Raw genomic sequence first — 56,474 nt, 5'->3', positions numbered from 1 at the left:
GAGCGCAAGCAGTACGTGTGGTGGGACGCCGAGCAGGGCCGGTGGACCGGGGACGACGTCCCGGACTTCGAAGCGGACAAGCCGCCCGACTACCGGCCGCCGCCGGGCGCGAGAGCCCAGGACGCCCTGTCCGGCACCGACCCGTTCATCATGCAGAGCGACGGCCGAGCCTGGCTGTTCGCGCCGGCCGGGCTGGCCGACGGCCCGCTGCCCGCGCACTACGAGCCGTACGAATCGCCGGTGGGCAACCCGCTGTACCAGCAGCAGACGAACCCGGCGCTCCAGGCCTACGACCGTCCCGGCAACCGGTACCACCCGGCCGGCAGCGAGGTGTATCCGTACGTGCTCACCACCTACCGGCTCACCGAGCACCACACGGCCGGAGGCATGAGCCGTGCCCTGCCCTGTCTGTCCGAGCTCCAGCCGGAGTTCTTCTGCGAGGTCTCCCCGGAACTCGCGGCAGAGCGCGGCCTGGAGCACCTGGGCTGGGCGACCGTCACCACGGCCCGCACGGCGGTCGAGGCGAGAGTACTGGTGACCGAACGGATCAAACCGATGCGGGTCCGAGGCCGCACCATCCACCAGGTGGCGGTGCCCTATCACTGGGGCCCGGAGGGGCTGACCACAGGTGACGCGGCGAACGACCTGCTGTCCGTGGTGCTCGACCCGAACGTGCACATCCAGGAGTCCAAGGCGGCGACCTGCGACATCAGGCCGGGCAGGCGTCCAGAGGGCCCGGCGTTGCCGGCTCACGCGGCGGAGTACAGACGACGTGCCGGCCTCCCCGGCGACACCCCGCCGGGCACAGGAGAGGGGCAGCGATGACTGCCGACCGCAACAGGCCGTCCGGCCTGCCGGCCGACCCCAGCGCGGACGCCGGTTACCCGGACACCCACCCGCCCCGGATGGGGTTCTTCACGGACACTTCCGTCTGCATCGGCTGCAAGGCGTGCCAGGTGGCGTGCAAGGAGTGGAACGACGTTCCGGCCGAGACCGAGCAACTGGACCTGCTGGGGCAGTCGTTCGACAACACCGGCGCGCTGAGCGCCGACAACTGGCGCCACGTGGCGTTCATCGAGCAGGCGGTGGCGCCGGACCGGCCGCCGGTCGATCTGGGCATGCCGGCCATGGGCCCGCCCGGGCCCGACGCGGGGGTCGCGAAAGGTCAGGTGCGCTGGCTGATGTCCAGCGACGTGTGCAAGCACTGCACCCACGCCGCCTGCCTGGACGTGTGCCCGACCGGCTCGTTGTTCCGCACCGAGTTCGGGACCGTGGTGGTGCAGGAGGACATCTGCAACGGCTGCGGATACTGCGTGCCCGCATGCCCGTACGGCGTGATCGACATACGTCCGGGCGACGGACGGGCCTTCAAGTGCACGCTGTGCTACGACCGGCTGGGCGCGGGCCGGGAACCGGCCTGCGCCCAGGCGTGCCCGACCGACTCCATCCAGTTCGGCCCGCTGGACGAACTGCGTGAGCGGGCCGACCGGCGGGTGGCCGAACTGCACGACCGCGGGGTGGACCAGGCACGGCTGTACGGCCGGGATCCCCAGGACGGCGTCGGGGGCGACGGGGCGTTCTTCCTCCTGCTGGACGAGCCCGAGGTGTACGGGCTGCCGCCCGATCCGGTCGTCACCACCCGTGACCTGCCGTCGATGTGGCGGCATGCGGCAACGGCTGCCGTGGGCGTGGCCGTGAGCGTGGCCGTCTCCTTCGTGGGGCGGGGGACCTTCCACAGGCGACGACGATGAAGGCCCGCGCCGGTGCACGACGACGCAGGGCGAGCGGCGAGCAGCCACGACGGGCAACGGAAGGAGGCAGCCGTGACGGGGAGAAGTGAGCAGCAGCGGCCCCCGGTTCCACGCGCGGAATTCCGGTCGTACTACGGCCGACCGATCCTCAAACGTCCCACCTGGAAGGTGCCGGACGTGCCCGCATACCTGTTCCTGGGAGGCACGGCCGGTGCGTCGGCGGCCATGGCGGCGGTGGCCGAGCTGACCGGGCGCCGGGAGCCGGCAGCGGCAGGCCGGTGGATCGCCGCCGCCGCGTCGGCGGCGGGCGTGGCCGCCCTGGTCCACGACCTCGGCCGCCCCGAACGCTTCACGCACATGCTGCGCGTCCTCAAGCCCACCTCCCCGCTGTCGGTGGGTTCCTGGATCCTCGCACCGTTCTCCGCGCTCGCCACCGCCTCGGCCGCCTCACAGGCCACCGGACGGCTTCCGCGGCTCGGCCGGCTCGCCGGACTCGGCTCGGGTGTGCTCGGGCCGGCGATGTGCACCTACACCGCGGTGCTCCTCTCCGACACCGCGGTACCGGCGTGGCACGAGGCGTATGCGGAACTGCCGTACGTGTTCGCCGGCAGTGCGCTGACCAGCGCCGCGGGTGCGCTGCTGCTCTGCACACCCGGCGCGGACCACGGGCCGCCGACCCGGATGGGCCTCTTCGGCACGGTCATGGAACTCGCGGCGATGCGCCGCATCGAGCGGCGGCTCGGGCTGGTCGGTGAGCCCTACGTGACGGACCGTTCCGGCCGGCTGCTGACCCTGAGCAAGGCACTGGCCGCGGCCGGGGCCGGGCTGTCGCTTCTCCCCGGTCGCCGGGCGGCCCAGGTCCTGGCGGGAGCGTCGTACCTGGCGGCGGGACTGTGCACCCGGTTCGGGATCTTCGCCGCGGGCATGGCGTCCGCTCAGGACCCGGCATACGTGGTGACGCCGCAGCGCGAGCGCCTCCGGGCCGGCAGAGGCGACCCTCACGGGACCGAGTGAGGCCCGGGCCCGATCCCTCGGCCCTGGAGGGCCGTTGTGGCACCGGCTACAAGACCGGCCGGGACAAGGCCGCGGCGGCGGACGGGACGACCGCCGTCGCCGACGGCATGGAGCGCTCCCTCGGCCCGGACCGTCCGACCACGCCTCCACCCGCCGTCCCTCACCCGGTGGGAGAACTCCCGGACCGACACCTGACGGAGGCCCGGGGTTCCCCTTCCGCATCACCCGCAGGTCGGTTGCCGGCTCGCCGACGTCACCCCGGCACCGCGAGGGTCTCGGTCAGCCGCCGACATAGGCCGCGAGGTGCTCGCCGGTGAGGGTGGAGCGGGCGGCCACGAGGTCGGCAGGTGTGCCCTCGAAGACGATCCTGCCGCCGTCGTGTCCGGCACCGGGACCGAGGTCGATGATCCAGTCCGCATGTGCCATGACCGCCTGGTGGTGCTCGATGACGATGACCGACTTGCCGGAGTCGACGAGCCGGTCGAGCAGTGCGAGCAGCTGCTCGACATCGGCGAGGTGGAGGCCGGTGGTCGGCTCGTCGAGCACGTACACGCCGCCCTTCTCCGCCATGTGGGTGGCCAGCTTGAGCCGCTGGCGCTCGCCGCCGGACAGCGTGGTGAGCGGCTGGCCGAGGGTGAGGTAGCCGAGTCCGACATCGCCGAGCCGCTCGAGGATCTTGTGCGCGGCCGGCGTGCGCGCCTCACCGGCGCCGAAGAACTCCTCGGCCTCGGTCACCGACATCGCGAGCACCTGGCTGATGTCGTAGCCGCCGAGGTGGTACTCCAGCACCGAGGCCTGGAACCGCTTCCCCTCGCAGTCCTCGCAGGTGGTGGCGACGCCGGCCATCATCGCCAGGTCGGTGTAGATCACGCCGGCGCCGTTGCAAGTGGGGCAGGCACCCTCGGAGTTGGCACTGAACAGCGCCGGCTTCACGCCGTTGGCCTTGGCGAACGCCTTGCGGATCGGCTCGAGCAGTCCGGTGTAGGTCGCCGGATTGCTCCGCCGGGAGCCGCGGATCGCGCTCTGGTCGACCGACACCACACCCTCGTCGGCGGGGACCGACCCGTGTACCAGCGAGCTCTTGCCGGAGCCGGCGACGCCGGTGACCACGCAGAGCACCCCGAGCGGGACGTCGACGTCGACGCCCTGGAGGTTGTTCGCCGTGGCGCCGCGGATCCGCAGCGCGCCGCTCGGCGTGCGCACCGATTCCTTGAGCACGGCCCGGTCGTCGAGATGGCGGCCGGTGACGGTGTCGCTGGCCCGCAGCCCCTCGACGGTGCCCTCGAAGCAGACGGTGCCGCCCTCCGTACCGGCACCCGGTCCGAGGTCCACGACGTGGTCGGCGATCGCGATCGCCTCCGGCTTGTGCTCCACGACGAGCACCGTGTTGCCCTTGTCCCGGAGGCGCAGCAGAAGGTCGTTCATCCGCTGGATGTCGTGCGGGTGCAGACCGATGGTCGGCTCGTCGAAGACGTAGGTGACGTCGGTGAGCGAGGAACCGAGGTGGCGGATCATCCTGACGCGCTGCGCCTCACCGCCGGACAGTGTGCCCGCCGGCCGGTCGAGCGAGAGGTAACCGAGGCCGATCTCCGTGAACGAGTCGAGGGTGCCCTGCAGCGCGGTGAGCAGCGGCGCCACCGAGGGATCGTCGAGTCCGCGGACCCACTCGGCCAGGTCGCGGATCTCCATCGCGCACGCGTCGGCGATGCTGATGCCCTTGACCTTCGACGACCGGGCCCCCTCGCTGAGCCGGGTGCCGTCGCACTCGGGGCAGGTGGTGAAGGTGACGGCCCGCTCCACGAACGCCCGGATGTGCGGCTGCATCGCCTCCTTGTCCTTGGACAGGAACGACTTCTGGATCTTCGGGATCAGCCCTTCGTAGGTGAGGTTGACGCCGTTCACCTTCACCTTGGTCGGCTCGCGGTAAAGGAAGTCGTGCATCTCCTTCTTGGTGAACTCGCGGATCGGCTTGTGCGGGTCGAGGAATCCCGACTCGGCGTAGATCCCCACGGTCCACACGTTGTCCGACTTCCAGCCGGGAATGGTGAAGGCCCCGTCGGAGATCGACTTGGAGTCGTCGTAGAGCTGGGTGAGGTCGATGTCGGAGACCTTGCCCCGGCCTTCGCAGTGCGTGCACATGCCGCCGGTGCGGGTGAACGTCGCCTTCTCGGCCTTGGTCCTGGCGCCGCGCTCGACGGTGATCGCACCGCTCGCCCGGACCGTGGCCGTGTTGAAGGAGTAGGCACTGGGCGGGCCGATGTGCGGCTCCCCGAGCCGGCTGAAGAGGATGCGCAGCATCGCGTTGGCGTCGGTGGCGGTGCCGACCGTGGAGCGGGGGTCGCCGCCCATCCGCTGCTGGTCGACGCTGATCGCCGTCGTCAGGCCGTCGAGCACGTCGACCTCGGGCCGGGCCGGGGTCGGCATGAAGCCCTGGACGAAGGCGCTGTAGGTCTCGTTGATCAGCCGCTGCGACTCCGCGGCGATCGTGTCGAACACCAATGAGCTCTTGCCCGAGCCGGACACACCGGTGAACACCGTCAGCCGGCGTTTCGGGATCTCGATGCTGATGTCCTTGAGGTTGTTCTCGCGCGCACCGTGCACACGGATCAGATCGTGGCTGTCGGCAGCGTGCAGCGCAGGCGACTGCGTATCCGTCTTCTCGGCCATGCCCATCGTGTCTCCATCTTGTCGCGCGGTGCGCTTTCGCGGTCTCCGTCTGCGCCGCCTCGCCCGATCCGGCCGGCATCGAGCGGTACGTCTTGTTCTCCTCCGCCGGGCTTGTTCTCCTCCGTCGGCGCGGCGGGCCGCCGCCGTTGCGCTGCCCGGCCGTGATCCGCGGTGCCGGCCGGTGTGCTGCGGTGGCCGTCCGGATCACGCCGACCGGGACGCAACCGGCAGCGCAGCCACCGCATCCACACCGCCTCGGCCCCTGGCATCCCCTGCCCCACCACACGGCACTCCCCTGCCGAGGCATCCGGCCACGACCGGCGGCTGTGCACAGCGGCTCGCCGCCGGGCACTCCGATCACTCGCATCCCAGCCGGGATGCGCCGGGGATGCGGGACCAGCGTACGGGGTGGCCGACCCACGGGGGCCGAGTCCGGCTGGCCCGACCGATCGCCCCGCCCCTGTGCATGCCGCCCCGGCACGCCGAGCTGCATGCACAGGAGCGTGAAGAAGCCCGGGGACGTTGGCGGCGGGGCCGGTGAGGTGTGGATCCGGGTGGCCGCCACCCGTGTTGTGCGCGGCCGCCTCCTCGGTGCCGTGCATGCAGGTCGTGGCCGTGACCGCCGGAAGCTCAGCGCAGCTCGTTGAAGCGGATCAGATTGCCCGCGGGATCGCGGAAGGCGCAGTCGCGGATCCCGTACGGCTGCTCGGCCGGCTCCTGGACGATCTCGGCGCCGCCCGTCCGGAGCCGCGCGAAGACGCCGTCGAGGTCCGTGGTGGCCAGGGTGATGCGGGCGTAGGTGCCTTTGGCCATCATCTCGGCGACGGTGCGTCGCTCGTCGTCGGTGACACCGGGATCGGCGGCCGGCGGCTCCAGGACGATGGACGTGTCCGGCCGGCCGGCGGGGCCGACCGTGATCCAGCGCCTGCCGTCGTAACCGACGTCCTTGCGGACCTCGAAGCCGAGGAGGTCGCGGTAGAAGGCCAGGGAGGCCTCCGGGTCGTGATGGGGGAGGAAGGTCCAGTGAATGGTGATGTCCATGGCCGTCACACTAGGTACGCCTCGGTGACCGACGCTTCTCCATTCCTGATCGATCCGGTCGCTCGTTGTCGGTTGGTACGGCGTCGTGCCGCCGTACGTACCCGGGGCCCGAGCCGCCACGCCCGGCGGATCGCCGCCAGGTCGATGCAGCGACTGCCGAGGCCGCCCGGCTGCGGGCCCGGCCACCTGCGCGGCCCTGCGGCATTGCGCAGCGGTCCGCCGAGCCCGCCTCCTCCCCGGCACCGGCCCACGGTGCTGTGGGAGACTGACCGGATGGGACGGCAGGACCTCGACGACCTCGTCCGGCTGCGGCGGGCCCGCGACCGGATGGACCGCGACTACGCCGAGCCGCTCGACGTTCCCGCGCTGGCGCGCGGCGCCCTGATGTCGCCGGGGCATTTCTCCCGCAGCTTCCGCGCCGCTTTCGGCGAGACGCCGTACAGCTACCTGATGACGCGCCGCATCGAGCGGGCCAAAGCGCTGCTGCGGCGAGGCGACCTCACGGTGACCGAGGTCTGCTTCGCGGTCGGGTGTACCTCTCTGGGGTCGTTCAGCTCCCGCTTCACCGAGCTGGTCGGCGAGAGCCCGAGCGCCTACCGGTCCCGGAGCCATGACCATGGCGCCGCCATTCCGGCGTGCATGGCCAAGATCCACACACGGCCGGTCAGGAATGGAGAAGCGCGCCCTGCGTCTCGGCCGTAGCGTGAGCGGCATGGACATCAGGCTTTCCCAATGCTTCATCGCCGTCGACGACCACGACAAGGCGATCGCCTTCTACCGCGATGTGCTCGGCCTCGAGGTACGCAACGACGTGGGGTTCGAGGGCATGCGCTGGGTGACCGTCGGGTCGCCCTCGCAGCCGGACGTGAACATCGTCCTGGAACCGCCCGCCGCCGACCCGAACGTCTCGCCGTCCGACAAGCAGGCCATGGCGGAACTGATGGCCAAGGGCCTGCTGCGCGGCGTCATCTTCGCGACCGACGACTGCGACGCCGCCTTCGAGCGCATCAGCGGCGCGGGCGGAGAGGTACTGCAGGAGCCCATGGACCAGCCCTACGGCGTCCGCGACTGCGCGTTCCGTGACCCCGCCGGCAACCTGCTCCGCTTCACCCAGCCACTCGCGAAGTGAGCCCGCGGCCGGGCCCCGCCGAGGGGTCCGGCGTTCCGGACCACGTCCTCCAGCCGACGCCGGGGCACCGCGGACCGCACGAAGGCCACCCGCCGGGCAGCAGAAGCGTCGACCGAACTGCGAGCAGTAGCCTTTTGCACGACGTGCAGCACTTGGCCGGCCACCTTCTCCGGATCGCATCGACCCGCAGTCTTCTACCTCGTCACAAGGGTGTTCTGGACCTTGCCCCGACCCGCTGCGCGGTACGGGAGGGGGCCGGAGCCGTGAACACGGCGGCGCCAGCCCGCAGTCGCGGACCGGCGCCCCGGCGCCCAGGCCTGTGCCCCTCCGTCAGGACCTCCACCAGGCCGCTGCCGTGTCGCGCAGCGTGTTGGTCCCGCAGTGGATCTCTCCCATGCCGAGGTGGTAGGTGTACCAGTCGTCGATGTAGGACACCTTCATCCCGCTCTGGACGTACACGGCCGTCACCGCCTCGGTGAAGATGTCCTTGCCGCCCACGACCGGACCCCACTGGCGCGGCGCCAGGTAGCGGTTCCGGCCGAGCAGGATGCCGTTGACCGCGCCCGGCACATAGGCACTGGTCATGACGGCAGGACCGGCGGCCCGGCCCGAGCGGTCCCGGGCGAGCCCCTTCTGCTGACCGTACTCGCGCACCACGTCGGGCACGTCGGCGCCCATCCTGGTCAGCCGCGGCACCTGGTCACCGCGCTCGCCGTGCTCGCTGCCGCGGGTGTAGAGGGCCGGCACCCGCACGATCTCGGCATCGGTGACGCCGGTCTCCCGCTTGAGGATCTCCAGATTGGCCCGGATGCGCTGCGCGGCCATGGTGTTGTCGGCCACCAGCCAGCGGGACCCCAGAGCCTGGGCGATGGTCTCCTTCGGGACCGGCAGGGACCCGGACGGGGGCAGCGAGAACATCCTCGCCGAACCGTGCCCGGTGCGCTGGGCGTCCTTGAGCAGCCGGAGGCCGGCCTCCGGGTCCGCGACAGCGATCTTCCAGCCCCGTGGCGTGTCCGCCGGCAGGAACTGGACGAACTCGTCGACATGCCCGACGTGCAGCCACGAGGTGTCCAGCAGCAGCGGGTCCTGAAGGCCCTGTGACCCGAGCAGCGTACGCATCACCTGGGCGGGCCGGGAGCCGTTGTCCTTCCGCTCGCCCATGATGATGCGCCCGGCCGGGAAGGACCGGCCGCCGTGGCTGTGCGGCGGAATGGTCTCCAGGTTCCCCATGGAGTTGAGCGTCCACTCCTCGTCGTCACGGGCCCCGGTGACCTGCACGACGCCGACGCCCTTGCCACGCAGCTTCTCGAAGAGCTCACGGCCCGCCGTGCGGTCCATCTGCGCCGAGCGCAGCATGACCCGTATCGCGTGCCGCCCGCCGCCTGGGGCCGCCATGCTCACATAGCCCGGCTCGACGAAGTCCTGCGCCCAGATGTCGTCGTACTTGTCGAACGTCACCAGCAACTTGCCGATGCCCGCCTTGCGGACCTCGTCGGCCAGGCCGTTCACGAACGCGTGCTGCCGCCGCGCGTACGCGTCCCTGCCGCTCACCTTGGTGACCATCAACTGCTGGGCGTTCTGGACGTGGTGGTGGGTGAGCAGCGGCGCGACCCGCAGGGTCACCTCGTCCGAGGTGGTCTTCCCGCCGGAGGCCACCGTCAGCCGGAGCACCGCCCGGCCGCCCCAGCGCGCCTTGTCGCGGATCACATCGGTCGCCTCGACACCGAACTCCACACCGGCGCGGAGTTCGGCCGCCGTCAGCCGGGTTGCGGCCGAGACCGGCACCCACCCCGCCGGGCGCTTGACGAAGACACGGGTGTTCCTCGCGCCCGCGGTGATCGACAGCGTGCCCGTCGCGTCATTGGCCAGGCCTGTCATCGGCACCGACCGTACCCGCGCCAGGTCGGCGGCATCGGCGCCACCGTTCACCTTGGCGTCGGCGGCGTCGTTGCACGAGGCCAGCTCCTTGTCGGACAGTGGTCTGCCGCCGCGGCCCGTGACGGGGCAACGCTTGCTGTCGTCGTCGATGTTGGGGAGGAAGACCGCCCCCCGTTCCGTGGACCAGCCGTCCTCACCGGCGGTGTCCGTGGTGCCGGAGACGTCGACCTGTCCGTCACGGTTCACGTCCGCCCGGAGATCCGTCTGGGGCGGGCCCGCCGCGAATGCCGGAACAGCGGGTACCAGAACCGCTCCCGCCACCGTGATGGCGAGAATCGCCCGGCCCGCTTGTCGTGTGCCCACGATGCATCCCTTCTTGAAGTCGATGACCGTGGGGGAAGAGCCGGCGTGAGGGAGATGTGTTGGCCGGTGCGACGAAAATCGTTCCATGGGCTGACATGGACCCACTTTGCGGCCGTTCCGGGTAGGCCTGCAGGAGGATGCGCCGACACCGGCTGTTGCGGTAACACAGCCCGATGGGCGCCCTGTTCGCGTGCCTCGGCCCTTCCGGGCAGGACTCCGGAACATGGACGGTTCCGGCTCGGTCGAGGCATGTCGTCCGCCATTCAATGATGCTGACGTCGAGTCAGCGTGACAAGCCGATGGTGGGGTGGGCCCGGACGTGATCAGCAGCCGGGGTCCGGCCCCGGGCCGCGGGGCGTACGGGGTATCCGCCGACGCCCCGGTCGTTCGCGGACGCACCGGCCCGAGCCACCCGTGGGATGCTTCCGTGCACATCGGCACCCACGACCGCGGCGCCGGTGATGGCCCGGACTCTCTCGCAACGTGATCTGCTGCCGTACCGAGCGAGAGGTGGAGGCCGACGGGTGACCGGAGACGGCCGTGTCCCGGTACGTTGGTGACGACGGGACGTGTGCACCACCACCCGGCTGGACGTGTGGGCCACCACACGGCCTTCCTGCTCGGGGTGGCGGCAGACCTCCTGGTCACGAAGCCGGACAGGTCACGACGGCAGTCGGGAGGCGCAGGTGCCGGGCATGGGCGATGCGGATGCGGACCCGGGGCTGTTCGGCCCGGCCTCGGTGACCTGGCAGCTGCACAGCGACCCCATGATGTGGGTGGCGGGGGTCCGCGCGCTCTACCTCCAGGCCCTCCATCCCCGTGCGGTCCGCGGCGTCTTCCAGAACTCCTCGTTCCGGCAGGACGCCTGGGGCAGACTGATGCGCACCGCCGCCTTCGTCGGCACCATCACCTACGGCACCACGCAGGAAGCGGAGCAGGCCGGGGCCCGGGTCCGCAGGATCCACCGCGCACTCGGCGTCGACGAACCCGATCTGCTGCTCTGGGTGCACTGCGCAGAGGTCGACTCCTACCTCACCGTCGGACGCCGCTCCGGCATCCGTCTCACCGAAGCCCAGGCCGACCGCTACATCGACGAACACCGCATCAGCGCCCGCCTCGTCGGACTCGACCCCGCCGACGTGCCCGCCGACCGGGCCGCACTGGACGCCTATTTCGAGGCGGTACGGCCCGAGCTCACCGCGGGCCCGGAGGCCCATGACGTCGCCGCCTTCCTCGGCAGGCCACCCGTACCGCCCCTGCTCGTCCCCGCCCGTGCGCTCCTCTGGCGGCATGCGACGACCCTGGCGCGCGACGCCCTGCCCCCCTACGCGCACCGCCTCTACGGGCAGCCCGCGCCCGCCCCGGACACCGTCACCCGCCGGCTCGTCGCCACGGGCCGGCTGCTGCGCGGCATCCCCGACGGACTGCGCTGGCAGCTCCCTCCGAAACAGATCCACCGGGCCCTGGCTCGTCTCGGCCGCGGAGCGCGGCCGGCGCCCCGACGACTGGCGCACGACGCGCCCTCGCCGCAGCCGGGCGGCTCGTGTTACGAAGAGCCATGACCGCACATGCTGAGTTCGCGATGGACGTGTACGACGCGGTGATCGTCGGCGGAGGCCACAACGGCCTGGTCGCCGCCGCCTACCTCGCCCGGGCAGGGCGCTCGGTCCTGGTACTGGAGCGACTGGACCGCACCGGCGGCGCCGCCGTCTCCACCCGCCCCTTCACGGGAGTCGACGCACGCCTCTCGCGCTACTCCTACTTGGTGTCCCTGCTCCCCCAGAAGATCGTGCGCGACCTGGGCCTGCGCTTCACCGTCCGCAAACGCTCCGTCTCCTCGTACACGCCCGTCATGCGGGACGGCCGGGCCACCGGGCTGCTGGTGGGCGGGGGAGAACACCGCACCCGAGCGTCGTTCCGCGCCCTCACCGGCGGCGACCGCGAATTCGAGGCGTGGCAGGCGTTCTACGCGATGACCCGGCAGGTCGCGGAACGGGTCTTCCCCACCCTCGCCGAACCCCTGCCGACGCGCTCGGCGCTGCGGGAGCGGATCGGTGACGAGGACGCCTGGCGCATGCTCTTCGAGGAACCCATCGGCCGGGCGATCGAGGAGCGCTTCACCGACGACCTGGTCCGCGGCGTGGTCCTGACCGACGCCCTGATCGGCACCTTCGCCGACGCCCACGACCCATCCCTCGCCCAGAACCGTTGCTTCCTCTACCACGTCATCGGGGGCGGCACCGGCGACTGGGACGTCCCCGTCGGCGGCATGGGCGCGCTCACCGGTGCCCTCGCCGACGCGGCGCGCGCGGCGGGCGCGGAGATCGTCACCGGGCACGAGGTGATCCGGATCCACACCGACGGACACCGCGCCGAGGTGGCCTACCGCACGGACCACGGCGAAGGGGCCGTCGCGGCCCGCAAGGTGCTGGTCAACGCCTCGCCGCAGGCCCTGGCCGCGCTGCTCGACGACGCACCCCCGGCAGTCCCCGCGGAAGGCGCCCAGCTCAAGGTCAACATGCTGCTGCGCCGGCTGCCGAGGCTGCGCGACCGCTCGGTGGATCCGCACGAGGCGTTCTCCGGCACCTTCCACATCGCCGAAGGGTACGAGCAGCTGGCCGCCGCCCACCGCGACGCCTCCGCCGGACGCCTGCCGGGATCCCCGCCCTCGGAGATCTACTGCCATTCACTGACCGACCCGACGATCCTCTCGCCCGAGCTCGTGGCGCAGGGCTGCCACACCCTCACCCTCTTCGGACTCCACACCCCGGCACGCCTCTTCACCTGCGACAACGACGGCACCCGGGACACCCTGCTCAAGGCGACGCTCGCCGAGCTCGACGCCCACCTGGAGGAACCGATCACCGACTGCCTGGCACTGGACGCCGACGGCATGCCCTGCATCGAGGCGAAGACTCCGCTGGACCTGGAACACGACCTGCGGCTGCCCGGTGGCAACATCTTCCACCGGGAGCTCTCCTTCCCCTACGCCGACGAGAGCGCCGGCACCGGCCGCTGGGGCGTGGAGACCGCTCACCCGAACGTCCTCCTCTGCGGGGCGGGCGCCGTCCGGGGCGGTGGTGTCAGCGGCATCCCCGGCCACAACGCCGCGATGGCCGTACTGGGCCGCTGACCGGCCGACGGCGCGCGGCGGGTGCTCCCGGCCGGGCCGAGGTGTGGGGGTCAGTCCTGCGACGCCGTCCAGCCGACGGCCTCCACCCGCGCCGCATCCTCCGGACGGGCCTCGTCGAACAGCGTGTGCGCACCGTCCTGCACCCGCATCCCGTCCACGTAGGCGCCGCGCCCCGTGTAGCGCAGGTCGCTCGCATACCGCCAGCGCAGCCGCAGCGGGGTGCCGCGCCAGGCGGCGAGATCCGCCTCCAGCCGGTGCCAGACCCGGCCCGACCAGCCGCTCACCACACCGGTCGGACGGGGCTCGGGGCACTGTCCCTTGCGCACGGTGGTGAAGGGGACCGGGCTCCACGTCGCCCCGTCGTCCGTGGACGCCTCCAGACGCAGGGTGTCCGCGCCGGGCTCGGTGTCCCACCACAGCGAGCAGCGCAGCCGCGCATGCGGCGACGACGGCTCCAGCACGGGAAGGGAGAGTGTCGCGGTGGTGACGTCGGCCATCCCGGAGAACCAGGCGGTGCGGCCGTGCGCGGGGCGTACGGCCACGGCACGGGCGAGGCGGTTGGCGACCGCCACGCGCGGGGCGCTGCCGGAGCGCCAGCTGCGCACCGGGTGCACGGAGTTGCCGAGGAGGACGAGGAAGGTGTCCGTGCTCGGGTCGAGGACCAGACTGGTCCCGGTGAAGCCGGTGTGCCCCGCGGTGCTCGGGGTGGCCATGGCGCCCATGTACCAGTGCTGGTAGAGCTCGAAGCCCAGACCGTGCTCGTCGCCCGGGAACGCGGTGTTGAAATCGGTGAACATCAGGTCCACCGAGGCCGGTTCCAGGATGCGGGCGCGTCCGTACGAACCGCCGTTGAGCAGGGTGCGGGCGAGCACTGCGAGGTCCCAGGCGCAGGAGAAGACCCCGGCGTGGCCCGCCACTCCGCCGAAGGCGTACGCGTTCTCGTCGTGCACCTCGCCCCGGACCATTCCCCGGTCCAGACCCGACCAGGGCGGCCGGGCGTCCTCGGTGGCGGCGATGGCCGGCTGCCAGGAGGCAGGCGGGTTGAAGCGCGTCCGGTGCATCCCGAGCGGAGCGGTGATCTCGTCGTGGAGCAGTGCGTCCAGCGGCCGGCCGGTGATCCGCTCCAGCAGCAACTGCAGGGTGATCAGGTTCAGATCGGAGTAGCGGTACGCACTGCCGGGCCGGCTCACCGGCTTCTCGTTCCAGAGCAGCCGCAGCATGCCGTCGCGGGTGGGCTCCTTGTGGAGCGGCAGCCACGCCCGGAAGCCGGAGGTATGGGTGAGCAGCTGCCTCACGGTGACGTCCTGTTTGCCGGCCGCGCCGAACTCCGGCAGCAGGTCGGCGACCTTCGTCTCCAGCGCCGGCGACCCGCGCTCGATCTGCTGCACGGTCAGGAGGGAGGTGAAGAGCTTGGTGACGGAGGCGAGGTCGTAGACGGTGTCCGGGGTCGTCGCGATCCGGCGGTCCTCGGGCAGTTCCACTCCGGCGCCGGTCTTCTCGTCGTACGCGGAATAACGCACCGCCATGCCGATCGCGTGGTGCAGCGCCACGACGCCGCCCCGGCCTGCGAGCAGGACCGCGCCGGCGTACCAGGGATGCTCGGGGGAGGGGCCGAGGAACGACTCGGCGTCCGTGACGAGCCGGTCGAGATGCCCGCGGAGCAGTCCGGCCTGCTCTGCGGTGCCGTGGCGCAGCGTGGGGCGCCCGTGGCCGGTGGGACCCGGACGGCGGACCGGCGCCGGGTCGTCGTGCGCGGCGGCCGCTCCCGGTACGGAGCCGAGAACCAGCGCGCCGCCGAGAGCCAGGATCCCGCCGCCGAGCCTGCGCCGGGAGACCGCCGGCGCGGCGGGGTGCCTTGTCGCGTCCTCGCCCATCACGGAGCCCCCTGAAAGATTCCTTCACCACTTGCTTCGGCTCATGGCACTTTCTTCCCCTCCTGCTCCGGTGTCAACGGTGCACCGCCGAGGGGATGTCGCCGCCCCTCGGCGTCGCCGTCGCGTCGCGAAACGTCCGACCCCGAACATCTGATGCTTCATCAGAAAATCTCTTCCCTCGTCCGCCGGGCTGCGGCATCCTGCGCCCCATGCAGACGGAGCTGAGCGCAGGACTGGGAGTCGAGCACGCCGTCTTCGGCTTCACGCCGTTCCCCGCGGTCGCCGCCGCCATCAGCAGGGCGGGCGGGTTCGGCGTACTCGGCGCGGTCCGCTACACCGCCCCCGACGACCTCGCCCGTGACCTCGACTGGCTGGACGCCCATACCGGCGGCAGACCCTACGGACTCGACGTCGTCATGCCCGCCGCGAAGGCGGAAGGGGTCACCGAGGCCGACGTCGAGGCGATGATCCCCGAGGGCCACCGGCGGTTCGTCGAGGAGACCCTCGCCAAGCACCGGGTCCCGGATCTCCCCGAGGGCGAGGACGGCGGATGGCGCATCACCGGCTGGATGGAACACGTCGCCCGCCGGCAGCTCGACGTCGCCTTCGACCACCCCATCCGACTGCTCGCCAACGCCCTCGGCCCGCCCCCGTCCGACGTGGTGCGCCGCGCCCATGACCACGGCGTCCTCGTCGCGGCCCTGGCGGGCAGCGCCAAACACGCCCGCCGCCACGCCGAAGCCGGCATCGACGTCGTCGTCGCCCAGGGCTACGAAGCCGGCGGCCACACCGGCGAGATCGCCACCATGGTCCTCACCCCCGAGATCGTCGACGCCGTGACGCCCCTGCCCGTCCTCGCCGCCGGCGGCATCGGCAGCGGCGAGCAGATCGCGGCCGGACTGGCGCTCGGCGCCCAGGGCGTCTGGCTCGGCTCGATCTGGCTCACCACCACCGAAGCCGAACTCCACTCCCGCGCCCTCACCCGGAAGCTGCTCGCCGCCGGCTCCGGCGACACCGTCCGCTCCCGCGCCCTCACCGGGAAACCCGCCCGCCAGCTGCGCACCGCCTGGACCGACGCCTGGGACGATCCGGCCGGCCCCGGAGCCCTCCCGATGCCCCTCCAGGGACTGCTCGTCGCGGAGGCCGTGTCCCGCATCCAGCGGTACGAGGTGGCCCCCCTGCTCGGTACCCCCGTCGGACAGATCGTCGGCCGGATGAACTCCGAACGCAGCGTCCAGGCGGTCTTCGACGACCTCACCCGTGGCTTCGAACGCGCCGTGGCCCGCATCAACCGCATCGCCGGACGCGACGTATGAGGAGGAGCGTGTCATGAACCAGTCCCCGAACGGCTTCTGGGCACAGGCGACCGCCGACCCGGACCGCACCGTCCTCGTCGCGCCCGACGGCGGGGAATGGACCGCCGGACGGCTCCACGCCGCCGCCAACCGGCTCGTCCACGGCCTGCGTGACGCCGGACTGGAACGCGGCGACGCCTTCGCCGTCGTCCTGCCCAACGGAGCCGAGTTCCTCACCGCCCACCTCGCCGCCACCCAGGCCGGGTTCTATCTGGTCCCGGTCAACCACCACCTCGTCGGACCGGAGATCGCCTGGATCGTCGCCGACTCCGGCGCCAAAGTGCTGGTCGCCCACGAACGCTTCGCGGAGGCCGCCACGCACGCCGCCGACGAGGCGGGCCTGCCCGCTGCCCGCCGCTACGCCGTCGGAGCCGTACCCGGCTTCCGGCCCTACGCCGGCCTCCTCGACGGCCGGCCCGACTCGCCGCCGCAGGGCCGCACGCTCGGCTGGGTCATGAACTACACCTCCGGCACCACCGGCCGGCCCCGCGGCATCCGTCGGCCGCTGCCCGGCAGCCTCCCGGAGGAGACCCATCTCGGCGGCTTCCTCGGCATCTTCGGCATCCGGCCCTTCGACGGCAACGTCCACCTCGTGTGCTCGCCGCTCTACCACACGGCCGTGCTCCAGTTCGCCGCCGCGTCCCTGCACATCGGGCACCCCCTGGTCCTCATGGACAAATGGACCCCCGAACACATGCTCAGGCTCATCGACGCCCACGCCTGCACCCACACCCACATGGTCCCCACCCAGTTCCACCGGCTCCTCGCCCTCCCGGAAGAGACCCGCACCCGCTACGACGTCTCCTCCATGCGCCACGCCATCCACGGCGCCGCCCCCTGCCCCGACCACGTGAAACGCGCCATGATCGACTGGTGGGGCGGCTGCGTCGAGGAGTACTACGCGGCCAGTGAGGGCGGCGGTGCCTTCGCCACCGCGGAGGACTGGCTGAAGAAGCCGGGCACCGTCGGCCGGCCCTGGCCCATCAGCGAGATCGCGGTCCTCGACGACGACGGCCGCCGACTGCCGCCCGGTGAACTCGGCACCGTCTACATGCGGATGACCACCGGCGGCTTCAGCTACCACAAGGACGAGGCCAAGACCCGGCAGAACCGCATCGGCGACTTCTTCACCGTCGGCGACCTCGGATACCTCGACGAGGACGGCTATCTCTTCCTCCGCGACCGCAAGATCGACATGATCATCTCCGGCGGCGTCAACATCTACCCCGCCGAGATCGAGGCCGTCCTCCTCGCCCACCCCGCCGTCGCCGACGCGGCGGCCTTCGGCGTCCCGCACGGCGACTGGGGCGAAGAGGTCAAGGCCGTCGTCGAACCCGCCGAGGGCCACGAACCCGGTGACGCCCTCGCCGCCGGCATCCTCGCCCACTGTTCGGACCGGCTGGCCGGATTCAAACGCCCTCGGACCGTCGACTTCATCCGCGAAATGCCCCGCGACCCCAACGGCAAGCTCTACAAACGACGGCTCCGCGAGCCCTACTGGGAGGGCCACGAACGCCCCGTGTGACCGAGCGCCACCCGGCCCCCTCCGGCACGGTGGGCTTCATGGACGGGGTGAGCGTCAAGCCGGTGACATCACGCTGGACTCGCGGCGGTCCGCGCAGCACGCCGCGACCGCGTCCAGACCGGTCTGGACCTCGCACCGGGCTCCGCGATCGCCGGCATCGGGCTGACCATCCCGGCGATCGCGCTGGCATCGGTGTGGCTCTCGGGTCCGCCGGTGCTCGGCCTGGGCGCCACCCACATGGTGCTGCTCGCCCCCGGTGATGGTCTGCGCACCGACGATCGTCCCGGGCCGGGCGACGCTCCTCCAGGGCGGAGGTACACCTGGTGATCTTCGCGGCGTTCGTCTTCCTGTCGATCAGCCCCTGACCCGACGGCGACCGCTCGGGCCGCGTCCGGTTCGGCTCCCACAACGCGAGGGCCGTCGCCGCCGACGGTCATGGAGGCGCGGGAGCGGCGCCGGTTCAGGCCCCGCCCTCACGCGGCCGCAGGTCGACGATCCGCTTGATCTTCCCTACCGACCGCTCCAGCGTCTCGGGATCCACGACCTCCACGCCCACGGACACCCCGATGCCGTCCTTCACCGCCGCCGCGATCGCTGCGGCCGCTGCGGCACGCTGCTCCGGGGTGGCCCCCCGCCGTGCCTCGGCACGCACGGTCAACGCGTCCATCCGTCCCTCGCGGGTGAGCCGCAGCTGGAAGTGCGGAGCGACGCCCGCCGTCCGGAGCACGATCTCCTCGATCTGCGTCGGGAACAGGTTCACGCCCCGGAGGATCACCATGTCGTCGCTGCGGCCGGTGACCTTCTCCATCCTGCGGAACGTCCGGGCGGTACCCGGCAGCAGCCGGGTGAGGTCCCGCGTCCGGTAGCGGATCACCGGCATGGCCTCCTTGGTCAGCGAGGTGAACACCAGCTCCCCGCGCTCCCCGTCCGGCAGCACCTCGCCGGTGATCGGGTCGACCACCTCGGGGTAGAAGTGGTCCTCCCAGATGTGCAGGCCGTCCTTGGTCTCCACGCACTCCTGCGCCACCCCGGGCCCGATGACCTCCGACAGGCCGTATATGTCGACCGCGTCGATGGCGAACCCGTCCTCGATCTCCCGCCGCATCTCCTCGGTCCAGGGCTCGGCCCCGAAGATCCCCACCTTCAGGGACGTCGACCGCGGATCGACCTCCTGCCGCTCGAACTCGTCCAGCAGCGTCAGCATGTACGAGGGCGTGACCATGATGATCTCGGGCCTGAAGTCCTGGATGAGCTGTACCTGCCGCGCGGTCATACCCCCGGACGCCGGGATCACCGTGCACCCGAGCCGCTCGGCCCCGTAGTGCGCCCCGAGCCCGCCGGTGAACAGTCCGTACCCGTACGACACATGCACCTTGTGCCCCGGGCGGCCGCCCGCCGCGCGGATCGAGCGGGCCACCACGTCCGCCCACACGTCCAGGTCGTGGTCGGTGTAGCCGACGACGGTCGGCCGCCCGGTGGTGCCGCTTGACGCGTGGATCCGCCGGATCCGCTCCTCGGGCACGGCGAACATCCCGAACGGATACCGGTCGCGCAGATCCGCCTTCGTGGTGAACGGGAAACGTGCGAGGTCCTCCAGCGTCCGGCAGTCCTCCGGCAGCACCCCGGCCTTGTCGAACGCCTCCCGGTAGAAGCCCACGTTCTGGTAGGCGTGCCGCAGGGACTTCCGGAGCCGCTCGAGCTGCAGGGCCCGCAGTTCCTCGCGGCCGAGCCGTTCCGCCGCGTCCAGCAGAGCCGTCATGGGGTCCACTCCCGTCCCGACACCGGTCGACCGATCATTCGGTCGATGTTCCTGGGTCAGTAATCCAGGTCCGCCCCCGGCTGGCAAGGGCTCCTCCGCCGACCGCGCGGCAGCGGGCAGCCCCAGGCCCACGCCGCCGGGCACGTCCTCGCCGGCGAGCTCGACGGCTGCCCACAGGCGGAGCGCGCTGACCCGATGGCCGTCGGCGTCTTCCCGGCCGCGGAGACGGCGGCGCCGCCCGGAGGCGGGCATTTCCCCTGGTCGGACGACCCCGCGTGGTTCGTGTGGACGGTCGAAGCCTTTCTCGCGGGGTGATCCTCCGCGGTCGGGGCAGAAGAATCTCGTGGGGCAGGAGCCTCGGAAGAGGCCGAGCCCGCGATCACGGTGTGAGGAGGCCGGCTGTGCCGCAACCAAAGGGAGCCGCGCTCGAAGCCGTCCGCGCCCGCAGGGCGGAGCTCAGGGCACGGCATCTCCGTGAGCCCGGGGCGCGGCCCGTCACCACGGTGCGCGGTGTGCACCACGTGGCCTTCATCTGCCGGGACGTCGAGGAGACGATCCGCTTCTACCAGGACCTGCTCGGCTTCCCCCTGGTGGAGATGGTGGAGAACCGCGACTACCGCGGTTCCACCCACTTCTTCTTCGACATCGGCCACGGCAGCCTGCTGGGCTTCTTCGACTTCCCGGGCCATGAGCACCCGCCCGTCACCGAGGCCGTCGGCGGCGTCCAGCACCTCGCCCTGTCGGTCGACGCGGAACACTACGAGAGGGCGAGGTCCGCCCTCGACGCGGCAGGCGTCGGGTACCTCGGACCGGACCGGGGAGTCGAGAACAGCCTCTATCTGCACGACCCGAACGGTGTCCCGCTGGAGCTCTACCTCCAGGAACTCGGCGTCTTCGAAGGCACACGACTCGTGTCGGCCGACTGAGCGGCCCGGCTCGCCGAGCGCCCGCGTGGCCGCGCGGCACCGCTGCGCCGGCCCGTATTGACCCCGGCAGTCCGTGCCTCGTGCACGGCCCGCCGCTCCGGCCGCGTCTCAGCCTTGCGCCGCCTCGGTCGCGACCGTGCGGGCCCAGCGGTAGTCGGCCTTGCCGCTGGGCGACCGCCGGATCAGGTCCGCCAGCACCAGCTGCCGCGGGATCTTGTAGCCGGCGAGGCGGGTGCGGCAGTGCGCCTGGACGTCGTCCAGGGAGGGTTCCGGCGCACCCTCCCGCAGCTGCACCACGGCGGCCACACGACTGCCCCACCGCGGATCGGGAACGCCCGCGACCAGCGCGTCGTACACGTCCGGATGCGCCTTGAGGGCCTGCTCGACCTCCTCCGGGTACACCTTCTCGCCGCCCGTGTTGATGCACTGCGAGCCGCGCCCCAGGACCGTGACGACGCCTTCCTCGTCCACGGTGGCCATATCGCCGAGCAGCACCCAGCGCTCCCCGTCCCGCAGGAAGAACGTCTCCGCCGTCTTGTCGGGGTCGTTGTAGTAGCCGAGCGGTACGTGCCCGCGCTGCGCGACCCGGCCGGGAACCCCGGGTGGCACGGGCCCGTGGGTCGCCGGATCGACCACCGTCGTACGGGAGTTGACCCGCAGCCGGAAGCCGTTCTCCGGGCCCGAGTCCGCGGTCGCCGTCCCGTTGAAACCCGACTCCGACGAGCCGAAGTTGTTGAGAAGCACGACATGCGGCGCGAGTTCGAGGAACTGCTCACGGACCGTGTCCGACATGATCGCGCCGGAGCTGGAGACGCTGAACAGCGAGGACAGATCGCACCCCTTGAGGGACCCGCCGAGCGCGTCGACGAGGGGGCGCAGCATCGCGTCCCCGACCAGCGACACGCTGGTCACCCGCTCGCGCTCGATCGTGCGCAGTACCTCCTCCGGCACGAACCTGCGGTGCAGCACCACCCGCTGCCCGAAGTTGAAACCGATGAACGCCGTCAGTGTCGAGGTGCCGTGCATCAGCGGGGGAGTGGGGAAGAAGGTGATGCCGTCGCCGCCTGCCGCGACGCGCTCGGCCAGTTCCTCGGGACGCTTGACGGCCTCACCGGTCGGTGCGCCGCCGCCCAGCCCCGCGAAGAACAGGTCTTCCTGACGCCACATCACACCCTTGGGCATGCCGGTGGTGCCCCCGGTGTAGATGATGAACTGGTCGTCGGCCGAGCGCGGGGCGAAGTCCCGCCCGGGAGAGCCCGCGGCCTCCGCCTCGGTGAACGGGACCGCCGCGGGCTGCGGCACGTCCCCGGGCGGGGTGCCGACCCGTACCAGGTGCCGCAGCTTCTCGGTACGGGGGACGGCGGCCGCGACCCGGTCGCCGAACTCCGCGTCGTAGACGAGGGCGGCGAGGTCCGCGTCGCGGTAGAGGTAGACCAACTCCTCTTCGACGTAACGGTAGTTCACGTTCACCGGGACGATGCGGGCCTTCAGGCAGCCGAGGGCGGTCTGGAGGTACTCGATCCCGTTGTAGAGGTGCAGGCCCAGGTGTTCACCGGGTTCGATCCCCGCGTCGAGCAGATGGTGCGCGATGCGGTTCGCCGCGGCGTCGAGCTCGGCATAGGTCAGCCGGCGGTCCGAGCACGTCCCGTTCCGCGCCGGATCCGAAGGGTCGACGTACACGAGCGCCTCGCGGTCCGGAACCACGTCGACGACCGACTCGAACAGGTCGGCAAGGTTGTACTCCACCGCTCCTCCTGACCCCGGGCCGGACTGGTCCGGCGGTCATTAGAGCGCCGTGCCGCACAACTGGGAAGGGGCGGCGCAGAAGAATCTGACTGAGTGTCAGGAAGCTATTGAACTGGGCACCCCTCTCCTGCAACCTGTTCTAGGTCTCGACACAGGAGGTCCGGCATGGGACTCGGCGACGGCACGGAACACCTGACCGCAGGACGCGAGGGCGCCACACTCGTCCTCACCCTGAACAGGCCCGAGGCCAGGAACGCACTCTCGATCCCGATGCTGGTCGGGCTGTACGACGGGTGGCTGGCGGCGGACGAGGACGACGCGATCCGCTCCATCGTGCTCACCGGAGCAGGAGGAGCCTTCTGCGCGGGCATGGACCTCAAGGCACTCGCGGGCAAGGGCATGGAAGACGACCGACACCGCCACCGCCTCCAAGCCGACCCCGACCTCCACTGGAAGGCCATGCTCCGCCACCACCGGCCCCGCAAGCCCGTCATCGCGGCCGTCGAAGGCCCCTGCGTCGCCGGCGGCACCGAGATCCTCCAGGGCACCGACATCCGCGTCGCCGGCGAGAGCGCCACCTTCGGGCTCTTCGAGGTCCGCCGCGGCCTCTTCCCCATCGGCGGTTCCACCGTCCGGCTCCAGCGCCAGATCCCCCGCACCCACGCCCTCGAAATGCTCCTCACCGGCCGCCCCTACAGCGCCGACGAGGCCGCCGCCATCGGGCTCGTCGGCCGCGTCGTGCCCGACGGCACCGCCCTCGACGCGGCGCTCGCCATCGCCGAACAGGTCAACGCCTGCGGTCCGCTCGCCGTCGAAGCCGTCAAGGCGTCCGTCTACGAGAGCGCCGAGATGACCGAAACCGACGGCCTCGAAGCCGAACTGAAGCGAGGCTGGCCCGTCTTCGCCACCGCCGACGCCAAGGAAGGCGCCCGAGCCTTCGCCGAGAAACGGCCCCCCGTCTACCGGCGACTCTGAAAAGGAGCCCAGGCCGATGCCCGAAGCACTCAGCGCACCGATGGTCGTCGAATTCCCCTTCACCCGCTCCCTCGGCCCCGTCCAGAGCGCCTTCCTCACCGGCCTGCGCGAGCGGACCGTCCTCGGCGTCAGGACGACGGACGGCCGCGTCCTCGTCCCACCCGTCGAATACGACCCGGCCAACGCCGAGGAACTCCGCGAACTCGTCGAGGTCGCCCCCACCGGCACCGTCACCACCTGGGCCTGGAACCCCGAACCACGGGACCGGCAACCCCTCCCGCACGCCTTCGCCTGGGTCCTCGTACGCCTCGACGGTGCCGACACGGCCCTCCTCCACGTCCTCGACGCCCCCGGCCCGGACAGCGTGCACACCGGCATGCGGGTCCGGGTCCGCTGGGCCGCCGAACGCACCGGTGCCATCACCGACATCGCCTGCTTCGAACCGTACGACGAGCCCGCCGCTTCCTGGCCCCGCGACCACACCGGCGCCTTCGACGACCCCGTCACCGGCATCGTCGCCCCCGCCCGCCTCGACTACACCTACACCCCAGGCCGGGCCCAGACCGCCCACCTCCACGCCCTCGCCGAGCACCGCACCGTCGGCGAACGCTGCCCTGCCTGCCACAAGGTGTACGTCCCGCCCCGCGGCGCCTGCCCCACCTGCGGCGTCGCCACCACCGACCGGGTCGAAACGGGCCCCCGCGGCACCGTCACCACCTTCTGCATCGTCAACATCAAAGCCAGGAACCTGGACATCGAAGTCCCCTACGTCTACGCCCACATCGCCCTCGACGGCGCCGGCCTCGCCCTGCACGGACGCATCGCCGGCATCCCCTGCGACCAGGTCCGCATGGGCCTGCGTGTGGAACCGGTGTGGACCGAGGGCAACCGCCACCCCGACCACTACCGGCCCACCGGCGAACCCGACGCCGCCTACGACACGTACAAGGAGCTGCTCTGATGCGGGACGTGGCCGTCGTCGCCTTCGCCCAGACCACCCATGTGCGCCGCAGCGACGAGCTCTCCGAAGTCGAAATGCTCATGCCCGTCCTCCACGACGTCCTCGACACCACCGGACTGCGCACCCGGGACATCGGCTTCATCTGCTCCGGCTCCAGCGACTACCTCGCCGGCCGTCCCTTCTCCTTCACCATGGCCCTCGACGGCGTCGGCGCCTGGCCCCCCGTCTCCGAATCCCACGTCGAGACGGACGGGGCCTGGGCCCTCTACGAAGCCTGGGTGAAACTCCTCACCGGCGAGACCGACACCGCCCTCGTCTACGCCTACGGCAAGTCCTCGCCCGGCGACCTCCGCGACGTCCTCAGCCGTCAGCTCGACCCGTACTACGCCGCCCCCCTGTGGCCCGACTCCGTCGCCCTGGCCGCACTCCAGGCGCAGGCACTCGTAGACGCAGGGCACGCCGACGAAGCCGCGTTCGCCGCCGTCGCCACCCGCAACCGCACGGCCGCGGCCACCAACCCGTACGCCCAGCTCACCGGACCCCGGCCGCACGGAGACCTCCTCGTCCACCCCCTGCGCACCGGAGACTGTCCACCCGTCGGCGACGGCGCGGCCGCCGTGATCCTCGCCGCCGGCGACACCGCCCGCAGGCTGTGCTCCCGGCCCGCCTGGATCCGCGGCATCGACCACCGCGTCGAAGCCCACAGCCTCGGCGTCCGCGACCTCACCGACTCGCCCTCCACCCGCCTCGCCGCACAGAAGGCCGGAGCCTTCGACCGCATCCGCGGCACCGGCGGCACGACAGGCGCCCCCGACGTCGACACCGCCGAACTGCACGCCCCCTTCACCTCCCAGGAGATCGTCCTGCGCCGGGCCCTGCGTCTCGACGACTCCGTCGACGTCAACCCCTCCGGCGGCCCGCTCGCCGCCAACCCCGTCATGGCCGCCGGTCTCATCCGCATCGGCGAAGCCGCCGCCCGCATCCACCGCGGCACCTCGGACCGCGCTCTCGCCCACGCCACGTCCGGCCCCTGCCTCCAGCAGAACCTCGTCGCCGTACTCGAAGGAGACGACCGTGCCCAGTGAACCCGTGGCCGTCGTCGGCATCGGCCAGACCAAACACGTCGCCGCCCGCCACGACGTCTCCATCGCCGGACTGGTCCGCGAAGCCGCCCGCCGCGCACTCGACGACGCCCAACTGACCTGGACCGACATCGACGCCGTCGTCATCGGCAAGGCCCCCGACTTCTTCGAGGGCGTGATGATGCCGGAGCTCTATCTCGCCGACGCCCTCGGCGCCGTCGGCAAACCCATCCTCCGTGTCCACACCGCGGGCTCCGTCGGCGGCTCCACCGCACTCGTCGCCGCCAACCTCGTCGCCGCACGCGTCCACGGCACGGTCCTCACCGTCGCCTTCGAGAAGCAGTCCGAGTCCAACGCGATGTGGGGCCTCTCCCTCCCCGTGCCCTTCCAGCAGCCCCTCCTCGCCGGCGCCGGCGGATTCTTCGCCCCGCACGTCCGCGCCTACATGCGCCGTTCCGGCGCCCCGGACACCATCGGCTCCCTGGTCGCCTACAAGGACCGGCGCAACGCCCTGCGGAACCCCTTCGCCCATCTCCACGAGCACGACATCACACTCGAGAAGGTCCAGGCGTCCCCCATGCTCTGGGACCCCATCCGCTACTCCGAGACCTGCCCCTCCTCCGACGGTGCCTGCGCCATGGTCCTCACCGGCAGGACCGGCGCGGCACGCGCACCCCACCGGCCCGCCTGGGTCCACGGCGGAGCCATGCGCAGTGAACCCACCCTCTTCGCCGGCAAGGATTTCGTCTCCCCCCGCGCCGGAAGGGACTGCGCCGCCGACGTCTACCGCCAGGCCGGAGTCACCGATCCACGCCGCGACATCGACGCGGTCGAGATGTACGTACCGTTCTCCTGGTACGAGCCCATGTGGCTGGAGAACCTCGGCTTCGCCGCCGAGGGCGAGGGCTGGAAAGTCACCGAGTCCGGCGCCACCGAGCTCGACGGCGATCTGCCCGTCAACCCCTCCGGGGGAGTACTGTCCACCAACCCCATCGGCGCCTCCGGCATGATCCGCTTCGCCGAGGCGGCACTCCAGGTCCGCGGACAGGCGGGCGAGCACCAGGTCGAAGGAGCCCGCAGAGTCCTCGGCCACGCCTACGGGGGCGGCGCGCAGTTCTTCTCCATGTGGCTCGTCGGCTCCGAACCGCCGACGCGCTGAGCGTGTTCCGTCCGTGCTCTGTCGGTGACAGCGAGCGATCGCTAGGCTGCTGGCGCGCGACGCCGAACCGGGAGGAGTACGGACGTGACCGACACCACCACCCAGCAGACCTTCGCCGGCTGGGAGAAGCCGGAGCTCGACCTGACGGAGGCCGACTGGCAGTCCAGCAGCCAGGGCGCGGGGGACGTCCAGATCGCGTTCGTCGAGGGCTTCATCGCCATGCGCAACGGTGCCAAGCCGGAGAACCCCTCACTGATCTTCACCCCTGCCGAATGGCGGGCCTTCGTCATCGGTGCGCGCAACGGCCGGTTCGACCTGACCTGAGGCGACCTGCCCTGGCGCCGCTCTGCTGCCGGCCCGGCCATCCGGCAGGACCGGAGGGCCCGGGAGGGGCGCACCGGTCCTGGCCGACACCCGGCCACAGCCTGTCTCCGGCCCTGGTCTGTACCCGGCGCCCCGGTCAGTCTCCGGATGCGGCTGCCGGCGGCCCCGTCACGGCCACAGCAGTCCGCGCTCCCAGCCGTCTCCCGAGCGCCGGTATTCAAGACGGGTGTGCCGGCGACGCTCGTCCGCCTGCCAGAACTCCACCGACTCCGCCCGCACCGTGTAGAGGGTCCATCCCTCGGCCACGAGGTCCGGCTCGCGCCGCACCCGGTCCAGGGCGGCACGCCACGCCCGGTCGTGCTCCGCGAGGTCCGACAGGGGCGAGCTCTGCCTGCCGAGCAGCGCCTCCGCCCGAGCCTCGGGGCTGCGGGCCAGGAAGTCCGCGGCGCCGGCCTCCGGCCCCTCGACGACGACGGGACCGGAGATCCGCACCTGCCGGGCCGACGACTGCCAGTAGAACGTGAGCGCCGCATACGGCCGAGCCGCCAGATCGCGCCCCTTCCTGCCCTCCCGCTCCGAGGCGAACTGCCAGCCGCCGTCGTCCGTGACGTCCTTCAGGATCAGTGTCCTGGCGGACGGAGTGCCGTCCGCTCCGGCCGTCGACAGTGTCATCACGTGAGGCCCGGGGACCCCCGTCGCCACCGCCGCCATCAGCCAGGTCACGAACAGCTCCACCGGATCGTCCGGAGCCGCATCCGTGTCGAACGACGGCCTGTCGTCCCCGAACACCGGCAACCCGCGCAGCAGTTCCCGCAGTCCGGTCATCATGCCTCCCCGCGTAGACGTCCCGGTGCGAACGTACCCCACCGCCCGTGCAGCGACGATCATGAGCGGAAAGCGGGATCCGAGCGGGATCCGTACGGGACGCAAGCGGGCTGCCGAGCGGCATGCGGCCCCCGGCAGAACCCCCGCGGACACGTCCTCGCCTTCGCTCCGGCCAGGTGGTCACGCCGTGATCCCGATCGTCACCGTGCCCGGTCGTCAGCCGACCGCACACGCCGGACACGGCTGCCGACGTCATCGCCGCTTCTGCTCGGACCATCTCCTCGTCCCCCCGCGACCGGGCGGGTGAAGCGGTCACGCTTCTGCGTGAACTGGCGCGCCGCAACACCGACCCGGGCGCCGACGGCCCCCTCGAACGACGATCCCCGGCCGGCCACCGGGGACGCCGCCGCGCGCCGCGCTCGGGGCCCGCCACGGGCGGCGGCCCCCGCTCGGCCACGGCCCGCCGGGCACGTACCATGGCGGCATGTCCTTCCTCCGCCGCCGCAGCGCCGCCACTCCCGCCGGCCCGGACTTCGACGTCCTGGCCATGGACCCGGGGGACTGGCCCGGCAATCTCGGCGCCGGACTCCTGCCCGCCCCCGACGGCACCTGCCAGGGCGTCTTCCTGCGCTACGACCTCTTCGGCGGCCGCGGCCCCGCGATGATCATCGGCAATCTGCCCGAGGGCTCCCCGGCCCGCGACCTCGCCGAGGGCGAGGTCCCCTTCGAGGTCGCCCAGCTGCTCCTCGCCCTGGAGAACGACGAGCCCGTGGAGGTCGTCGGCAGCGAGGACGTGCCGGTGCTGCAGGGCGACAACCTGCTGATCGTCCGCCGTATCAAGCTGTCCGAGAGCCGCATCTCCTGCGTGCAGTTCGACCGCAGCGACAATGTGCTGGTCACCATCGCCAGTTGGGACCGGCCCATCACCGACGATCTGTACGCGCTGCTGAAGCCGCTGCCCGCCGAACTCTTCCAGCAGGGCTAGACCGTTTGCCGCAGGCCGCAACACCAGGTGGTGACGCGGGCTGCGGCAGCGTGCCACGAGTGCGAAGCCCCACCGTCAGTCCGTACCGCCTTGCGGGCGGGTGGCGTGGGCAGGCATCGTCAGACGTCCACGAGTACACCCGGATTGAGGATCCCACGGGGGTCGAGGACGCCCTTCGCGGCGCGGAGCGCCATGGCGAACGGTTCCGGCCGCTGACGGTCGTACTCGGCGCGGTGGTCGCGGCCGACCGCGTGGTGGTGGGTGATGGTGGCGCGGTGGCGGTGGAGGACGTCGCCCGCTACGGCCTTGAGGTCGTCCCAGACGGCGACTTCGTCGCCGGGGCGTCCGGCGGCGAGCACGGTGAAGTAGGGAGCCGCGCCGTCGGGGTAGACGTGAGTGAGGCGGCAGTTGATCGTGGCGGGGTGTCCGGTGGCCTTCCGGGCGGCGGCACCGACCTCGGTCCGGACCGCGTCGATCAGGGCGGGCAGCCGGTCCCAGGTGACCGCGGTCTCGAATGTCTCGGCGATGGCTCCCATCCGGGCGAGGCCGTCGCGCAGGTAGGGCATGCGCAGGAAGGCGGAACGCCAGGCGCCGACCGCGGCGTCGCCCGGCACGTCGGGGCCGGTGGGGGACCCCTCGCAGCGGCCGCCGTGCGCACGGGCCGTCTCCAGGGCCTGGGCGAGGCGGTCGTCGACCGGGGCGGTCGCCGACTCGAAGCCGAGGACGAGTATCGCGGAGCCGTCCTGCGCCGCGCCGGAGAGCATGGCCTCGCCGGGGTCGAGCAGACGGCAGTTCGCGGGCGCCAGGTCGGACTGGGCGATGGCGCGGACCGCGTGCAGGGCAGCTTGGAAGTCGGAGAAGGCCACCGATGCGGAGGCCTTGTGGCGCGGGCGTTCCTGCAGTCGCATCCATGCCTCGGTGATGATGCCGAGGGCGCCTTCGGACCCGAGGAACAACCGGTCCGGAGACGGACCGGCGCCGGACGCCGGGAGCCGCCAGGAGGCACTGGTTCCGGCAGGGGTGACCACACGGAGCGACTGGGTGAAGTCGTCGATGTGGGTCCGGACCGTGGCGTAGTGCCCGCCCGCCCGGGTGGCGAGCCAGCCGCCGAGGGACGAGAACTCGAAGCTCTGCGGAAAATGGCGCAGCGTCAGACCGTGCGGCCGCAGCTGCGCTTCCAGGACAGGCCCGAGGACCCCGGCCTGGACGCGGGCGCTCCGGCTCTCGGTGTCGATCTCCAGCACCCGGTTCATGGCGGTCAGGTCCATGGAGAGCACCGCACGGTGAGCGACGCCCCGGTACTCCACGCCTCCCACGACTGAGGAGCCACCTCCGTACGGCACCACGGCGACACCGTGCTCGCAGGCCCACTCCAGCAGGTCGGCCACGTCCTGGTCGGAGGCCGGACGGGCTACCAGGTCGGGTATCCGGCCCGGTCGGCCGTGCAGCGCCCGGATGACATCGCGGTAGGCCTTGCCCATGGCGTGGGCGGCGCGTTCCGCGGGGTCGGCGGTGACCAGGCGCGCAAGGCTGTTCGGGGGTTCGGCGGCGGGCCGGCCGATGCGCAGGTCGGCGACCTCGGGGATCGGCATCGGGCGGTCGAGGGTGCCGGGGAGCAGGGCGCCCATCGCGGCGCACTCGTCGTCGTCGGCGTGGGCGTCGGCCCACCCCCATCCCCACCAGGAGCGGATACGGAAGGTACGTGGTGCGGTCCCCCGAGCCATGGGCGTGCTCCTTCGGCAGCATGAATTTACCGAGCGGTAAATTACCCTATGGTAAATTCAAGGCCATGGGAATCCCTCGCTCGGAAGCCGGCACCAAAGGCGTCCCACGCGCCGAGCGCGAGCAGCAGATCCTCACCGTGGCCACCGAGGAGTTCGGCCGCCGCGGCTACGAGGCAACCTCCATGGCGGCCGTCGCCGCGCGCGTCGGCGTCACCAAGACGCTGCTGCACCAGTACTTCGGTGCCAAACAGGACCTCTATCTCGCCTGCCTGATTCCGGTCGGGGAGCACCTGGTGGACGCCATCCGCACCGCCATGGCCGGGGAGGACGTCACCGCCCCCCGCACCCCGCTGCGCGTGCTGCACAGTGTCTTCACCGCTCTGGAAGGGCGACGCGAGGGGTGGTTCGTGCTGTACGACGCCGCACTGCCGCCGGGGAGCGAACCGGAGCGCCGCGCGGCCCGCTACCGGGCCGCGATCGATGAACTCGCGGCCACCGGCACCTCAGCCCTGCTGCAAGGAACCGGCTCCGGCGACCCCCTCGACGCGGACGCGTTGAAGTACGCCTGGCGCGGCCTGGTCACCGCCCTGGTCCGCTGGTGGATCCAGCACCCCGACCAGTCGCCGGACGCGATGACGGACCGCTGCGCACGCCTGTTCGCCGCCGCGCACGGCGCTTTGGGGAATGACGGCAGACCATGAGGGTCGGGAGCGGCCGCCTCGGCCGCGCCCGCAGGGACGGCGACATGACCGCGCGTGCCGCGGTGAGCCCTCCCTGCCTCCGGCGAATCCCCGTCGGTGCTCGCGGCGTCTCCCGGCCCGGGGCAGCCTCGGCCGCCTCGACGGTGCCCGGCGCCTGCCCCGTCAGAACCGTCCCCGCACCAGCCGGACGTCCGACGCCTTCACGAACGCGACCCGGTGCCCGAACTGGATCTCGTAGTACTGCTCCTGGCCCCGCACCACCCTGTGCCCCGCAGTGTCGAACGTCGTCGCGTACAGATACTCCGGATCCGCGGTCCCACCGACCACGTACCGCTGACCGGCGAGCAGCCGGTACGGCAGCGGCGACACGGCCTGCACCGGAACCGTCGCCGGATAGGCCGAGGCCTCGGGGTAGGCCCGCCCGAACACCGGGATCTCCGCCAGACCGTCCTTCGACGTCATCAGCACCCCGCCCGCGCCCACTGCCGTCGGCTGTGACCGGGGATTGTGGAACCACGCCTGCTGTCCGAGGTACCAGATCGCCGTCCAGTCGCCGCGGCGCTCCGCGACCGCGAACTGCTGGCCGGTGGAGGCCCGGGCGCCGGTGTCGTTCACACCGGTCGTCGAGGGATGCCCGTCGGGCCACAGCCCGATGTCCTTGACCAGCGGGGCGGCCGCGGACGGCTCCGTGTGCAGCCGAACCGCTCCCGAGCCGTGCGGCGTACACGGCCTGCCCGGCGCCGAGCACCCGGTGAAGACCGGCTGGTGCCGCCCGTACTCCGGACGGATGGTCACCGCGTCCGCCGACGGACCGGCCGTCGGAACGAAGGGAGCGCCGAGGAGCGTGAAGTAGTGCGCCCAGTCCCAATAGGGCCCGGGATCCGTGTGCATCGAACGAATGCTCGCCGACACCGAACCGGGTACCGTGTCATGCCCCAGGATGTGCTGCCGGTCGAGCGGGACCCCGTACCGCTTCGCCAGGTACCGCACCAGACGTGCCGACGCCCGGTACATCGCCTCCGTGTACCACGCGTCCGGCGCGGTCAGGAAACCCTCGTGCTCCAGACCGATCGACTTGGCGTTCACATACCAGTTCCCCGCGTGCCAGCCCACGTCCTTCAGAGCCAGGTGCTGGGCGATGTGCCCGTCGGACGAGCGCAGGGTGTACTGCCAGGACACATACGTCGGGTCCTGCACCAGCCCCAGTGTGACGTCCCAGGAGCCTTCGGTGTCGTGCACCACGATGTAGTCGACGGACTGGCTCACCGGACGCGCGGCCTTGTCGTGGTTCCCGTAGTCGCGAGTTCATCGATGCCGATGCCGATGCCGATGCCAGTGCCGACGCCGACGGCGTCGCCGACAGAAGGGGCAGCACCAGCACGGCGGACACCACCGCGAGGGCCGTTCGCCGTACGCAGACTCGGGAGATTCCTTGCAAGGCAGCCTCCGGGAACGAGCCGTGCACCGGGACTCCGGAAAGGGTCGGTGCGGACGGGACTCGTGTCCAGGGGTAGCCGCTTGCCGACGAACCGTCAATGAACTGTGGGCCATATGGATTTCGTGCACCCGCGTGAACGGCCGCGTACTTACCGGCGTGTCGGACCCGGCACCGGTGCGCAGAACCGCCCGTGTCGTGGGTGAGCGCCGGTCAGCCCGGTGGGACTCCTTCCGGGCACATCCACCACAGGGGGCGGGTCATGACCGCAACCTCAACCGGGCGGCGGCGTGTCACCCAGCCCGTATGGATGTCGTGCTGGGCCCCGACGCACGTCGGTGCCCGGCGAGCCAACGCCCACCGGGCACCGACGATCCCCCCGACGGCGGGTACCTCAGCGGGTCCCGACCGCCGCGCGGACGGCCCGCCGTGCCATCGCGCAGTCGTCGTGCAGCCGCCGCAGAAGCAGCCGCTGCTCCTCACCCGCCGACACCGTGCCGGGGGGAAGCTGTCCCGAGCCGGCCGGAGCCGCCTCGCGCATCGTCCTCTGCACCGCCGTCTCGTATGTGCGGATCTCCCGCGTGAGGACGAGCATCAGGTTCACCAGGAACGCGTCGCGAGCCGTGGGACCGGCTGCCTGGGCGAGCTGACTGACCTGCCGCCGCGCAGCAGGAGCGTCGCCCAGCACCGCCCACAGCGTCGCCAGGTCGTACCCCGGCAGGTACCAGCCGGCATGCTCCCAGTCGACCAGCACCGGACCGGTCGGCGACATCAGGAAGTTCGACAGCAGGGCGTCGCCATGGCAGAACTGGCCCATTCCCTGACGCCCGCCCGCCTGCGCCAGACCGTGCAACAGCTTCTGAAGGTCCCCGAGATCACGATCGGTGAACAGCCCGAGCTCGTGGTACCGGGAGATCCGCGACGCATAGTCGAGCGGCGCCCCGAACAGCCCGGCCGGGGGCCGCCAGCTGTTGAGCCGGCTGATCGCGCCGAGAGCGGCCCGTACGTCCGTACGGGCAGGTGCCTCGACAGGGTGCCGCTGGAGCGCACCCGCCCGGCCCGGAGTCCGCTCGATCACCAGAGTGCAGTTGTCCGGATCGGCAGCGATCAGGCGCGGAGCCCGCACCGGCGGACGGTGCCGGACGAACGTGCGGTATACCGCTATCTCGTGGCGGAACCGCTCGGCCCAGGCGGGGGAGTGGTCGATTAAGCACTTGGCGACGGCGGTCGTCCGTCCGGTGGTGCCGATCAGCAGCACCGAACGCCCGCTTCGCCGCAGCACCTGCACGGGGTTGAACTCAGGGCAGATGCGATGCACCGAGGCGATCGCCATCCGCAGCTGCGCGCCCTGGGGGCCGGACAAGTCGAGTCTCCCGCTGAGCGGTTGGCCGGTGAGCCCCGGACGCCGGCGGGGGCGGCCGGCGAACCCGGCGACTCCCCCCGCGTGCGTGGGGTCGAGGTACGGCCCGCTGCCCGTCGGTACGGGACGGTACGGCCGTGGCGGGGCGGACACGGAGGACGATGCTGTGTACATGGGGCGTGCCAGATCCCTTCGTGCGCCGACGAGTGACGTGCGCCGCCCGACCCGGCATCCGGGCCGCACCCTGGGGAATGCGGTACGGCTGCCGGGGCGGGGAGGCGCGTTCCTACCTGACACCGCATCGCGGGTGGCACACCATCTGGCGGACCCTGGCGAACCCTGGCGAATAGTCCCGCCGCATCTGACACCGGGCTAGTGTCAACTCAGCCGAGAACCTGGGGGCTTGATGTGAGCGGACAACCCAACACCCGTCTTGCGGATCTGTTCGGCCTGGCCGGCTGGTCCAAAGGCGAACTCGCGAGACTCGTGAACCGGCAGTCGGCGGCCATGGGCCACCCCCAGCTGGCGACCGACACCTCCCGCGTGCGGCGTTGGATCGACATGGGCGAGACGCCCCGCGATCCCGTGCCCAGGGTGCTGGCTGCGCTGTTCACCGAGCGACTCGGCCGTGTCGTGACCATCGAGGACCTCGGGTTCGACCGGCACGGGCGAACGGGAAGACGGCGGACCGTCGGCAAGACGGACAACCCCGACGGACTGCCGTGGGCGCCCGAACGGACGGCAGCGGTCCTCACCGAATTCACGGGAATGGACCTCATGCTCAACCGACGCGGCTTGGTGGGCGCGGGTGCCGCGCTCGCCGCAGGCTCCGCACTCAGCAACGCCATGTACGACTGGCTCCACACAGACCCAGCCCGAGCGGCGGACACCGCCCGGACCGGCACCACCCTGCACGCCGAAGCCGTCGGCTACGACCGCTACGAGGCCGCTCCCGTCGGATCGGAGGAGATCGAGGCGCTGGAGCGCTCCGTCGAGGTCTTCCGCGCCTGGGACGCCTCCCGAGGCGGCGGCCTCCAGCGCAAGGCCGTGGTGGGGCAGCTCAACGAGGTGGGCGGCATGCTCGCCTTCCACCACCCCGACCACCTCCAGCGACGGCTCTGGGGCGTCGCGGCCAATCTCGCCGTGCTCGCCGGCTGGATGTCCCACGACGTCGGACTCGAACCGACCGCCCAGAAGTACTTCGTCATCGCCGCCCACGCCGCCCGTGAAGGCGGCGACCGGCCGCGCGCCGGCGAGGCCCTCTCCCGCGCGGCGCGACAGATGGTCCATCTCGGCCGCCCCGACGACGCCCTGGACCTCATGAAACTGGCCAAGGCCGGCTCGGGCGGGGAGACCCTGCCCCGTACCAGGGCCATGCTGCACACGATCGAGGCATGGGCCCAGGCCTCCATGGGCCGCGGACAGGCCATGCGCCGCACTCTCGGAGAAGCCGAGGAGCTCTTCGTCTCCGACAAGAGCGATGTGCCACCGCCCAGCTGGATGCAGATGTTCGACGAGGCCGACATGCACGGCATGCAGGCCCTCGCCTACCGCACCCTCGCCGAGCACGAACCCGCGGCCGCGGTGACCGCCCAGTACCACGCCAAGCAGGCCCTGGAACTGCGGGTCAACGGCCGTCAGCGGTCCAAGATCTTCGACTATCTCTCCATGGCATCGGCATGCTTCATCGCCGACGACCCCGAGCAGGCCGACCGCTACGCCCGGCTGGCGCTGGTGTCGATCGGCGAGACCTCATCCCACCGCACATGGGACCGGCTGCGCGAGATGTACCGTCTCACCGGCCAGTTCGCCGGATACGGCAAGATCGAGGACCTCCGCGAGGAGATCGAACTCGCCCTGCCGAAGAGCCCTGTCAAGCGGGCGAGGAACACGGAGATCTGAAAGGGGCTGTACGTGAGAACCCCACGTACAACCCCGCCATCCGCCGTGCCGCTCCGCTTCCGTCACATCGGAAGCCCCCGTCGCGGCGAAACCCCTCTCCTGCTCACCGAGCCCTGCCCACCGAACCCCTGTCCATCGAATCCTGGTCACCGGCCCTTGTCACAGGAGTCACCGACCCTTGCCACCAGGACGCAGGCGTCGTCCTCCCGCTCGGTGCCACCGAACTCCTCGATCACCATGCGCAGACACTCCTGCGCGCTGTGGACGTCGGCGAACCGGGTGGCCAGGTCCAGCAGTCCGGCCTGCCCGTAGAGGTCCGGGGCATCGCCGCGCGTGAGTCCGCTGGTGTGCAGCACCAGCAGGTCTCCGGGCAGCAGCTGAGCCTCGGCCTGCCCATACACCGCTCCGGTCGTCGCGCCCAGCAGCACACCGTCGGGAAGAGTCAGGGCCCGCCCCGTCCCGTTGCGGAACAGCAGCGGGGCGGGGTGGCCGGCCTGCGCCCAGGACAGCAGGCCCGAGCGTGAGTCGAAGCGGCAGCACACGGCACTGCCGAGGGCGGGCTGCACCGTTGACTCCAGGAGCTGGTTGAGATGGCCCATGAGCGCGCCGGGCTCGATTCCCGCAACGGCCATTCCACGCAGCGCACCGAGCAGCATCGCCATCCCTGACGTCGCTGTCACACCGTGGCCGGTGAGGTCACCCACCGTCAGCAGCGACCCGCCGTCGGGCAACGCCAGAGCGTCGTACCAGTCGCCGCCGATCAGGTCCCTGGACGCGGAGGGAAGATAGTGGGCGGCGAGATCCAGTGCGACGGGCCCGCCGTGCGAGAGCCGCAGTGGTCCGCGCCATGGCGGCAGCACCGCCTCCTGGAGCTCGACCGCGACCCGGTGCTCGGCGCGGGCGAGTTGCTGCTCGCGCTGCAGCGAGTCGCCGCTCTCGCGGACGACTCGCTGGCTGCGGCGCAGTTCACTGACGTCCCGTAACACCGCCCACATCGCCGCCGTGCAGCCGTCCGGGTCGAGGACCGGTTCGCCCATGATGTGCAGCGTGCGGACACAACCGTCGGTACGGACGATGCGGAACTCGCCCTCGATGGGCCTCCCGTCGACCAGGCAGTCCGTGACCAGCGCGGTGAGCAGGGGCTGGTCCTCGGCGAACACGACGGACGGCAACTCGTCCAGGGTCATGGCGCCCAGTTCCGGGGCGCGTCCGAAGATCTGGAAGAGCTCGCCCGACCAGTTGACCTCGTCGGTCAGCAGATTCCATTCGGCACTGCCGACCCGGCTGAGGAGCGAACCGGGCTCGGGTCCTGCGGACGTGCCGTACCGGGTGAGTTCGGCGAATTCCTCGTCGACCGCTGCGTCGGCCGCAGTCGGCATACCCTCCTTGAGCTGGCCCAAGTGCGCACCCAGGTCGTCGAGATGGTGCACGGCCAGGTCGTACAGCGCGCGCTGCCATCTGGTGTGTGCGTCGTCGTCCAGGGAACCGTCCCGCCGCACCGCGTCCACGTCTCCCCGCAACCGGCGGGTCTGAGTGATGAGCGCGTCCACCGACCCCCGCTCGGGTGGCTGCGGGGCGGAACGGTCCGCGAACAGATGGGACGGCATGTGGAACTCCGATACAGGCGCGTCACGGCCAAGTCTGACGGGTGGACCGGTTACGACTGTTGCACAGGCAGCGAGGGTCCGTAAGGCGTTTGGCAACACTCGATACGGTGGTGCTTCCGGCATATGCCTCAGGCCTCTCATGGACCCCACGGCGCATCCGTCGGCGCACTGGCCCACACTTCTTGCCCGCGCGCCCCCGGTGCGCGAGGCTTTCCGCACGATGCACCAACACAACGGGGAGGCACGGGAGATGGCGCTGGACACCAGAACCGGGGCGCAGGCGGGCAACGGTCTCGACTGGCTGCTCGACGACCTGACGCACCGCGTCGGTGACGTACGGCACGCGATCGTCCTGTCCAGCGACGGACTGGTGACCGGTGCGAGCACCGGACTGGAGCGCGCCGACGCCGAACACCTGGCCGCAGTGGCGAGCGGACTGCACAGCCTTGCCAAGGGATCCGGACATCACTTCGGCGCCGGCGACGTGCGCCAGACCGTGATCGAGTTCGACGAAGGCGTCCTCTTCGTCACGTCCGCCGGCCAGGGCAGCTGCCTGTGCGTCCTCAGTACCGCCTCGGCCGACATCGGCCAGATCGCCTACGAAATGGCCCTGCTGGTCAACCGCGTCGGTGAACACCTCGGCGTCGCACCCCGGTTCTGACCCCCCACCGCGCCGCCCGGCCGAGGAGTTATCCACAGGCCCCGCGGGGCGCTGCCGCTCCGGGCTACGGTCGTCACCGAGAGTTACTCGCGATTCGAGGAGAACGACCTCATGGCAGCCACCGACGCCCAGCCCACCAGGACCACTGGCTGTACGCCCGCCCGCGCAGCACTGGAACTCGGCCTCAAGCGAGGAGAGTTCGACCTGGCCGTCCAGCTCGGGCACATCCGTACCGTCCCGGACCACCCACCCGGAGGGCCCGCCGGGCACCGCATCCCCCGCGACGAGATCGGGCGGCTTCGCGCCACCGACGGATTCCCGGACACCCTGCGCGACCGCGTGAAGGTCGTCGGGACGACGGAGGGCGCGCAGCTCATGGGCATCGCCCCGTCACGTTTCACCGCCCTCGCCCGCACGGGACACCTCATCCCCGTCCGCTGCTACGTCAACCGCTACCGAGCCGCGGTCTGGCTCTACCTCGCCGAGGACCTCAGCCTCTTCGCCGACGAACACCCCCAGCTCCTCAGGGGACGGTTCCCGACGAACATGCGCACCGAACTCGCCGGAGGTGCCGACTGCCGACCTCGCAACTGGCGCAGCCGACGCGTGGGCCTCCTGCTGCGTGCCGCGTCCGACCCGTGGGAACGCGCGGCGGTGACGGCCTGTGTACTGGACGCGGTGCAACTTGCCGAGGTCGTGGACGACCCCTACGAGCGGGCCCACCTGATCAGGCTACGCCCGGACCTCCTGCCGCCCGGCCGTGACGCCAGCACCACGGGACAGCTCATGGAACGACTGTCGCTGGCCGTCGACCCCGACGAGATCCTGTGGTACCGGGTGAACCTGGCCCTGGCCGTCGACGAGGCCCGCGCGTACCACCCTGCTCCCCACCCGTACACCGAAGCCGGCCCGATGCGGAGAAGGGCGCTGAGAAGGCCCGGTGCCCTGGTCGGCCGCCGCGACCAAGTCGCTCCGAACCTTCCCGGGCCCGCACCGATCGCACCGGGGCGCGGCCCTGCACCGACCCGCCCCGGCCCTCTGCGGGCCCTGTCCCGGCTGCGCCTGCTGCGGCGGCGTGGGGTGCCGGTTCGGCCGTGATCGCGGGGAGCGGGGAGCCGGGCGGGAGCCGCCGGGAACCCTCGGCTGCGCGAGGTCAGCGTCTGCGGAGGCGTTCCATGTCACGGCGGTCACGCTTGGTGGGGCGGCCCGCCCCACGGTCGCGGATGCCCACCGCGGCGGCCTCCTCACGCGTCGGCGGCGGCGGACTGTTGTCGACGAGACATTCCGCGGCGACGGCGGCGCCGACGCGCTTGTTGATCACCCGGGTCACCACGACGATCCGCTCGCGGCCGGCGTGGAACAGCCGGACCTCGTCCCCGGCGCGCACGGGCTGCGCCGGCTTCACCCGCTCGCCGTTGATCCGAACATGCCCGGCCCGGCAGGCGGTCGCGGCCATGGACCGTGTCTTCACGAGCCGGACGGACCACAGCCAGCTGTCGACGCGGACCGTCTCTCCCTGTGCAGCCATGTCTCGACTCTACGTCTTTCCCGTGGACCGTCCGTGTCCGGACGCACGGGAGCGCGTCCGGGCGGGTACTCGCTGTCCGAAGGCCGGAGCGGGCTGGGCCGTGCCGCTCCGCCGTGACTGCCTGCGGGCGCCCAGTGTGAGGTACGACTACTCGAAGCCGCCGCGGTGGTAGGTGAATTGGACCGGATGCTGCGGGCAGTGCGGGAACGTGCTGCTCTGGCCATGTGGGCGCTCATATGCCGACGTGGCCGGCAGGAACCCGGTCTCCGTTTCGTCTCCCACCGGCTCCACGTAGCGGTAGCCCTTGATTTCCCTGGCCAACTCCTGTGCGTCCTGCGCTGCATAGGCGTCCCGCAGCACCCACCCCCAGCCGCCGTCGTCACCCACGGCGGGTGCCGGTCGCCCCGAATCCGTCAGGACCCGCTGCGGCAGGCCGGCATCCATGCCCCGGCAGAACGTGTCGAGCGTGTCCGGAGGCAGCCGGCCGGTAAGGGTCTGCCGGTACGGGTGGGTGGCCACGGTGCGAGATCTCATCCGCGCTCGCGGAGGTACCCCGCCAGCTCTGCTGCCCCGGCCAGCATCGCCCGCCCGCGCGCCGACGGCCGACCGTGCCAGTCCTCCAGCGCCGCCTCAAGCGGCTCCCGCACCCGGGTGATCAGCGGAGCGATTTGTTCCAGCAGATAGCCGCCACGTCTGAGCTGGTGCACCAGCCGGGCGTCCCGTACGTCGGCCTCATCGTAGACGCGGTACTCGGTCCGCGGATCGCGGCCTGGGCGTACCAGCCCGGTGCGCTCCCATTTCCGCAGGGTGGCGGGTGTCGTGCCGGACGGCGGACGGAACCGGCCCGCGTGCCGTACCTGCCCCGGCTCCACCGGGGGGCCGTGCGGGGGACGGCTCCGAGCGGGATCGGTGCGGCCAGGGAGGTGAACGGCACGACCATGCCTGGGAGCAGGGCTTCCCCCGCCTGGTCGACGGCGGTCCCGCGCCGAACGGGCCAGCGCGGGTCCGGTGGCGGACGTGAGCCCTGTGATCAGCTTTCGTGACATTCCCGTGCTTCTCGGTGAGGTAAGCCTTTCCTAATATTCGCTCGTGCTGACGACTCCTGACCTGCTCCCCGCCGACAAGGCTGTCCCGTTCGCCCGCGATCTCGAAGCGTTCGGCGACCGGACGGCCCTGTACACCGCGGGCGGCGAAATGACGTACCGCGAGCTCGCCGGGCGAGTCTCGGAGACCGCCGCACGTCTCGGACCAGAGCGCCGCCTGGTGCTGCTCGAGGGCTCCAACACGGTTGATGCCATCGTCACCTACCTGGGCGCGCTGGCCGGCGGACACCCGGTGCTCCTGGTACCTGCCGGCAACCGAGAGGCTGTCCGGTCACTCACCGCCGCGTACGATGCCGACGTCGTGGCTGCTCCCGGCCCCGACGGTGCATGGGAACTCAGCGAACGCCGCGACGGGACCGCGCACGTGTTCCACCCCGACCTCGCTCTGCTCCTCAGCACATCGGGCTCCACCGGCTCGCCGAAACTCGTGCGCCTGTCGCGCACCAACCTCCAGACCAACGCCGAGTCCATTGCGCGCTACCTCGGCATCCGCCCCGACGACCGGGCCGCCACCGCCCTGCCGATGCACTACTGCTACGGGCTGTCGGTTCTCAACAGCCACCTGCTGCGCGGGGCCGGGCTGATCCTCACGGAACTCTCGGTGGCCGACGCCTGCTTCTGGGAACGCTTCCGCGCGGCGCGCGGTACGACGTTCGCCGGCGTCCCCTACACCTTCGACCTGCTCGACCGGGTCGGCTTCGCCGACATGCACCTGCCGCACCTGCGGTACCTGACCCAGGCGGGCGGCCGCATGGCGCCCGAAAAGGTCGCCGCATACGCGGAAATCGGGCGGCGCCGGGGCTGGGACCTCTTCGTGATGTACGGCCAGACCGAGGCCACCGCACGCATGGCCTACTTGCCGCCCGAGCTGACGGACTCCCACCCGCACGCCATCGGCGTGCCGGTGCCCGGCGGTTCCTTCCGGCTCCAGCCGCACCCGGATTGGCCCGAACCCGGCACGGGCGAACTGGTCTACTCCGGCCCCAACGTCATGATGGGGTACGCCGAACAGCCTTCCGACCTCGCCCTCGGCCGCACCGTCACCGAACTGCGCACCGGCGACATCGCGCGCCGCGGCGGCGACGGCGTGTACGAAGTCGTCGGCCGGGTCAGCCGCTTCGCGAAGATCCTCGGTGTCAGGGTCGACCCCCAGCGGGTCGAGTCGATGCTGGAGGAACACGGCGTCTCCGCGCTCTGCGCCGGCGCCGACGAAGCCGTCGTCGTGGCCGTCGCACAGCCGGGGGAGAGCCACGGGGAAGAAGGACTCCGGCGCATACGACGGCTGGTGGCGGACACGTGCGGGCTGCCGACGAGAGCCGTGCACGTCCACGGAGTGCCCGAGCTGCCCCGCCTGCCCACCGGAAAGCCCGACCACCGGGCCGTGCGCGCCCTGCTGCACTCGCCTGCCGAGGGACCCGTCCCCGCCCCGGCGGCCGCTCGCAGGGAGGACGACACCACGGCGGAGCTGTGCCGCCTCTACTCCGAGATCCTCGACAAGCCGGATGTCACCGAGGACAGCACCTTCGTCGGCCTCGGCGGCGATTCGCTGTCGTACGTCGAGATGTCCATCAACCTCGAACAGCTCCTCGGCCACCTGCCGGCCGACTGGCACACCATGCCGATCCGGGAACTGTGCCGCGGCCACGCCGAGGCGCGGACCACGGCATCACCGGTGCCCTCCCACCGCAGGCGGCTGGAGACGAGCATCGCATTGCGCGCCCTCTCCATCGTCTTCATCGTCGGGTCGCACATCCACGTGTTCGACATCAAGGGCGGCGCCCATCTGCTGCTGGCGGTGGCCGGATTCAACTTCGCCCGCTTCCACCTGACACCCACCGGGCGCGGGGAACGCCTGCGCCGCGGCACGCACAGCGTCGCCCGCATCGTGATTCCCAGCATGGCCTGGATCGGGCTGATGCTGCTCCTCACCGAGGACTACCGGCTCGCCACCTTCCTCCTCTACGAGACGTTTCTGCCGCCGCGCGAGGGACACCACGCGCTCTTCTGGTTCATCGAGGCCCTCACCGGCATCCTTGTCGCCGTCCTCGCCCTCCTGGCAGTCCCGGCCGTCCACCGGTGGGAGCGGCGCTTCCCGTTCGTCCTCCCCGTGGCACTCCTGATTGCCGGACTCGCCACGCGCTACGTGTTCGGCATGCACGCCCACACGCAGGTCCCGTCCGCGGTCAAGGTGTTCTGGCTCTTCGCCCTCGGCTGGGCGGCGGCCAAGGCGGCCACCCGGTGGCAACGGCTCCTCGTCACGGCGATCGCCCTCGCCGCCATCCCCGGCTTCTTCCCGGGCGAGCCGGCCCGGGAAGCCCTGGTCGCGGCCGGTTTCGTCCTGCTCGTGTGGGTGCCGAGCCTCCCGAGTGCCGGCTTCCTCAACCGGGCGGCAGGCGTCCTCGCGGGTGCCTCGCTGTACATCTACCTGACGCACTGGCAGGTCTATCCCCGGGTGGACCACATCTCCGGCTGGCTGGCCCTGGCCACCGCCCTCGTGGCGGGCGTCGCCTACGCCGCACTGACGGACCGCGTATCCCGTTTCGTGGCGGCGCGGCGACACCGGCCGGCCTCACCGGCGCGCCGATGGCCGGCGTGTTGGGGTCGGGGCGCGAGGTCACTGACGAGGTGTGTGCGGTAGGTGATCGGTTGCTGGCGGTGAACCAGCGCTCTGCGAAGGCGTCCGGCGGGGCTCGGGTCACTGTGGCGACGTTGCGGGACACCACTGAGCTCCGGGTTCTGTCGAGCAGGGCCGATGAGGCCCGAGGGCGGCTGCACCTGCTGTGGCAGGCGGGTCTGCAGATCGGTACGACTCTTGATGTGGTGCGGACTTGCGAGGAGCTTGCGAAGTTCGCGGTTCCGCAGTTCGCCGACCTCGTGACGGTTGACCTTCTGGAGACTGTCGTGGAAGGAGAGGAGCCCCAGCGCGAGAGCGGGGCCATGCGCCGGGTGGCGCGCGAGGGGATCCGGGACGATGCCCCCGTGTCTCCGCTCGGTGCGGAGATCCTTTTCGTGCCTTCCACTCCGCAGGCTTCCGGGCTGGGCAGCGGCAGAGGCGTCCTCGAGGCGGATCTGCCTGCCTTCTCGGGATGGCAACGGCAGGATCCTCAGCGGGCCGCGCAGACCGTGGAGTACGGGATCCATTCGATGATGGCGGTCCCGCTGTGGGCACGCGGGGTCACGATGGGGGTCGTGACGTTCTGACGGTCGCAGGAGCCCGCGCCGTTAGAGGAAGACGACCTCTTCGTAGCCGAGCAGCTCGTCGCTGGTGCCGCGGTGAGTATCGACAACGCCCGCCGTTACACGCGTGCGGACGAGGTACCGATGCCGACGTCAGCGGCTCGTCATGGCCCGAGCTTGCCGTATGCCTCCCGTATGTGCAGTCCCACGCCGGGGACATCCGCTGCCAGGCGCGCAGTTCTCGATGAACCGTCCCGAGAGGGCGGGGGCTGCCAGGCGACCACCAGCATGCATGAGCTCTTGCCCGCCCTGCCGTACCGGCTATCGTGTCCGCGCACCTATGTCCGAGTGTCAAGAGGGAAGATCTCACGTGTCCGATCTTGGGCGGCTGATTGCCGGCCGGTACCGGTTGGTGGAGCGCATCGGCCGCGGCGGTATGGGCACGGTCTGGCGAGCTGAGGACGAGCTGCTCGGCCGCCAGGTCGCGGTGAAGAAGCTGCACCTTCCGCCGCACTTCAGCGACCACGAGGTCCGTACGCTGTGCGAACGTACCCGCCGCGAGGCGCGCAGCGCCGCCCGCATCCACCACCCCAATGTGATTGTTGTCCATGACGTCGTCGACGACGAGGGGCTGCCGTGCATTGTCATGGAGTACGTCCCTTCGGTCACACTCAGTGACGTTCTTCGGGAGCGCGGCACACTTCCCCCGAGCGAAGCCGCCGGGATCGGCCGCACCATGGTTGCCGCGCTGCGCGCCGCGCACAGCGCGGGGGTGCTGCACCGGGACGTCAAGCCGGCCAATGTGCTGCTCGGGGACGACGGGCGCATCGTCCTCACCGACTTCGGAATCGCTGTCGAGACCGGAACGCCCTCGCTGACCAGGACGGGCGAGTTGATCGGGTCGACGGACTACCTGGCGCCGGAGCGCCTCAGGAGTGGGAGCGTCGGACCCGGTCCCGCCTGTGATCTGTGGGCCCTCGGGGTGACGTTGTATCAGGCCGTCGAGGGAAGGCCGCCGTTCCGCCGGCCCACGCCCATCGAAACGGCGTACGCCATCGCCGCCGCCCCGCACGAGCCTTCCGGCAATGCCGGGGGTCTCGGAGCGGTGATCGAGGGTCTGCTCGTGAAGGATCCCGAGCAGCGAATGGACGCGGAGACCGCCGAGAGTCTCCTCGCGGAATACGTGGCCACGGCCTCGCCCGGTCCCACCCGTCTGGAGCGCAAGCCGGACCCCGTGGTCCCGGAAGCCCCTGCGGCCTCCGCGGGTCCCCTGCGAGGCGGCAGCCGCGGCCTCGTGCTGAAGGCCGTCGCCGCCGTCGTCACCGCAGCCGCCCTGACCGGCGGCATCGTCACGCTGTGGCCGACGGGCAACGGAGCTCTCGGAGCGGACCCGGCGGCCACCGGCAGTTCCGTGGAGGCATCCAGCAAGCCGTCCTTCACCGCTCCGCCGCTCCCTGCCGGGTACCACCTCCAGAAGGAGCAACTGGGCCTGTCGCTGCCTGTGCCGGACGGATGGACCCGCAAAGTCCAGCCCAACGGCGAGGTCCGCTACATAGACCCAGCCGGGCAAATGCGGCTGAGTGTGTACGCCGTCCAGTACGCGGGGTCCGACCCTGTGCGGCATTGGCTCGAGACTGAAGAGAAGCAGACACGCCGGGACAATCCGGGCTATGAGCGGCTACGGATGGACTCCACGACGTTCCGAGGGCATCCCGCGGGGTACTGGGAGTTCACCTTCCAGGGGCAGACTCGCGACTTCCAGGCCGTGGAACTGGCCTTCGGTGCCTCCGGCCAGGCGCAGTACGTCATCTTCCTCTCCGCTCCGAAGCTGCAGTGGAAGGAGTCCCGTCACGTCTTCGACACTGCCGTCGACGGTGTCCGACTCAGCCAATAGACCAGGGCCCGGCTGAGGCCGTGCACGGGGTGGGTGCGCACTGGGCTCGTCACCGCCATCATGCTGAGCGAGGCCGCCGGCCGGGTCGGCGTCCACTTCGACGGCACCTGGCGGTACTCGGCCACCGCCCCTGCGTTCGCCGCCCTCGACGGGCAGACAGGCCGGTCGACCCGGGCGGTCGACGGGATGCCGCACGACTCGGGCCGGCACAGCCACTACGGCTGGCCGAGGGGATCCCGCGAGCCGCGATGAGTCCTGCGGCGTCCGGCGGTCGTACTGTCGAAACCCGTTACCGAGGAGGACTTCTGATGCGCAGCGTGACCTATTCGATGAGCGTCTCACTTGACGGCTACATCGTCGGGCCGGACGGCGACTTCGACTGGACGGCGCCCGACGAGGAGGTCTTTCGCTTCTGGATCGACGAGATTCGAGAAGTCGGCGTCCACCTGTTGGGACGACGGCTGTACGAGACGATGCTGTACTGGGAGACCGCCGACCAGGATCCATCGCTCGACGACTCGGAGCTCGAGTGGGCCGCGCTCTGGAAGCCGCTCCCGAAGGTGGTGTTCTCCAGCACGCTGTCGGCGGTCCAGGGCAATGCCCGCCTGGCCTCCGGCGGCCTGGCGGAGGAGATCGAGCGGTTGCGAGCCGAGCCGGGGGAGGGCGACATCGCGATCGGCGGCGCGACTCTCGCCGCCGAGGCGGCCGCGTCGGGTCTGATCGACGAGTACCGGGCCATGGTCTACCCCGTACTGGTTGGCGGTGGCATTCCGTTCTTTCCCCAACGCGAGCGCCGGGTGGATCTCGAACTCGTCGAGACCCGCACCTTCAGCTCGAGAGTCGTATACCTCCGCTACCGCGTGGCGCGTTAGCCGGCTGTCCGCCGAGCCCTGGGAAGGACCGGCCAGTCAGTAACGTCTTCTCGGTGAGGCCTACAGCAACGGCCCGTCCGCGAGTATCCACGGCGGCGAGGGATCCGGCCCACGATTCCGGAGAAGGCCGACAGCCAGGCCGCCCGCCTGCGCAAGGGTTCGCACGACGGACGGCCGTTCCGGCTTCGACGAAGAGGCGTGCTGGGAAGCACCGTCGCGCGGGCGATCAACCGACTGAAACAGTCCCAGGCGATCACCACCCGCTACGACCAGCGCGGCTAGATCCTCCTCGGCACCGTCACAGCAGCAGCCTTCGCCCTTCGGCTACGAGCTCGATCGCCCGCACAAGTCCTAGGAGGCCGTGTCGTAGGTGTAGAACTTGGTGTGGTCGAGCATGTCACGCGGCGTGACGTTGTTCCACGGCTTCATCGTCTCGTCGATGTCGACGACGTTCGGCGTGCCCGAGGCGGGCAGGTAGGTGGCGGTGGGGTTGCGTCGCTGCCAGTCCGCCCACAGCTTGTCGACGAAGGCGTGGTGCATCCAGAAGACCGGGTCGTTGGGGGAGACACCGGTGGCCATCTGACCGCCGACCCACACGTGTACGCGGTTGTGGAGGTTGACGCCGCGCCAGCCCTCCAGGTGGTTGCGGAAGCCGTCGGAGCCGCTGTTCCAGGGCGCCATGTCGTACACCTTCATGGCCATGACCGAGTCGACCTCGGCGCGGGTCGGTAGCTGCCGACCGCCCGAACCGAGGGCACGGCGAAGGTAGTTGCGCCCGTCGACCCGGACATTGATCGTCCAGTTGCCCGTGCTCGCCGCGAACGGGCCGTCCATGACCCGGCCGTCCACACTGCGGCCCGTGCCGCCGAGGAAGTCGGGCGCCCACAGCGACGATGCGGTCGTCCGGTCCGCGCTCCAGTCCCAGTAGGGGAGTGCCACGGTCGAGTCGACCGACTGGAGTTGCTGCTCGAACTCGATGAGGAATCTGCGGTGCCAGGGCAGGAACGAGGGGGAGCGGTGACCGACACGCTCGCCGTTGTCGGTGTCGCCCAGTATGAAGGCGTTGTGCTGGGTGACGAAGGTGTCATAGCGGCCGGAACGCTTGAGTTCGAGGAACGCCGCGACGAGACGCCGCTTCTCGTCCGCGGTGAGCAGCGCCTGATTCTTGCGCACGGTCATGAAGGTGTTACTCCGCTTTCGGTGGTTCGGGGTACGGGTGCTTGGGGTGGGTCAGTGGTGCCCGCGGCAATGGAGCCGCGGGGGCCTCAGACGATCGGGACGAGCGTGGCGCCCTGCAGTTCCCGGACGGCCGCGCGCGCGACGGCCTTCGGGTCCGCGAAGGTCTCGTAGTGGTTGACCACGCTGATCCAGCTGCCGTCCGCGTTGCGCATCACGTGCAGTTCCTTGTTGTCCACGTAGACCGTGTAGCCGCCGCCGTGGTGGGCGTGTGCGCCACCGGAGCCGACGACCCCGCGTATCCGGCGCCCCTGGTAGACCTCGTCGAACGGCGTCGGCGTGTCCGGGTGTCCGCCGTGTCCGTGCCCCTGACCGTGCCCGGCGCCCGACCCGTTGTGGGCATCGTGGGCGGTGGTGGCGGAGGCGGAACCAGCAATCGTCGCGGCGGCGGTGGCGGCCGTGGCCACGGTGGCGGCGGCCACGCCCAGCACTCGTCGCCGGGTGATTTCGGACATCTATGACTCCTTGCGGTGATGTGACGTTTCTTCACCATGCCTATCCGCCCGTGAGGGTCAGGTGGAAACCGGGGAGAAGTGGTGAGGTTCGATCCGGACATGTCCAAGGATGATGTGCAAAACTGAACGAAGTGGATCTTGCTGCGCGATGCCGATCGATCGTTCGGTGCAAGAAATTTTTCGCTCTACATGGAGAAAGAGTGAAGGATCTTCTGTGGAACGCCGGTCGGCGTGGTCGCTCTCACAGTCCAGATGTGACGCGAACTCTCCCTCGCTCATGAGGTGTTGCGAGGTGTGCTCCCGGGGTGGCGCTATTCGGTCGCGGACCTCGGGCCGGGCATTCCGTGGAGGTGTAGACCAGTGATATGAGTGGTCGCGCAACTCACTCGTACGGTCGCGATCTGTCATGAAGGGTGAGCGACTTGGCCCGCACCCAGGACGCCGGACGTCCTCCCGTACCCCTGTACCGGCGCATCGCCGATTCCATCCGCGCCGAGATCGAAGCCGGCTCTCTGACTCCAGGCAGCCGCCTGCCCGCAGAGCGGGAACTGGCCGCATGGCACCACGTCAACCGCCAGACGGTACGTCAGGCATTGCAGACGCTCCGCGATCACGGCCTGGTGGTGACCTCCCCACGCGGTACGTTCGTCCGCCGTACCCCGCCCACGACCGGCAGCGCACGAGCGGCGGTCGCTCACGGCACCACCCGCAGCGTGCGCTGGGAGCCGGCCCCGGCCGAACAGGCCGAGTTCCTGCGGCTGCCACCCGGAGGGGAAGTGCTCGTCCACCGCTACCGGGTCCTCGCGCCGGCCGGTGACGTGGTTCACGACGCCGTCTCGTACTTCTCCGCAGCCGCGGTGTCCGCGGTGCCCGAACTTACGTCCCACGCCACCGCCCCGGCGGGCCCGCCCACCCGGACCGATCCCGTCGGCCTCTACGACCGGCTGCACGAGGCCGGTCTGCGCCTCCGGCACCGGGCGACCATCAGCGTGCTGGCCGCGGCCCCGCCGGCCGACGGCCGGCCGGGCCGCGCCGATGTGGCGATCCGCCGCCAGGTCTACGACCAGCACGGACGGCCGCTGGAACTCACCGACGTACTACTTGCAGCCGAAAGCGGCGAACTTGTCTGCGAGTTCGCGCCCTGACGGAGGGATCACCGGCCGTGCCGGACGCATCCGCCTCACCCGCGGCCGGTGTCGCCGGCCGGCTCGAGCCGCGGCAGCGTCGGCCCGGTCAGCCAAGGAGCGCGTACACCGTGCTCGCGTGGGCGACGACCTCGTCGGACCCCTCGGCCCGCATCATGATGTCGGCGAACGCCATCCGACGCCCCAGCTTGGTGATCCGCGCCTCGACGAGCACATCGGAACCGAGCACAGCCCGCTGGAACGACGTCGACTGCTGCACGGTCGTCATCGGACCGTATCCGCCGCGCGCCACGGACACCGCGATCACGGTCGCGGTGTCCGCCGCGGCCATCAACGCCTGACCGGACAGGGCTCCGCCCTCGCGCGCGAGCCGATCCGACCACGGCAGCCGCAGCACCGCATGCTGCCCGCCGGTCTCGACCACGGACAGACCGAGGTCCAGCACCCAGGGCGCGAAGTTGTCGGCGAGGATCTTGTCGGCTTCGGTAAGCGCCATCGTCACGGGCCCAGTGTGCTGCCCGCTCGCCCCCCACCACAACACCGGCTCACACATCGACGTCCAATGGCGGCTGCACGGCCGGACTGAGCCGGGCGACGAGGCCGAAGTACCCCACCTCGTTCCCGGCGAGCCCGGCCGCCCGCAGTGCCTCGTCCGCATCGGCCATCGGGGCGGCCAGCAGAGGAGCCGCCGCGGGCGATTGCGCACCGTCGCCGTCGGCGAGCACCGCACGGGCGGTCTCCAGCAGTCGCACATACGCCTGTGCCGCAGCACGTTCGGATTCGGTCATGCCGGTCACGCCGTTCATCTCGGTGTCTCCCCGTCTGAGTTGGTCGGAACGTGGTCGCAACGACCAGCCTCTCGCACGGGTCTGACAACCGGGCTCCGGCACTCCGGTCGGCTCGGGTGTCAGGAGAGGATCACGAGGCCCCGCGCCGCAGAGCGCCATCACGCCCTCGCTCGTCCCAGGGACGGCGAGGCACCGCCCGTCGGTGACCTCTGCCCGCCGGCCGGGAGTCCTGCCCGATCCGCACCCAGCGTGCGACGCGCGCCCCTTGCTCGCGAACCCTGAAGCCGCCCCGCATGTTTGAATGGCCCGCTCACCGATCACCCCTCCCAGGAAACCCATGTCACGCCCCGTCGCCCTGCGCCGCGTCTCCCGACTGCTGCTCCCGCTGGTCGCCCCCCTCCTGTTCGTCCTGCTGCACATCGCCTCGGACACCCCCTGGAGCCTCTTCCCCGACTCCTATCGGTACGCCCGGGCCGCCGAACAGTACCTGGGCGCAGAACCGGCGGAGGCGCACCGCAGTGCCCTCAAGGCGTACTGCGCCAGCCGGGCGGCCGCACAGCTCGGCACCCCGCCGCCCGACCCGGTGACCGACCTCCACCCGAAGGCCCGCGAACGCAGCCGTGACGCCTGCCTGTCCGCCTTCGCCACGGCCACCGACCTGACCTCGGACGACCCCCGCTACCAGGCGATCTTCTCCAGCCGGCCCGGATATCCGCTGCTGGCCGCGCCCTTCGTGGCCTCGTTCGGAGTGCTGGGCGGACTCCGGCTGCTGGGGCTGCTCACGGTCGTGGTGTGTGCCGTCCTCGTCCATGCACTGCTGCGCTCCGTCGGCCTCCCGCCCGTCGCGGCGAGTGCGGGTCAGATCGCCTTCCTCGTCTCGCCCCTGGGCTGGTGGAGCATGCAGCCCCTCGGCGAGGGACTCGTCACGGCATGTGTGATCGGTGCGCTCCACGGAGCGTACGCACTCGTCCGCCGCCGCATTCCGATGGGTGTGCTCGTACTCACCGGATCGCTGGCCCTCTGCACGGTGGTCCGCTACTCGACCGTCCTGCCGCTCGTCGTGCTGCTCGGCGCCGCCACGGCAGCGCTCTGGACCACGGACCGGGGTCTTCGGCACCCCGGTACGGGGCTGCTCGCCGGTGTCACCGCGGCCTGCGCGGCGGGTGTCGTCCTCGCCATGCGCCTCCTGGACCTCCCCTCCGCCGCGATCACGCTCCAGGACACCTTCACCAAGCACTTCCGGCTCCCCGAGGTGACGGACCCATGGACACGGCTGATCGACCTGAACCGCCGCTACTGGCCGCACTGGTTCTCCGAGCAGATGGCCGCTCCCGCATTCCTCGTGCTGACGGCCCTGGCCCTGTGGACGCTGTTCCGGTACCGGCCCGTTCTGGGGTGGCTCGCCCTCGCTCCCGCCGCGACGGGTCTCGCCCAGATCGCCGCCCATCCCCTCGCACTGGAAGCCGACCGTCTCGGCGTCCTGATGTGGCTTCCCGTCGTGCTGGGTCTTCCGGTCCTCGCGCTGCGCGCCGGGACGCCCCCGTCGGCACACACGGACCGGCCGGCGCAGGCGGAACAGCCGCAGTTGGCGTGATCGCGAGGGGCGCGTCCGGCGCACTCCTGGTCGCCTCTTGCCAGCCCCGGAACCGCCGCGAAGATTACGGGGCATGGCAATTGTCGTACTGATCGGAACGCTCGACACCAAGGGGACCGAGTACGGGTGGGTCCGCGAGCGGCTGGTGTGCGCCGGCGTTGACGTCACGGTCGTCGACACCGGTGTCGTCGGCCCACCTCGCACCCCGCCCGACATTTCTCGCGCCCGAGTGGCCGCCGCGGCAGGCGCGGACACGGACGAGCTGCGCCGCAGGGGCGACCGAGGCGCAGCCGTCACCACGATGGCACGCGGCGCGGCCCGGGTCGTCCGCACCCTCTACGAGGAAGGGAGGCTGCACGGCGTCATGGCGATGGGCGGCAGCGGCGGCACCTCCATCGCCACGCGCGCCATGCGGGTGTTGCCGCTCGGAGTGCCCAAGCTGATGGTGTCCTCGATGGCTTCCGGGGACGTCGGACCGTACGTGGGCTCCAGCGACATCACGATGATGCACAGCGTGGTGGACATCGCCGGACTCAACCGCATCTCGACGCGGGTGCTGGCCAACGCGGCCGACGCCGTGGCCGCCATGGCGAAGGGCTTCGCCGCGGCCCCCCGAGCCCTGCCTCCCTCGGAGCTCGGCACGGGCGGGAGGCCCGTCATCGCCGCCACCATGGCCGGCGTGACCACCCCGGGCGTCGACGCCGCACGGGAACGGCTCACCGAACTGGGATACGAAGTCGTCGTCTTCCATGTCTCCGGCGCCGGCGGACGCTCCTTCGAGGCCCTCGCCGGGCAGGGCCATTTCGCCGGCGTACTGGACATGACGCTCAGCGAGCTCGCCGACGACCTCGTCGGGGGCATCCTGACCGCCGGTCCCGACCGGCTCCGCGCCGCAGGCCGCGCCGGGGTTCCCCAGGTCGTGAGCCTGGGCGCCCTCGACATGGTCAAGTTCGGCCCCCGCGCCTCCCTGCCGGAGCGGTTCGCACACCGCGATGTCCACGTGCACAACCCCTCCATCACGGTGATCCGTACGAACCGCGACGAGTGCGCCGAACTGGGCCGCCGTGTCACCGCCAAACTCCGCGCCGCCGCGGGCCCGACAGCCCTCTACGTCCCGCTGCGCGGTCTCTCCACCCTAGGGGCGCCGGACGGCCCTTACCACGACCCGTCGACCGACGCCGCGCTCTTCGCGACGCTCAGGGACGGCCTGCGGTCGACCTCCGTCGACGTCGTCGAAATGGACAACCACATCAACGACCCGGAGTTCGCCCGAGCGGCCGCCGCGCGGCTGCACCGGATGATCACCGAGTCCTCGGCCCGCGCAGACGCGCGGTCCGGACTCACGGGACCAGGGCGTCTGGCGGGCTGACCGTGGGTCCGGGGCCGAGCCCGCGGCCGAATCCGACCTCGCCAACCCCGGCCGCAGGGGCCGCGATGTCGGTCAGGTCTCCCCACGCGCCGCCGTGGCCCGAGGCGAGTTCCCCTGGGGGCGCGGACAGCGCCTCACCGGGCGTGCGCCCCGGCGCGGCGGGTCGGCGCCGGCACCCTTGTCCGGTCGTAGGCCGAGGGTGCGCACCCGAGACATGCGATTGTGTCGCGTTCGCGCAACCGAGCGAAGAATTCCGGCCTTTCCTCGGGTTGTGTACTGGCCTGCCGCGCTGAGGCTGCCGCCACGGCCCGTCATCCCGGGGTGCGCCTAGCTGAGCGTCCTCAGCGCCGCTGCGTCGTAGGGCTTCAGTTCCTGGAACCGGTCTCCCAGGACCTTCGCCGCCCACTGCGGGTCCTGGAGCAGGGCGCGCCCGATGGCGACCAGGTCGAACTCGTCGCGCTCCATGCGGTCAAGGAGGTTGTCGATGCCCTGGACCGGCGCGCCTTCACCCATGAAGCCGCGGATGAAGTCGCCGTCGAGGCCGACCGAGCCGACGGTGATGGTGGGCTTGCCGGCGAGCTTCTTGGTCCAGCCCGCCAGATTCAGGTCCGAGCCCTCGAACTCCGGGAGCCAGTAGCGTCGTGTCGAGGCGTGGAAGGCGTCGACGCCGGCCGCGACGAGCGGGGTCAGGATCGCCTCCAGCTCTTCCGGGGTGTCGGCGAGCCTCGCGTCGTACGCCTCCTGCTTCCACTGCGAGTAGCGGAAGATCACCGGGAAGCCGGGCGAGACGGACGCACGGACCGCGGCCACGATCTCGGCCGCGAACTTCGTGCGGGCCACGGCGTCGCCGCCGTAGGCGTCGGTACGGCGGTTCGTCCCCTCCCACAGGAACTGGTCGAGGAGGTAGCCGTGGGCGCCGTGCAGTTCGACGCCGTCGAAGCCGATGCGCTCGGCGTCCGCGGCGGCCGCGGCGAAGGCGCCGATGACGTCGTCCAGGTCGCGGCGGCTCATCGCCTTGCCCGCGTTCTCGGTGCCGTCGACGCGGATGCCGGAGGGGCCGACGGCGGGGGCATCGGCGTAGGGCGGCTCGCCCTGCTTGCGCACCATGCCGATGTGCCACAGCTGCGGAACGATCGTGCCGCCCGCCGCGTGAACGTCCTCGGCGACCTTTGCCCACCCCGCCAGCTGTTCCTCGCCGTGGAACCGCGGCACGCGGTCACTCTGCCCGGCCGACTCGTGGCCGACGTAGGTCCCCTCGGTGACGATCAGGCCCACACCCGCGGCGGCGCGACGGGCGTAGTACGACCGCACGTCCTCACCGGGGACGCCGCCCGGGGAGAACATGCGCGTCATCGGTGCCATCACGATGCGGTTCGGGACGGTCAGGCCGTTCAGCGTGACCGGTCGGGACAGGATCTCGGCCGCGCGGGAGGCGGAGGACGCAGCGATGGTCATGGGGCGCTCCTTGTGAGTATCAGCAGGTATATGTAATGCGCATCGAATGCGTGGCGCGGCGGCGTCCGGGATCCCGGGGTAGCTCGTCGGGCAGGCGGAATGCAGTGACCGCCCCCCGTTGGCTGCACGGTGCGCCGGTGCCGTGTGGCCCAATGTTTCAAATCCTGGACGTTTGATGACGTCAAGCACTCCTGTGGACGGTAGACCTCGATAGTTAAAGTAGTCAAGTAAATGATTGCGGATGAGAAACATCTCCGGCGTCCCGGCCATGGGTGCCCCGGCCGCACGGGTACTCGCCGGGCACTGGACGCCGACCCGGCCTGGCGGCCTGCCGCATGTGTCAGGGGATCGCGTTCTGGCGGGCCGGTCTCTCAAGTGGCGATCTCTGTCGCACGGTGTCCGGTGTCCGCGACGGTCCGGGCCGGGTCGGCGGCGTGGATCAGCTGGCGGAGGGCGCCGTAGTAGACCTCGTGGTCGATGACGGCGGGGAGGATCGAGGCGAGGTGTCCGGTGAGCGCTGGGAATTCCTCGGGATCGAGAGCGGCCAGTGCCTGGCGGGTGGCGGTCTGGGCGGCTTTGGGGTCGCGGTGGTCGACGAAGCTCGCGCTGCCGAGCGTGAGGAGGTAGAGCCGTCGGTAGGCGACGATCGCCTCCTCCGGTGTCATGCCGGCTGTGAGGGAGTCGGCGAGCTGGGGTTCCGTCAGGCGTTTCAGCAGCTGCGGGCCGAGCCAGGGGCGGCTTCCGCGCAGGGTGAGCAGGCCCGGGTGGGCGGTCAGCATTTCGTACAGCGCGGTGAACCGGCGCTCGGTCGCGTCGGCCCAGCCGGTGCCCGGGGGGATTTCCGGGAGCCGGGCGGCGAGATGGTCGGTGACCAGGTCGAGCAGTCCGGCCAGGTCGGTGCAGCGGCGTTGGAGTGAGGCGACGGAGATGTCGAGCGATGCGGCCAGGGTGCGGAAGCTGAGCGCGGTGGGTCCGTCCCGGTCCACGATCAGCAGGGCTTGTCCGGCAATGCGTTCGGGTGTGGCGCGGTCCAGGGAAGTGGATTGCCTCGGCATGTGAGTCAGCGTACGGTACACCGTACCGCCACGGTAGGCTTCCCTCTCCGCACGGAGGCGACATGCCCCGCACTACGGCACTCGACCCGCTGTTCACCGCCGCGCCCACGACGTCCTGCACCGACCGGCACCCGGCCAACCTCGCAGCCGGCACCCTCGCGGCCGTCCGTGTCCCCGGCTTCCTGGACCCCGAGTCGTGCGCCGCCGCGATGACGGCACTCGACCGGCTGCCCACCGCCGACTACGACCCGGCACGAGTGCCCGCCCGGATCGTCCGGTTCGGCCCGGCCCTGGGCGACTCCCGCGACGGCGCCGGCGCTCTCGATGCCGACCGGTACTGGCGCGCCGCCGGGACCGCTCGCGCGGTGTGGCATGGGCTGGGATGCGGCCGGACCCGATGGCCGTCTCGATGGCCCGGCTCGGCTCCGCCGGGGATGCCGCCATCACGTCGGCCACCACCGGCGGCCGGACCGTCTTCGGGGGCACCGTGCGCGAGATCAACGCCGGCGCCCTGGTCCACTACGACGACATCGACCGCGGGTTGCCCGCCGGACCGTTCGACCAGGAGGTACTCGCCCGGCTCGCCTTCAACGTCCGGGTCGCCGTCCCCGGCGCCGGCGGCGCGACGACTGTGTGGCGTCACCGCTGGGAGCCCGCCGACGAACGGCACCGCCAGGGGTACGGCCACCGGCCCGCGACCGTCGAGCACTGCCAAGAGGTGAGCCTGACCCCGCAGCTCGGCGACGGACTGCTGTTCAACCCGGCCCACTTCCACGCGGTCGGGCCGAATCCGGCCGGGCGCCGCATCGAGTTCGCCTTCTTCCTCGGCCTGACCACCACCGGCCGGCTCATCGCCTGGTCGTGACCCACTCATCGCAGGAGCAACAGGTGCACACCCTCACGTACGGCGACATCAAAGCCGCCACCGACCGGATCGCCGG

At 71.2% G+C, this 56,474-nt stretch carries 48 protein-coding genes and 3 pseudogenes (2 of these 51 cut by a window edge); 31 read left to right on the top strand and 20 right to left on the bottom strand.

Annotated elements, in window-relative coordinates; all coding sequences use genetic code 11:
• The 3 genes from fdh to nrfD form a co-directional block, all read left to right on the top strand.
• Window positions 1–825, top strand: the final stretch of a protein-coding gene (fdh, locus tag ACZ4Z5_RS07665) for a formate dehydrogenase (protein ID WP_468258130.1). Its footprint begins 2,460 nt before the window's first position; 825 of the gene's 3,285 nt are visible here — the last part of the coding sequence; its start codon lies beyond the left edge, outside the window; the stop codon is at window positions 823–825.
• Window positions 822–1,751: a 4Fe-4S dicluster domain-containing protein gene (locus tag ACZ4Z5_RS07660; protein WP_468258127.1), complete on the top strand. Its 930-nt coding sequence runs from the start codon at window positions 822–824 to the stop codon at window positions 1,749–1,751. Before fdh ends, ACZ4Z5_RS07660 begins: the two co-directional genes overlap by 4 nt.
• A 72-nt stretch (window positions 1,752–1,823) precedes the next feature.
• Window positions 1,824–2,765: an NrfD/PsrC family molybdoenzyme membrane anchor subunit gene (gene nrfD / locus ACZ4Z5_RS07655; RefSeq protein ID WP_468258125.1), complete on the top strand. Its 942-nt coding sequence runs from the start codon at window positions 1,824–1,826 to the stop codon at window positions 2,763–2,765.
• A 279-nt stretch (window positions 2,766–3,044) separates the two neighbouring features.
• On the opposite strand, the gene ACZ4Z5_RS07650 is transcribed toward nrfD, so the two are convergent.
• The gene (locus tag ACZ4Z5_RS07650) at window positions 3,045–5,438 is read right to left on the bottom strand and encodes an ATP-binding cassette domain-containing protein (protein ID WP_468258122.1); all 2,394 of its coding nucleotides are present in this window, start codon (window positions 5,436–5,438) and stop codon (window positions 3,045–3,047) included.
• A 624-nt stretch (window positions 5,439–6,062) separates the two neighbouring features.
• Window positions 6,063–6,473 carry a VOC family protein gene (locus ACZ4Z5_RS07645; RefSeq protein ID WP_468258119.1) on the bottom strand — a complete coding sequence of 137 codons (411 nt, stop codon included), beginning with the start codon at window positions 6,471–6,473 and terminating at the stop codon, window positions 6,063–6,065.
• Between the two features lie 273 nt (window positions 6,474–6,746).
• On the opposite strand from ACZ4Z5_RS07645, the gene ACZ4Z5_RS07640 reads away from it, so the two are divergent.
• Together ACZ4Z5_RS07640 and ACZ4Z5_RS07635 are read left to right on the top strand one after the other, a co-directional pair.
• A complete protein-coding gene (locus ACZ4Z5_RS07640) occupies window positions 6,747–7,175 on the top strand; it encodes a helix-turn-helix transcriptional regulator (RefSeq protein WP_468258116.1) in 429 nt (142 codons plus the stop codon).
• A gap of 10 nt (window positions 7,176–7,185) precedes the next feature.
• Window positions 7,186–7,602 (top strand): VOC family protein, encoded by a 417-nt coding sequence (locus tag ACZ4Z5_RS07635; RefSeq protein WP_468258113.1) that lies wholly within the window; start codon window positions 7,186–7,188, stop codon window positions 7,600–7,602.
• 330 nt (window positions 7,603–7,932) lie between these two features.
• Here ACZ4Z5_RS07635 and ACZ4Z5_RS07630 read toward each other — a convergent pair whose 3' ends face one another.
• On the bottom strand, window positions 7,933–9,843 hold the full coding sequence (locus ACZ4Z5_RS07630; protein WP_468258111.1) for a protein-arginine deiminase domain-containing protein: 1,911 nt from the start codon (window positions 9,841–9,843) through the stop codon (window positions 7,933–7,935).
• 695 nt (window positions 9,844–10,538) lie between these two features.
• On the opposite strand from ACZ4Z5_RS07630, the gene ACZ4Z5_RS07625 reads away from it, so the two are divergent.
• Together ACZ4Z5_RS07625 and ACZ4Z5_RS07620 are read left to right on the top strand one after the other, a co-directional pair.
• Window positions 10,539–11,405, top strand: coding sequence for an oxygenase MpaB family protein (locus ACZ4Z5_RS07625; RefSeq protein ID WP_468258108.1), 867 nt, complete (start codon window positions 10,539–10,541; stop codon window positions 11,403–11,405).
• On the top strand, window positions 11,402–12,976 hold the full coding sequence (locus tag ACZ4Z5_RS07620; RefSeq protein ID WP_468258105.1) for a phytoene desaturase family protein: 1,575 nt from the start codon (window positions 11,402–11,404) through the stop codon (window positions 12,974–12,976). Before ACZ4Z5_RS07625 ends, ACZ4Z5_RS07620 begins: the two co-directional genes overlap by 4 nt.
• A gap of 50 nt (window positions 12,977–13,026) precedes the next feature.
• Here the strand turns inward: ACZ4Z5_RS07620 and ACZ4Z5_RS07615 are convergent, their stop codons facing one another.
• Window positions 13,027–14,850, bottom strand: a complete 1,824-nt coding sequence (locus tag ACZ4Z5_RS07615; RefSeq protein ID WP_468258102.1) for a serine hydrolase domain-containing protein — start codon at window positions 14,848–14,850, stop codon at window positions 13,027–13,029.
• Window positions 14,851–15,059: 209 nt separating this feature from the next.
• Here ACZ4Z5_RS07615 and ACZ4Z5_RS07610 point away from each other — a divergent pair, with 209 nt between their 5' ends.
• From ACZ4Z5_RS07610 to ACZ4Z5_RS07600, 3 genes and pseudogenes are all read left to right on the top strand, one after another.
• A complete protein-coding gene (locus tag ACZ4Z5_RS07610; protein WP_468258099.1) occupies window positions 15,060–16,166 on the top strand; it encodes a nitronate monooxygenase in 1,107 nt (368 codons plus the stop codon).
• 13 nt (window positions 16,167–16,179) lie between these two features.
• Window positions 16,180–17,730, top strand: a complete 1,551-nt coding sequence (locus ACZ4Z5_RS07605; protein ID WP_468258096.1) for an acyl-CoA synthetase — start codon at window positions 16,180–16,182, stop codon at window positions 17,728–17,730.
• A gap of 78 nt (window positions 17,731–17,808) precedes the next feature.
• Window positions 17,809–18,095: pseudogene (locus ACZ4Z5_RS07600) on the top strand (ionic transporter y4hA); the annotation flags it as partial.
• Window positions 18,096–18,190: 95 nt separating this feature from the next.
• Here ACZ4Z5_RS07600 and paaK read toward each other — a convergent pair.
• Window positions 18,191–19,489, bottom strand: a complete 1,299-nt coding sequence (paaK, locus tag ACZ4Z5_RS07595; RefSeq protein ID WP_468258093.1) for a phenylacetate--CoA ligase PaaK — start codon at window positions 19,487–19,489, stop codon at window positions 18,191–18,193.
• A 401-nt stretch (window positions 19,490–19,890) separates the two neighbouring features.
• Between paaK and ACZ4Z5_RS07590 the strand changes: the two genes are divergently transcribed.
• Complete coding sequence (locus ACZ4Z5_RS07590) at window positions 19,891–20,415, top strand: VOC family protein (RefSeq protein WP_468258090.1); 525 nt, start codon at window positions 19,891–19,893, stop codon at window positions 20,413–20,415.
• 108 nt (window positions 20,416–20,523) lie between these two features.
• On the opposite strand, the gene ACZ4Z5_RS07585 is transcribed toward ACZ4Z5_RS07590, so the two are convergent.
• A complete protein-coding gene (locus ACZ4Z5_RS07585; protein ID WP_468258087.1) occupies window positions 20,524–22,161 on the bottom strand; it encodes an acyl-CoA synthetase in 1,638 nt (545 codons plus the stop codon).
• 165 nt (window positions 22,162–22,326) lie between these two features.
• Here ACZ4Z5_RS07585 and ACZ4Z5_RS07580 point away from each other — a divergent pair, with 165 nt between their 5' ends.
• The 5 genes from ACZ4Z5_RS07580 (at window position 22,327) to ACZ4Z5_RS07560 (ending at window position 26,662) form a co-directional block, all read left to right on the top strand.
• Window positions 22,327–23,136, top strand: a complete 810-nt coding sequence (locus ACZ4Z5_RS07580) for a crotonase/enoyl-CoA hydratase family protein (protein ID WP_468258084.1) — start codon at window positions 22,327–22,329, stop codon at window positions 23,134–23,136.
• A gap of 16 nt (window positions 23,137–23,152) precedes the next feature.
• A complete protein-coding gene (locus tag ACZ4Z5_RS07575; RefSeq protein ID WP_468258082.1) occupies window positions 23,153–24,097 on the top strand; it encodes a Zn-ribbon domain-containing OB-fold protein in 945 nt (314 codons plus the stop codon).
• Window positions 24,097–25,182, top strand: coding sequence for a thiolase domain-containing protein (locus ACZ4Z5_RS07570; RefSeq protein WP_468258080.1), 1,086 nt, complete (start codon window positions 24,097–24,099; stop codon window positions 25,180–25,182). The genes ACZ4Z5_RS07575 and ACZ4Z5_RS07570 overlap by 1 nt, the downstream gene beginning before the upstream one ends.
• Window positions 25,172–26,338, top strand: coding sequence for a thiolase domain-containing protein (locus ACZ4Z5_RS07565; RefSeq protein WP_468258077.1), 1,167 nt, complete (start codon window positions 25,172–25,174; stop codon window positions 26,336–26,338). Before ACZ4Z5_RS07570 ends, ACZ4Z5_RS07565 begins: the two co-directional genes overlap by 11 nt.
• Before the next feature lie 84 nt (window positions 26,339–26,422).
• The gene (locus tag ACZ4Z5_RS07560) at window positions 26,423–26,662 is read left to right on the top strand and encodes a DUF397 domain-containing protein (protein ID WP_468258075.1); all 240 of its coding nucleotides are present in this window, start codon (window positions 26,423–26,425) and stop codon (window positions 26,660–26,662) included.
• Between the two features lie 168 nt (window positions 26,663–26,830).
• On the opposite strand, the gene ACZ4Z5_RS07555 is transcribed toward ACZ4Z5_RS07560, so the two are convergent.
• Window positions 26,831–27,487 carry a pyridoxine/pyridoxamine 5'-phosphate oxidase gene (locus tag ACZ4Z5_RS07555; RefSeq protein ID WP_468258736.1) on the bottom strand — a complete coding sequence of 219 codons (657 nt, stop codon included), beginning with the start codon at window positions 27,485–27,487 and terminating at the stop codon, window positions 26,831–26,833.
• Window positions 27,488–27,971: 484 nt separating this feature from the next.
• Between ACZ4Z5_RS07555 and ACZ4Z5_RS07550 the strand changes: the two genes are divergently transcribed.
• Window positions 27,972–28,472 (top strand): hypothetical protein, encoded by a 501-nt coding sequence (locus tag ACZ4Z5_RS07550; protein WP_468258072.1) that lies wholly within the window; start codon window positions 27,972–27,974, stop codon window positions 28,470–28,472.
• A gap of 119 nt (window positions 28,473–28,591) precedes the next feature.
• Here ACZ4Z5_RS07550 and ACZ4Z5_RS07545 read toward each other — a convergent pair whose 3' ends face one another.
• Window positions 28,592–30,196 (bottom strand): FAD-binding oxidoreductase, encoded by a 1,605-nt coding sequence (locus tag ACZ4Z5_RS07545; protein ID WP_468258069.1) that lies wholly within the window; start codon window positions 30,194–30,196, stop codon window positions 28,592–28,594.
• A gap of 65 nt (window positions 30,197–30,261) precedes the next feature.
• Between ACZ4Z5_RS07545 and ACZ4Z5_RS07540 the strand changes: the two genes are divergently transcribed.
• The gene (locus tag ACZ4Z5_RS07540) at window positions 30,262–30,897 is read left to right on the top strand and encodes a TetR/AcrR family transcriptional regulator (protein ID WP_468258066.1); all 636 of its coding nucleotides are present in this window, start codon (window positions 30,262–30,264) and stop codon (window positions 30,895–30,897) included.
• 162 nt (window positions 30,898–31,059) lie between these two features.
• Here ACZ4Z5_RS07540 and ACZ4Z5_RS07535 read toward each other — a convergent pair.
• Both ACZ4Z5_RS07535 and ACZ4Z5_RS07530 read right to left on the bottom strand, forming a co-directional pair.
• Window positions 31,060–32,196, bottom strand: a pseudogene (locus ACZ4Z5_RS07535) (N-acetylmuramoyl-L-alanine amidase); the annotation flags it as partial.
• 530 nt (window positions 32,197–32,726) lie between these two features.
• Window positions 32,727–33,866 carry an aminoglycoside phosphotransferase family protein gene (locus tag ACZ4Z5_RS07530; protein ID WP_468258063.1) on the bottom strand — a complete coding sequence of 380 codons (1,140 nt, stop codon included), beginning with the start codon at window positions 33,864–33,866 and terminating at the stop codon, window positions 32,727–32,729.
• Window positions 33,867–34,100: 234 nt separating this feature from the next.
• On the opposite strand from ACZ4Z5_RS07530, the gene ACZ4Z5_RS07525 reads away from it, so the two are divergent.
• On the top strand, window positions 34,101–35,594 hold the full coding sequence (locus tag ACZ4Z5_RS07525) for a DNA-binding protein NsdB (protein WP_468258061.1): 1,494 nt from the start codon (window positions 34,101–34,103) through the stop codon (window positions 35,592–35,594).
• Between the two features lie 146 nt (window positions 35,595–35,740).
• Here the strand turns inward: ACZ4Z5_RS07525 and ACZ4Z5_RS07520 are convergent, their stop codons facing one another.
• Window positions 35,741–37,201, bottom strand: a complete 1,461-nt coding sequence (locus ACZ4Z5_RS07520; RefSeq protein ID WP_468258059.1) for a PP2C family protein-serine/threonine phosphatase — start codon at window positions 37,199–37,201, stop codon at window positions 35,741–35,743.
• Window positions 37,202–37,451: 250 nt separating this feature from the next.
• Here ACZ4Z5_RS07520 and ACZ4Z5_RS07515 point away from each other — a divergent pair, with 250 nt between their 5' ends.
• Both ACZ4Z5_RS07515 and ACZ4Z5_RS07510 read left to right on the top strand, forming a co-directional pair.
• Window positions 37,452–37,862 carry a roadblock/LC7 domain-containing protein gene (locus ACZ4Z5_RS07515; RefSeq protein ID WP_468258733.1) on the top strand — a complete coding sequence of 137 codons (411 nt, stop codon included), beginning with the start codon at window positions 37,452–37,454 and terminating at the stop codon, window positions 37,860–37,862.
• Window positions 37,863–37,973: 111 nt separating this feature from the next.
• On the top strand, window positions 37,974–38,960 hold the full coding sequence (locus ACZ4Z5_RS07510) for a DUF6397 family protein (RefSeq protein WP_468258057.1): 987 nt from the start codon (window positions 37,974–37,976) through the stop codon (window positions 38,958–38,960).
• Window positions 38,961–39,015: 55 nt separating this feature from the next.
• Here the strand turns inward: ACZ4Z5_RS07510 and ACZ4Z5_RS07505 are convergent, their stop codons facing one another.
• From ACZ4Z5_RS07505 to ACZ4Z5_RS07495, 3 genes and pseudogenes are all read right to left on the bottom strand, one after another.
• On the bottom strand, window positions 39,016–39,390 hold the full coding sequence (locus ACZ4Z5_RS07505) for an RNA-binding S4 domain-containing protein (protein ID WP_468258054.1): 375 nt from the start codon (window positions 39,388–39,390) through the stop codon (window positions 39,016–39,018).
• Between the two features lie 147 nt (window positions 39,391–39,537).
• Entirely contained in the window at window positions 39,538–39,909 is a 372-nt protein-coding gene (locus ACZ4Z5_RS07500; protein ID WP_468258052.1) for a hypothetical protein, read from the bottom strand.
• Window positions 39,910–39,920: 11 nt separating this feature from the next.
• Window positions 39,921–40,214: pseudogene (locus ACZ4Z5_RS07495) on the bottom strand (MerR family transcriptional regulator); the annotation flags it as partial.
• Window positions 40,215–40,479: 265 nt separating this feature from the next.
• Here ACZ4Z5_RS07495 and ACZ4Z5_RS07490 point away from each other — a divergent pair.
• From ACZ4Z5_RS07490 to ACZ4Z5_RS07470, 5 genes are all read left to right on the top strand, one after another.
• Window positions 40,480–43,131 carry an AMP-binding protein gene (locus tag ACZ4Z5_RS07490; protein WP_468258049.1) on the top strand — a complete coding sequence of 884 codons (2,652 nt, stop codon included), beginning with the start codon at window positions 40,480–40,482 and terminating at the stop codon, window positions 43,129–43,131.
• Window positions 43,132–43,139: 8 nt separating this feature from the next.
• A complete protein-coding gene (locus tag ACZ4Z5_RS07485; RefSeq protein WP_468258047.1) occupies window positions 43,140–43,694 on the top strand; it encodes a hypothetical protein in 555 nt (184 codons plus the stop codon).
• A gap of 346 nt (window positions 43,695–44,040) precedes the next feature.
• Entirely contained in the window at window positions 44,041–45,564 is a 1,524-nt protein-coding gene (locus tag ACZ4Z5_RS07480; protein ID WP_468258044.1) for a serine/threonine-protein kinase, read from the top strand.
• 33 nt (window positions 45,565–45,597) lie between these two features.
• Complete coding sequence (locus ACZ4Z5_RS07475; protein WP_468258041.1) at window positions 45,598–45,816, top strand: hypothetical protein; 219 nt, start codon at window positions 45,598–45,600, stop codon at window positions 45,814–45,816.
• Window positions 45,817–45,872: 56 nt separating this feature from the next.
• Window positions 45,873–46,436 carry a dihydrofolate reductase family protein gene (locus tag ACZ4Z5_RS07470; RefSeq protein WP_468258039.1) on the top strand — a complete coding sequence of 188 codons (564 nt, stop codon included), beginning with the start codon at window positions 45,873–45,875 and terminating at the stop codon, window positions 46,434–46,436.
• 351 nt (window positions 46,437–46,787) lie between these two features.
• Here the strand turns inward: ACZ4Z5_RS07470 and melC2 are convergent, their stop codons facing one another.
• Together melC2 and melC1 are read right to left on the bottom strand one after the other, a co-directional pair.
• Window positions 46,788–47,615 carry a tyrosinase MelC2 gene (gene melC2, locus ACZ4Z5_RS07465; protein WP_468258037.1) on the bottom strand — a complete coding sequence of 276 codons (828 nt, stop codon included), beginning with the start codon at window positions 47,613–47,615 and terminating at the stop codon, window positions 46,788–46,790.
• 86 nt (window positions 47,616–47,701) lie between these two features.
• Window positions 47,702–48,127, bottom strand: coding sequence for an apotyrosinase chaperone MelC1 (melC1, locus tag ACZ4Z5_RS07460; RefSeq protein WP_468258035.1), 426 nt, complete (start codon window positions 48,125–48,127; stop codon window positions 47,702–47,704).
• A gap of 422 nt (window positions 48,128–48,549) precedes the next feature.
• Between melC1 and ACZ4Z5_RS07455 the strand changes: the two genes are divergently transcribed.
• On the top strand, window positions 48,550–49,272 hold the full coding sequence (locus tag ACZ4Z5_RS07455) for a GntR family transcriptional regulator (RefSeq protein WP_468258032.1): 723 nt from the start codon (window positions 48,550–48,552) through the stop codon (window positions 49,270–49,272).
• An 88-nt stretch (window positions 49,273–49,360) separates the two neighbouring features.
• Here ACZ4Z5_RS07455 and ACZ4Z5_RS07450 read toward each other — a convergent pair whose 3' ends face one another.
• Window positions 49,361–49,768, bottom strand: a complete 408-nt coding sequence (locus ACZ4Z5_RS07450; RefSeq protein ID WP_468258730.1) for a PaaI family thioesterase — start codon at window positions 49,766–49,768, stop codon at window positions 49,361–49,363.
• Between the two features lie 49 nt (window positions 49,769–49,817).
• On the bottom strand, window positions 49,818–50,060 hold the full coding sequence (locus ACZ4Z5_RS07445) for a hypothetical protein (RefSeq protein WP_468258728.1): 243 nt from the start codon (window positions 50,058–50,060) through the stop codon (window positions 49,818–49,820).
• 337 nt (window positions 50,061–50,397) lie between these two features.
• Here ACZ4Z5_RS07445 and ACZ4Z5_RS07440 point away from each other — a divergent pair, with 337 nt between their 5' ends.
• Entirely contained in the window at window positions 50,398–51,654 is a 1,257-nt protein-coding gene (locus tag ACZ4Z5_RS07440) for a hypothetical protein (RefSeq protein WP_468258030.1), read from the top strand.
• A 73-nt stretch (window positions 51,655–51,727) separates the two neighbouring features.
• Window positions 51,728–53,023 carry a Tm-1-like ATP-binding domain-containing protein gene (locus tag ACZ4Z5_RS07435; protein WP_468258027.1) on the top strand — a complete coding sequence of 432 codons (1,296 nt, stop codon included), beginning with the start codon at window positions 51,728–51,730 and terminating at the stop codon, window positions 53,021–53,023.
• A 327-nt stretch (window positions 53,024–53,350) separates the two neighbouring features.
• Here the strand turns inward: ACZ4Z5_RS07435 and ACZ4Z5_RS07430 are convergent, their stop codons facing one another.
• Both ACZ4Z5_RS07430 and ACZ4Z5_RS07425 read right to left on the bottom strand, forming a co-directional pair.
• Window positions 53,351–54,478 carry an NADH:flavin oxidoreductase gene (locus tag ACZ4Z5_RS07430; RefSeq protein ID WP_468258025.1) on the bottom strand — a complete coding sequence of 376 codons (1,128 nt, stop codon included), beginning with the start codon at window positions 54,476–54,478 and terminating at the stop codon, window positions 53,351–53,353.
• A 371-nt stretch (window positions 54,479–54,849) separates the two neighbouring features.
• Window positions 54,850–55,533 carry a TetR/AcrR family transcriptional regulator C-terminal domain-containing protein gene (locus ACZ4Z5_RS07425; RefSeq protein ID WP_468258022.1) on the bottom strand — a complete coding sequence of 228 codons (684 nt, stop codon included), beginning with the start codon at window positions 55,531–55,533 and terminating at the stop codon, window positions 54,850–54,852.
• Between the two features lie 397 nt (window positions 55,534–55,930).
• On the opposite strand from ACZ4Z5_RS07425, the gene ACZ4Z5_RS07420 reads away from it, so the two are divergent.
• Window positions 55,931–56,398: a 2OG-Fe(II) oxygenase family protein gene (locus ACZ4Z5_RS07420; protein WP_468258019.1), complete on the top strand. Its 468-nt coding sequence runs from the start codon at window positions 55,931–55,933 to the stop codon at window positions 56,396–56,398.
• Between the two features lie 23 nt (window positions 56,399–56,421).
• Window positions 56,422–56,474: the start of a threonine/serine dehydratase gene (locus ACZ4Z5_RS07415; protein WP_468258016.1), read on the top strand. The gene runs 1,003 nt beyond the window's last position; only the first 53 of its 1,056 coding nucleotides appear in the window; the start codon lies at window positions 56,422–56,424; its stop codon lies beyond the right edge, outside the window.

The organism is Streptomyces sp. NPDC030222 (genome assembly GCF_055573115.1).
This window is presented reverse-complemented; position numbering and strand designations above follow the sequence as displayed.

What these genes read in the sequence shown, in the direction of transcription:
- ACZ4Z5_RS07545 (WP_468258069.1), bottom strand. Translation starts at nt 30,196, where the DNA reads ATGGCTCGGGGGACCGCACCACGTACCTTCCGTATCCGCTCCTGGTGG.
- ACZ4Z5_RS07550 (WP_468258072.1), top strand. Translation starts at nt 27,972, where the DNA reads ATGTCCTTCCTCCGCCGCCGCAGCGCCGCCACTCCCGCCGGCCCGGAC.
- ACZ4Z5_RS07505 (WP_468258054.1), bottom strand. Translation starts at nt 39,390, where the DNA reads ATGGCTGCACAGGGAGAGACGGTCCGCGTCGACAGCTGGCTGTGGTCC.
- ACZ4Z5_RS07580 (WP_468258084.1), top strand. Translation starts at nt 22,327, where the DNA reads ATGGGACTCGGCGACGGCACGGAACACCTGACCGCAGGACGCGAGGGC.
- ACZ4Z5_RS07625 (WP_468258108.1), top strand. Translation starts at nt 10,539, where the DNA reads ATGGGCGATGCGGATGCGGACCCGGGGCTGTTCGGCCCGGCCTCGGTG.
- ACZ4Z5_RS07610 (WP_468258099.1), top strand. Translation starts at nt 15,060, where the DNA reads ATGCAGACGGAGCTGAGCGCAGGACTGGGAGTCGAGCACGCCGTCTTC.
- ACZ4Z5_RS07515 (WP_468258733.1), top strand. Translation starts at nt 37,452, where the DNA reads ATGGCGCTGGACACCAGAACCGGGGCGCAGGCGGGCAACGGTCTCGAC.
- melC1 (WP_468258035.1), bottom strand. Translation starts at nt 48,127, where the DNA reads ATGTCCGAAATCACCCGGCGACGAGTGCTGGGCGTGGCCGCCGCCACC.
- ACZ4Z5_RS07640 (WP_468258116.1), top strand. Translation starts at nt 6,747, where the DNA reads ATGGGACGGCAGGACCTCGACGACCTCGTCCGGCTGCGGCGGGCCCGC.
- ACZ4Z5_RS07645 (WP_468258119.1), bottom strand. Translation starts at nt 6,473, where the DNA reads ATGGACATCACCATTCACTGGACCTTCCTCCCCCATCACGACCCGGAG.
- ACZ4Z5_RS07540 (WP_468258066.1), top strand. Translation starts at nt 30,262, where the DNA reads ATGGGAATCCCTCGCTCGGAAGCCGGCACCAAAGGCGTCCCACGCGCC.
- ACZ4Z5_RS07450 (WP_468258730.1), bottom strand. Translation starts at nt 49,768, where the DNA reads ATGGCGCTTACCGAAGCCGACAAGATCCTCGCCGACAACTTCGCGCCC.
- ACZ4Z5_RS07530 (WP_468258063.1), bottom strand. Translation starts at nt 33,866, where the DNA reads ATGTACACAGCATCGTCCTCCGTGTCCGCCCCGCCACGGCCGTACCGT.
- ACZ4Z5_RS07430 (WP_468258025.1), bottom strand. Translation starts at nt 54,478, where the DNA reads ATGACCATCGCTGCGTCCTCCGCCTCCCGCGCGGCCGAGATCCTGTCC.
- ACZ4Z5_RS07425 (WP_468258022.1), bottom strand. Translation starts at nt 55,533, where the DNA reads ATGCCGAGGCAATCCACTTCCCTGGACCGCGCCACACCCGAACGCATT.
- ACZ4Z5_RS07575 (WP_468258082.1), top strand. Translation starts at nt 23,153, where the DNA reads ATGCCCGAAGCACTCAGCGCACCGATGGTCGTCGAATTCCCCTTCACC.
- ACZ4Z5_RS07660 (WP_468258127.1), top strand. Translation starts at nt 822, where the DNA reads ATGACTGCCGACCGCAACAGGCCGTCCGGCCTGCCGGCCGACCCCAGC.
- melC2 (WP_468258037.1), bottom strand. Translation starts at nt 47,615, where the DNA reads ATGACCGTGCGCAAGAATCAGGCGCTGCTCACCGCGGACGAGAAGCGG.
- ACZ4Z5_RS07440 (WP_468258030.1), top strand. Translation starts at nt 50,398, where the DNA reads ATGTCACGCCCCGTCGCCCTGCGCCGCGTCTCCCGACTGCTGCTCCCG.
- ACZ4Z5_RS07555 (WP_468258736.1), bottom strand. Translation starts at nt 27,487, where the DNA reads ATGACCGGACTGCGGGAACTGCTGCGCGGGTTGCCGGTGTTCGGGGAC.
- ACZ4Z5_RS07650 (WP_468258122.1), bottom strand. Translation starts at nt 5,438, where the DNA reads ATGGGCATGGCCGAGAAGACGGATACGCAGTCGCCTGCGCTGCACGCT.
- ACZ4Z5_RS07520 (WP_468258059.1), bottom strand. Translation starts at nt 37,201, where the DNA reads ATGCCGTCCCATCTGTTCGCGGACCGTTCCGCCCCGCAGCCACCCGAG.
- ACZ4Z5_RS07420 (WP_468258019.1), top strand. Translation starts at nt 55,931, where the DNA reads ATGGCCGTCTCGATGGCCCGGCTCGGCTCCGCCGGGGATGCCGCCATC.
- ACZ4Z5_RS07435 (WP_468258027.1), top strand. Translation starts at nt 51,728, where the DNA reads ATGGCAATTGTCGTACTGATCGGAACGCTCGACACCAAGGGGACCGAG.
- paaK (WP_468258093.1), bottom strand. Translation starts at nt 19,489, where the DNA reads ATGACGGCTCTGCTGGACGCGGCGGAACGGCTCGGCCGCGAGGAACTG.
- ACZ4Z5_RS07605 (WP_468258096.1), top strand. Translation starts at nt 16,180, where the DNA reads ATGAACCAGTCCCCGAACGGCTTCTGGGCACAGGCGACCGCCGACCCG.
- ACZ4Z5_RS07635 (WP_468258113.1), top strand. Translation starts at nt 7,186, where the DNA reads ATGGACATCAGGCTTTCCCAATGCTTCATCGCCGTCGACGACCACGAC.
- ACZ4Z5_RS07570 (WP_468258080.1), top strand. Translation starts at nt 24,097, where the DNA reads ATGCGGGACGTGGCCGTCGTCGCCTTCGCCCAGACCACCCATGTGCGC.
- ACZ4Z5_RS07620 (WP_468258105.1), top strand. Translation starts at nt 11,402, where the DNA reads ATGACCGCACATGCTGAGTTCGCGATGGACGTGTACGACGCGGTGATC.
- ACZ4Z5_RS07445 (WP_468258728.1), bottom strand. Translation starts at nt 50,060, where the DNA reads ATGACCGAATCCGAACGTGCTGCGGCACAGGCGTATGTGCGACTGCTG.
- ACZ4Z5_RS07510 (WP_468258057.1), top strand. Translation starts at nt 37,974, where the DNA reads ATGGCAGCCACCGACGCCCAGCCCACCAGGACCACTGGCTGTACGCCC.
- ACZ4Z5_RS07470 (WP_468258039.1), top strand. Translation starts at nt 45,873, where the DNA reads ATGCGCAGCGTGACCTATTCGATGAGCGTCTCACTTGACGGCTACATC.
- ACZ4Z5_RS07615 (WP_468258102.1), bottom strand. Translation starts at nt 14,850, where the DNA reads ATGGGCGAGGACGCGACAAGGCACCCCGCCGCGCCGGCGGTCTCCCGG.